Raw genomic sequence first — 57,312 nt, forward strand, 5'->3', positions numbered from 1 at the left:
AAGACAACAGAATCTTGTCCGCGTGGCCGGCGTCGACGAGCTCGAGCACCAGATCCGCGCGCTCGTCGTCGGTGAGGTGGGCGGCGTCGTCGTTGAGGCCCACGTGATCGAGCGCGACGTACGCACCCTTCGTGGCCACCCCGAGCGCCCCGTTCGACGACGCCGCGTCCTTGCGATCCAGCCCGCCCACCACCACGCGGTGCGCGGGGATGTTTTCGGCGAGCACGATGTCCAGGTCGTGGAGGGCGTCCGCGCCGAAGCGGATCGAGACGGGGACCCCCGAGTTCAGGGCGGCGCGTGCGGCCCCGCGGAACAGGCTTTCCTCGGTGGGGGTCATGCCCTCGCGAGCGGCTGCGGTAGTGACCATGCCGGCTGCGGCGCGACGTTCAACGCGCGGAACGACCATGCCATCGGTGACCTCCCTCTCGAAGAGATCCGCGAATTTCTCCGCGGGCCACGGCGTGGGCGGATTGGTCTGCGGAGTGAGGAAGTAGCCGCCGAGCATTTCCTCCGGGCCCATGCCGGTGGTCGCGATGATGTGCACACCAGTGGACTTGGACAGCGCCTCGTAGAGCTTGAGATCGCGGCCGTGGAACATGCCGGTGCTGTCCACGATCGTGCCGCCGCCGTGCTCGCGGAAGTCCTTGAGTTTGGCGGCGAGAGTTTCGAAGATCTCGGCACGGTCCATGGAAACGTCCGGGGCGAACTGGGCTCCCGGGATTACCGAGAGCAACGCTTCGTGGACCGCAACAATCCCCAGTTGATCGGCGGGAACGGGACCGAGAACTGTGTTGACCGTTGCATTGCCGACAGTCTCTGAATCTGTCATGGGCACTACCTTTCATCAGCGTCACCGACCATGAGGGTGACGCGGTGTGGAGCGTGGGGCACTTCGCGTCCCCTGGCTTGTGGCTGCCGTTGGTGGCCTTCCGTGGTGGGCCGTGTCGGTTTGCTCGCAAGTAGGGGCGGGTGCTGGCGGTCGTCAACGTGAGAAGCGATGAGCCGGAGAGCCTCGTGTCCGCCGTACGGGCCGTAGCCATCGCCTGTGGTGTGATCTGAGTAACGTTGTGGCACTAATATACATATTGTTATGCTAAAGCGTAAGTGGAGTGCAGCTGGGAATTTCAGCCGGACCTAAGGTGCAGGTCAGGGGTGGGTTGGGAGCTGACGAGGTTGGGAGCGGCAGCTGGATCCCATCCCAAGCGCTGTCGCAGCCTTCCCGATCGCATGATGTTCCGCTAGAACCTTTAATGGCTCGCCCAAGGGTCCTCATGGCCCACGGTGTGTCATCAGCGGCCCTAAGGGCACACTGAATGCTCCACCTGCTGAGGCTGCTCGACTACGCGCCGGTGATGAAGTGGTACTTGAACTCGTCAGCACGGTGAACGGCGGTGCGCCAGCCGGCGGGAAGGCCACCTGTGGCAAAGAACAGGGTTTCGATGACGAGCAAGGGGCTGCCCTCGGGGACGGCGAAGGTCTCCGCTTGCTGCGGAGAAGCTGCCGTAGCCCAGGCTTCATGTTCAGCGCGTTCCAGTGTGATGCCGAACTGCCGCTCGAGAAGTTCGAACGCGGAGCCTCGTTCTTCCAACGCGCCCCCGGTCGGGATGAACTCCTTAGGAGCACGGATGTAGACGTCTGCTTCCACGAGCGGGGCGCCCTCCACCGAAATCACCCGCGTGAAGTGCAGCAGCTCTTCGCCCTTGGACAGGTCGAGGTTCTGTGCAATCCGAGTCGGCGGCACCACACGTTCGACACCGGTAACCGTTGACTCCGGGTCGAGGCCAGTGTCGGCGAGGAACTGGTACAGGGCACCCGAGCGAACGGTAGCCGGTCGATGCACCCGAGAGCCCGGCACGGGAAACGTTCCTTTGCCTTGCTTGCGGTAGACGAATCCTTCGACCGAGAGTTCCTTCAAAGCCTGACGGATGGGCGCACGGCTCACGTCGAAGCGGTCCAGCAGTTGCGCTTCAGTGATGGGGGTTTGAGGGTCGGCGGAGCCATCGATGATCTCGTGACGGAGAATGTCCTTGATCTGCCGGTACAGGGGGACACCAGACGACGAATCGAGCTCGTTCACTGGCACGATCGCCCTCCCCTATACCTGGGTTCGCCGGATTTACTCCCGACAGTCAAGCATAGTTTCTCAGGACAAATCGCAGCCAGGGACAGCTCATTCATGGGCACCTTCCCAGATAGCCGCCAGCCCGGTGGAGAGGCGATCACCTGCGATTTCCAGTCAGTGATCGATGTGGTCCCACGGCACATCCACGCGTCCCGGTCGGTTGCTGTCGATAGACTGTCCCACCGTGGCCAAGCTCTACTTCCGCTACGGCGCGATGAACTCCGGAAAATCCACGGGTCTGCTGCAGGCGGCCTACAACTACGAAGAACGCGGGCAGCGGGTGTTGCTCGCCAAACCCCAGGTCGATACCAAGGGCGAGGACCAGATTCTGTCCCGCCTGGGTGTCACACGCACGGTGGACTTCCTGATCCCCCACGGTGCGAGCGTGCTCGAGTTGTTCCACCGATATGCGACCGGCGACGACCCGGACGCGCTCCTCGAGCACGTGGACGCCAAACCTGTTGCGTGCGTTCTGGTGGATGAAGCCCAATTCCTCGAAACCGACCAGGTCGACGACCTGCTGCGCATCGCCGTGCTCCACAACGTTCCAGTCATGGCCTATGGCATCCGTACGGATTTCCGCACCCAGGCGTTCCCAGGTTCGGCGCGCCTCATGGAGCTCGCTCATTCCCTGGAAGAGCTGAAGACCATTTGCCGCTGTGGCCGCAAGGCCGTGTTCAATACCCGCAAGGTGGGGGAGCGGTTCGTGTTCGAAGGCGATCAGGTCGCCATCGACGGCGTCGAGGTTACCTATGAGTCCCTGTGCGGGCAGTGCTACCTCACCGAATCCGGTGGCCGACTGGGCTGAGGTGCCGCTTCGAAAGGCCGAAGCCTATCTCTTCCGTAAAGAGTCACCACATGACGGGTGTGGGGACAGGCCGGGCCGCCCGATTCAATATTGCCGCATGAGCGTCGGTCGGCCTGAGGGCAATCACTTTGCACTTCTGAATAGCCGAGTTGGGCTGTCCAGCCACGGAGTGGTTCTCATAAACAAATCTCGAACGGCAGCGCTGGCACAGCGGATAGTTAGCTGAACATGCTGGTTGTCGGTTAACTCCCTGAAGTTGCAGTCATGTGGATCTCGGGTAAGTGGCGGGATGTTTCGCAGATTATGGGATGTGTCATTTTCCGAAGTCGCCTGCACATCCGGCCCCGTGTTCTCGGGGCTTGTGCAGTCGGCTGTTGAACGCTGGCCGTTCAGTAGTCGTGTGCACTAAAGTCGTTTTTGCTCAATAGTCCTGTTCTCAAAGGAGAGGCAGGGATGGACGAAGAACCATACGGGATCCCGTCGCCGGGGCATTTAACGATGTCGGATGCTCAGTGGGAGCAAACTCGGTTGCGTGCTGAAGTGATCGGCAATCTCGCCGAGCGTGACCATGTTGGGGTGGCTGCTGCCGATGAAGCCGCCGTCGAGCTGGGAATCTCTCGCCGACAGGTGTACGTGCTGTTGGAACGCTACCGTCAGGGCTCTGGTCTGGTGACCGATCTCGCCAGCCGACGGTCCGACGGTGGCAGGGGTGGTAATCGGCTGTCGGAGCCGGTCGAGCAGGTCATTCGCGAGCTTGTCCGCACACGGTACTTGACGCGACAGAAGCGAAGCATCGCTTCGCTGCACCGCGAGATCGCCCGAGTCTGTGCTGTGCGGGGGTTGCCGGTGCCGGCGCGGAACACGGTCGAGACGCGAATCGCACGGATGAATCCGATAGCAGTCGGTCGGCGACGAGAAGGGCCCGACAGTGTGCGGCCCTTGCAGTCGGCCGGTGATGACGTCCCAGCGATCGGATCCATCTTGGACCAGGTACAGATCGATCACACCGTCATTGATCTGATCGTCGTCGATGAGCGGGAACGGAAGCCTGTCGGCCGCCCATATCTGACGTTGGCGATCGATGTGTGCAGTCGCTGTCTCGTGGGCATGGTCGTGACTTTGGAGCCGCCCTCGGCGGTGTCTGTGGGCTTATGCCTAGCTCACGCAACCGGTGATAAACGGCCCCGGCTGGAACGACTCGGGATCGAAGCAGACTGGCCGATGAGCGGGAAGCCGAAGGCGTTGTTCGTCGATAACGCCGCCGAGTTCAAGAGCGAGGCACTCACCCGTGGGTGTGAGCAGCACGGCATCGCACTGGACTACCGGCCGCTGGGCCAGCCGCATTACGGCGGGATCGTAGAACGCGTCATCGGCACGGCAATGCGCGAGATCCACGAGCTGCCAGGCACGACGTTCTCGGACCCAGGTGAGCGTGGCCGGTATGACTCCGAGAAAATGGCTGCACTGACTCTTGCCGAACTGGAGAAGTGGCTGAGCCTGGCAGTGGCTGCGTACCACGGCACCGTCCACAGCACGCTGGGCCTGACTCCGGCTGGGCGCTGGGCTGAGGGTGTCCTCGCGGACGGCTCTCCTGTGGTCACGGCGAATCCGACAGCGTTCTTGGTGGATTTCCTGCCGGTGATCCGGCGGAAGCTGACGCGTACCGGATTCGTCATCGATCACGTGCGTTATTTCGCCAACGTGCTCAAGCCCTGGATCGCGCGTCGCGAGAGTCTCGAACAGTTCATCATCCGCCGAGACCCGCGCGACATCAGCCGAATATGGGTGCTGGACCCTGAGGGCGAGGAATACCTAGAGGTGCCCTATCGGACGTTGTCGAATCCTGCTGTCAGCGTGTGGGAGCACCGGCAGGCGCTGGCACGACTGCGTGAACGCGGTGCCGCCGAAGTCGACGAGGTCGCGTTGTTTCGGATGATCGAACAGATGCGTCACATCTCTGAGACCGCCGAGAAGACCACCAAGCGGACCCGCCGGGAAGCTGAACGCCGTAATCACGCGGGAACCACGAGAAAGGCGTCTCCCGCGCCGACACCGGCTCCGCCGGCGACTGCGCCGGAACCGGGCGCGATGCGGCCTGCGGCCCGCTTCGAGGAGATTGAACAATGGTGACAGTCGACGAGGACCAGCCACCGGATCTGTCGCATCTGCATCCATCTGCACAGTCGACGGCGCGGCTGCCAGCTGCCGAGCGGGTCCACAGGATTCGAGCCGACCGCTGGATCGGCTACCCGAAAGCCGTCGAGGCTGTCGGGCGGTTGGAAACGCTGCTCGGGTGGCCACGGAAGCAACGCATGCCCAACCTGCTGCTGGTGGGGCCGACGAATAACGGCAAGTCCATGATCATCGAGAGATTCCGTCGACAGCACCTGCCCACGACTGATTTGGATCGGGAACACATCCCGGTGCTGTGCGTTCAGATGCCCTCGGAGCCGTCCCCGTTGCGGTTCTATACAGCAATCCTCGCAGCCCTCGGCGCGCCGCTACGGCCGCGCCCTCGTGTGATCGAGCTCGAGCGCCTCGCACTCTCCCTACTGCGCGAGGTCGGTGTGCAGATGCTGGTGATCGATGAGCTGCACAATGTGCTTGCTGGACGTGGTGACGTCCGTCGAGAGTTCTTGAACCTCTTGCGATTCCTTGGCAACGAGCTGCGCATCCCGCTCGTGGGAGTCGGCACCCGTGAGGCATACCTGGCGATACGCTCGGACGACCAACTGGAGAATCGGTTCGAGCCGTTCGTGCTGCCTGTCTGGAAGGCAGGCGAGGACGCCCGGTCGCTGTTGGCCAGCTTCGCGGCGGCCTTCCCATTGCGGCGGCCCTCCCGCATCGAGACCGACGACATGACGCAGTACTTGCTCGCCCGCAGTGAAGGAACGATCGGTGAGCTTGCGCACCTGCTGACCGCGGCCGCGGTCGCGGCCGTCGAGTCCGGCGCTGAGACGATCAACCACCGGACGCTGACGATGGCCGACTACGTTGGCCCCACAGAGCGGCGGCGATTGTTTGAACGCGAGCTGATGTGACCGCCCGCTGGCCGATCCATCCGCGGCCGATTCCGGGTGAAGCCCTCACCTCATGGCTGCACCGGATCGCCGACGGGTATGGGATCACCGTCGATGATCTTGCATTCGATATCGGCTACTCCCTCGACCGCGATACGGATCTCGACCTGGCCCCACCGGAGGGGTTGATCGAGCAACTAGCGATCCAAACCGGAGTCAGCTCCGATCGGATTCACGGCATGAGCATCAGCGGGTACACCCCGTGGCTCTTGGACGACGTCGAGCCTGGCCCCGACGCGTTCAGCACCTACATCCGGCAATTGACCGTTCTCTTGCCCGAGAGGAACCGTCGTCGCCGGACGGTGAGCTCGTGGCGAGCATGGGTCCCGACCGCCGCTGTCCGACACCACCGAACCTGCCCACAATGTGTGCGAGATTCCACGTCTCCTCACCCCTACCTCGTGGTGTGGTCGCTGCCACTGATGCTCTCCTGCCCCGTCCACCACTGCTGGCTTGAGCACCACGACGGTCCGCCCGGCCATTACTACGCATGGCGCGACCCATCGAGCGCCCCCGAACCGCAGAGAGCCTCGCTGGCGATCCGGCGCATGGACGACCGGACGTGGCAAGCCCTGACAGCCGGAGTAGTCGACCTTCCACGGCATCGCATCCACGCCGGCACGTGGTTCCGGCTGCTGCGCACTGTGGTCGATGAGCTTGGTGCAACCATGAGCGAGTGCGGTGCCGCGCAGCGGCTGACGCGCGAGGTGTGGCAGCGCGCGGGATATCCCGTGCGAGCCGGTCAAGCGATGTGGCGGCCCTTTGAAGCGCAGACCCTGCAGAGGCAGACGCGGACCCTCGAAGCCGCAGCCATCGCAATGCGCGTGCTCGAGAACGGTCACCTGACGGGTCTGGGCCGCGATGCCGCATTGTTCCTCCCGGCACCCGACACCTCTCTTGATCCTGGCAAGCCACTGGTAACAACAGGATGCCCGAAATCCCTTAACGAAGCCCTGCACGACGCCGTCGAGGATGCCAAGCAGAACCCGGACAGCGCACGCCAGCTATTCAATCTCATGACGCTCTACCGCAGCGACGACGACGAGCACGTCCACCGAGTTCGGAACGATTTCGCCGAACTTGGCATCCCTCTCGAATTTCTGTCACATTAACTGCTTTTAGCGGGGTCTGCACGACATAGAATAAGTAACGGGTAAAGTGACAAATTTTATGTGGCGGCGATACTTCGGTTCTCATGTCACGTAAACGAACGTATAAATGATGGAGGAGAAACCTGATGCTGGTCGGCTACATGCGCGTTTCCAAAGCCGACGGCTCCCAAGCCACTGACCTGCAGCGCGACGCGCTCCTTGCCGCCGGCATCGAGCCTGCGCAGCTGTATGAAGACAAGGCCTCCGGCAAGAAAGAGGACCGCCCCGAGCTGGTCTCTTGCCTTCGGTCCCTGCGGGACGGGGACACTCTAATGGTGTGGAAGCTGGACCGGCTCGGTCGGGACCTGCGCCATCTGGTCAACATCGTCCACGACCTCACCGAGCGCGGCATCGGGCTCAAAGTCCTCACCGGTCAGGGTGCAGCGATCGACACCACCACCGCCTCCGGCAAACTGGTCTTCGGGATCTTCGCCGCCCTGGCCGAATTCGAACGCGAACTCATCTCCGAACGAACCATGGCCGGCTTGGCATCGGCCCGCGCCCGGGGCAGAAAAGGCGGCCGGCCCTACAAAATGACGTCCGCCAAAGTCCGCCTGGCGAAAGCGTCCATGGGTCAGCCCGACACCAAGGTTGGTGATCTCTGCAAAGAACTCGGCATCACCCGGCAGACGCTGTACCGGCACGTCTCGCCCACTGGAGAACTAAGGCCTGACGGCGCTAAATTGCTCTCCCGAAGCCGGGCGCAGTGAATATTGAGTACGACTGTATGGGCCGGCGCCCAGCGGCACGGAGGGTCCCCTTCACAGGCAGGTGTCTCTCTACCGCTTGCAGGTCCGACACCGCACCCAGTTGCTTGAAATCCAGTGCCAGGTTTGCTTACTAGTTGCAGATGCGGTTGGTGCATCGATCAACCCCGGTGGCGGTTACGGCACTGGGACAGTCGCTGAGCGCGGTGGAACGAAAGGAGCGGCGAATCGTCAGCCGCCGATGATGCCGATAATGGTGCTCACCGCCACGATGGCGGCGACGGCGAACACGAGGATGGCGAAGGCGGTGCGAACGTGTTTGCTGTTGAGTTTGTGTGACAGGCGGCTCGCGGCGAGCGAGCCGGCGATGGCGGGAATTGCGAAGGCCAGTGTTGGGACCCAGTCGATGGTGAAGCCGGTGGCGTGGGCACTGAATCCTGCTGCTGCGTTGATGGTGATGATGACCAGTGATGTTCCGACGGCCTGCGACATCGACAGACCGAGGAACAGCGTCAGTGCCGGAACGATGAGAAAGCCACCGCCGACGCCGAGCAGTCCGGTGAGAAAACCGATCCCAAGTCCGACGGCGGCTGCCTTGGGTAAGCACGATCGCAGGAAGGATCCCTGATCGGAGCCACAGTGTCCGGTTATCTCTGGTGTCTTGGTGAGCATCCGGGCCCCGGCGGCCACCATGATGGCGGCGAAGGCGAGAAGGAGCACCTCTTCGTTCAGGAGCCGGCCGGCGGCGGCTCCGCCCCATGCCGCTGGAATGCCGGCGGCCCCAACCGGCAGTGCGATACGCCAGCTGATACCGGTGCGGATACGGGGGATGACGGCGGCTATGGAGGAGAGTCCGACGACGAGTAGTGAGGTGGGGATGGCGTCGTGGGTGCTCATTCCCACGCCGTAGACAAGCGCGGGAACGGCAATGATGGAACCGCCGGCCCCGACCAGGCCCAGGACCGCTCCGACGAGCAGTCCCAGGGCCAGGGCGGCGGCGATCATGAAGCCTGGGTCTGCGGTGCCGGTCCCCGGGAGGGCAGTTGCAGGATGACTGCTTCGCGGGTTGGCTCCTGAGCCGCGCGGTTCCAGGGCATTGCGGCCAGTGCTTTGCCCATGGCGCAGGTGTTGGTCGCGGCGGAGAAGGTCAGTCCGGTGCCGATGGCCCCGGCGAGCATGCGGAATTTCGGTGAGAGGAACTTGCCGCCGGCGAGCCCGGTCACGACGAGGGAGCCGGCGACCAGGCGGACCTGGCGTTCGAGGTCCCAGCGTTGGGTGCCGTGGACGACGTCGCCGCCGGCGGCCGCGTAGGCGGGAATGCCTCCGGTCAATACATGGGCGGCTTCCACGCCGGCGCCGTTGAGGCGCTGCCGTGCCTGTTCGGCACGCGTGCCGGATTGGCAGACCAGTACGGTGCGTCGGCCGAGCCGCCCTGCGAGCTCATCGGCGTGTTCGGAGAGCAGCGGCAGCGGCACGTTGTATGAGCCGCGGATATGCACCGTTTCGAATTCGGCTCCGCTGCGCACGTCCAACACGATCAGGTCATCGTCGGTGTCGATCCAGGACTGCAGCGTTGCCGCGCCCACGGTATCGATCGTGGGTTTAGGTTGTGTTGAAGTAGTCATACTTTCCTTTGTGCTCAAGGTGTCCCCGCCGCCGGCAAGGACCGGCGGCGGACCGCCGGGATGGGTGGATGCGCCTTTTTAGGGCTTGTGGGTGGGTCGACCTTCGGTTTCCCAGGCGGTCATGCCGCCGGCCATCGTGTCTGCGCGGAAACCTGCGACCAGCAGGTCCACGGCCGCGTGGGCGCTTCGGTTTCCGCTGGCGCAGACGGTGATGACCGGCCGGCCCGCATCGAGTTCTCCAAGACGGGATGCCAGTTGGCCGAGCGGGATGTGCACTGCGCCGGGGATCATGCCTTCGGCGGTTTCAGCCTCTTCACGTACGTCCAGGATGGTCGCAGTATTGCGGCGTGCATTGGCCTCTGCGGTGGTGATTTCGGACATGGCGGTATTTCCTTTCCGGTGATGGTGCTGCCCGGTGTTCTTAGGCGTTGGATGGTTCGTGAGTGGCTGTCCAGGCGCTGTAGCCACCGGTCAGATCCTTAACGTTGGTGTGGCCGAGGGCTCGCAGGGTGCTGGCGCCGACGCTGGAGCGCCACCCGCCGGCGCAGTGTACGAGGACGGGCCGGTCCGCGGGGACTTCGTTGTGGCGCTGCGCCAGTTCTGCCAACGGAATCCGCACGGAACCGGGCACCGCGCCGTCTTCGATTTCACCGGGATTGCGGACATCGAGAACCGTGGCCCCTTCGTTTTGGCGTTCTGTGTCGAAGGTTTCGACGTCGACGCGTTCTCCCCGCTGGACAATGTCGCCGAGTTCGGTGAAGGCGCGTGCCGGTTCGTTGAGGTAACCGGCCACCCGGTCGAAGCCGATCCGGCCCAGCCGCATCGCGGCCTCTTCTTCACGTGACGCGTGGGTGATAAGGACGATCTCCTCATCTGATCCGATGACCATGCCGGCCGTCTCGGCGAAGCGTCCGTCGAGTCCGACGTTGAGAGATCCGGCGAGGTGGCCTTCGGCGAAGTCCTCCGGTGAGCGGGTGTCGAGGATCCGAGCGCCGCGGGCGGCGGCATCCTGCAGGTCCCGTACGGACAGTGCACGGAGGTCACTGGCGGCGCCGATCAAGGGGCGGTCCTGACGGTTCAGTACGGCATCGACGGCAAAGTACTCCGGGATGGCCGGCTGTCCACTGCGGATCATGGCAACGAATTCGTCTTCACCCATCGGCTGGACGGAGAGGTTCATCATCCGCTGCGCACCGATAGTGGACTCGAGTTCATCCGAAAGGTTTTTGCCGCATGCGGAACCGGCGCCGTGGGCCGGCAGCACACGCACGTCGTCGGGAAGCTTCATCAGCACATCATGGATCGACGCGTAAAGGGCACGTGCCAGCTCGTCCGGGTCGGCGCCGACGGCGGCAGCCAGGTCGGGGCGGCCGACATCGCCGATGAACAATGCATCGCCGGTGAGTACCGCATCCGGGCTCGCACCGGACTGTTCGCGTACCAGTACGCTGATCGACTCCCAGGTGTGCCCGGGAGTCTCCAGGATCTCGAGTTCGACCTCACCGAGGGAGACCTTATCGCCGTGGCTGAAGGTGCGGATCTCGTATTCGGTTTCTGCTCGGCGGCCGTAGCCGATCCATGCGCCGGTGGCCTGGGCGAGTTCAAGGTGGCCGGCGACGAAGTCGGCGTGGAAGTGGGTATTGATCACCCCGGTGATCGTCAGGTTGTTCGCCGCCGCGTCGGCGAGGTACTCGCCAATGTCGCGCCGCGGATCGACGACGACCGCCTGACCGCTTCTCTCATCGCCGATCAGGTAGGAGCCATGGGACAGGCAGCCGAGGTAGTACTGATTCACGATCATTATCGTCCTCCAAAGGATTGTCGTTGGTGGGAATGAAGCCAGTCTTACACATACCCTAGGGGGTATGCAATAAGCCCCTGGGGGTATACAATTGAAGGCAAGCACGAAAGACTATGGAGGAACAATGCAACTCGACACCACAGATCTGGGCCCGGTCGTGAACCGGCTCAAGCGTGCACAGGGACAACTTGGTGCCGTCACACGGATGCTCGAAAACGGCAGTGACTGCAAGGATGTGGTGACTCAGCTTGCCGCCGTATCGCGGGCGCTGGATAAGGCTGGATTTGCCATCATCGCCAGCGGGCTTCAGCAGTGCATGAGCCAGGAGGACCCCAGTATCGATAAGAAGGACTTGGAAAAACTGTTCCTCTCCCTCGCCTAACAGCACCCCCGCCCGCACGAATCGTCAAGCAGCACTGCAGGTACAACCAGCAAGGAGCAGCAGATGAGCTACACCCACACGATCACCGTCGACCTTTCCTACACCGACGCCGTGGAACGGACCAAGGAGGCCCTCTCTGAACAGGGGTTCGGCGTCCTGTCGGAAATCGACGTCCGCTCCACCTTCGAGAGCAAGCTGGGCGCTGAGGCCGCAGAGGCGCTCGGCGATTACGTCATCCTGGGTGCCTGCAACCCCGGCCTGGCCCAGCGCGGCCTCACCGCCGAGCCGGATCTGGGGGCGCTGCTGCCGTGCAACGTCGTCGTGCGCCGCGGCCCATCAGCCGGCACCACGGTGGTCCAAGCCATTGACCCGCAAACCATGGTCGAGCTCAGCGACACCGATGCTGTCCGCGAAGTGGCCGACGATGCCGATACCCGGCTGCGCGCCGCATTAGCTCAATTGCCGGCCGCCGCCGGAGCGTAGGAACCCCACCTATTCCATCAGCGTGAACAGTGCCCATAGTGAAGGAGCATCCCATGGACGTCATCACGATCGACACCCCGCAACTGGGCGACCGCAGCTACCTGGTCCACGACGGCACGAGTGCACTGGTGATCGACCCGCAGCGCGATACCGACCGGCTCGAAGCCGCCGTCCGGAATGCGGGGGTGAAAATCACCCACGTTGCCGAAACCCACATCCACAACGACTACCTCACCGGCGGGCTGATGCTCGCCAAGGCTCACGGGGCAGAGTATCTGGTCAACGCCGCCGACCCCGTCGACTACGAACGGACCCCGGTTGCCGACGGGGAGGTCTTCCAGGTCGGCGATCTATCCGTCAAGGCGGTGGCCACGCCCGGGCACACCCACACCCACCTGTCCTATATCGTCAGCGATGGTCAAGGGCAGGCGGTTTTCTCCGGAGGGAGTCTGCTGTATGGCTCCGTTGGGCGCACCGACCTGGTCAGCGACGATGACACCGAGACCCTCACCCGGAACCAGTACGCCTCGGCGCGGCGGCTCGTTGCCGAAGCCGTCCAGGACGCCCCGCTGTATCCCACCCATGGGTTCGGTTCCTTCTGCTCCAGCGGACCTGCCGCCCAGGTTGATTCGTCCACTATCGGCGAGCAGGCCCGGGACAACCATGCTCTGACAGATCCGGACGAGGACCACTTCGTTTCGGAATTGATCGCCAACCTCAGCGCTTACCCTGCCTACTACGCACACATGAGCCCCCTGAACATTGAAGGCCCCGGTCCCGCGGACCTGACAGTGCCAGAGTCGGTCGACGCCGGCGAACTCGGCCGCCGCCTCAACGACGGCGAATGGGTCATCGACCTGCGCAACCGGGTCGCTTTCGCCAGCAACCATCTGGATGGGTCCGTCAGTTTCGAATATGGCGACGGGTCCAGCTTCACCGGATATTTGGGCTGGGTGCTGCCCTGGAACGACAAACTGACACTGCTCGGTACGCACGAAGATGTGGAGAACGCGATCCGGGACCTGTCCCGGATCGGCATCGATTCCCCCGATACTGCCACCGGCGGCGGCCCGGCCGAATGGGCCCATGGAGTGCCAACCGCCAAGTATCCCCGGGTTGGCTGGGATGAGGTTCCCCGCGGCAGCACCGGTGACGAAGTCATTCTTGACGTGCGGCGCACCGACGAGTTCGAAACCTCCCACATTCGAGGGGCCGTCAACATCCCCGTCCATGACCTGCCGTCCCGGATGGGCGACGTCCCGCCACAGCGGCTGTGGGTGCACTGCGCCTCCGGCTACCGTTCCGGCATCGCCGCGAGCCTGCTGCAGCGCGCCGGCAAAGACGTGGTCCACATCGACGCCATGTTCAACGAGGCCGAAAGTGTCGGCCTGCCCATGGCCGAATCGTAACCGCTCCTCACAGCGACAGCCTTCGCGCTGGCTCACCAGGCTCTGCTGTTCCGTGCCCGATTCGCTGCTGCTGCGCTTCGGACAGGCCCAGCCCGGTTAGCGACCGCGATCGAAGAAGCCACCGAAGCTGGGATCGCCGCCGTCTCCATCGGCGGGGCCCCTGCAGCACACGGTCCATCCCGGTGGTGGTGAGCAGGAAATGCCCGCTGCCCAAGGCTTGAGAGGTCAAAACTGGGTTGACACATACCGGCAAGAGACACATAGGACTGAAGATCTGACCATGCACGACCAGAGAGAAGGAGCACGATCATGATGAACGGCGGCGGTATGGGTGGTATGGGATTGATGTGGGTCTTCGGGCTGCTGGTGCTCGCCGGGGTAATCGTGCTGGTGGTCGTGCTGGTAAAGACCCTCTCCGGCAGATCCTCGAACACCGGCGCACCCGATCACGGTCGTGCCCCCGGCGCGGATCCTGGCCGGGGGCGGGAGATCCTCCAGGAGCGCTACGCCCGCGGCGAGTTGAGCGCCGAGGAGTACCGCGAACGGTTGCAGACCCTCGAAGATGACGGCCGGTGAGCCCGCTGACCCGCCGGCAGCTGCTGGCGCTTGGCGCGGCAGGGGCCGGTGCCACCGTCGTCGGCGGGACCGGGCTGTGGTGGACCGCCACCGGCGGCCGCGGGTACACCGGTGGTGAGGACCTGATCGAACCGCAGGTGCTGGCCAGCCGCGAAGGCGTGCTGGAACTGGACCTGACCGCCGCCCAGACACGCATCCAGGTCGGCGGACGGCAGGCATCCGTGAAGGCTTTCAACGGCTCCCTTCCCGGCCCGACTCTGCGCGTGGCACCCGGAGATACAGTGCGGGTTGCGATGACCAACCGTCTGGAGGCGCCGACGAACCTGCACGTGCACGGGATGCACGTTTCCCCGGAAGGCAACGGCGATAACCCGTTCGTGAGTATCGCACCCGGTGGGTCCTTCAACTATGAGTTCGCCTTGCCCGCCGACCATCCGCCGGGCACCTACTGGTACCACCCGCACCGCCACGGCCACGTGGCCGATCAGGTCGCCGCTGGACTCTACGGGGCCATCATCGTTGAGGACACCGAGCCGGTCCCGGTCACCCGGGAGCGGGTCATGGTGGTCTCGGATCTGACCCTGGATGCTTCGGGCAACCTCGCCGAGGTGAGTCAGATGCAACAGATGATGGGCCGGGAAGGTGAGGTCGTGCTGGTCAACGGAGCGGTCCGCCCGCAACTGAACGCCGCGCCCGGGGAGCGGGAACGGTGGCGAATCGTGAACGCCTGCCCCTCCCGGTACCTCCGACTGCGGTTGGAGGGCCAGCAGGTGCGGGTGCTCAGCCGCGACCTCGGCCGCCTGCCGACCCCCGAGGACATCACCGAAGTGGTGCTGGCCCCCGGCAACCGCATCGAGATGCTCGTGGAAACGACCGAGGGCTCCTCCACGCTGGTCGCCGCACCGGTGGACCGCGGCGGCATGGACGCCATGATGGGCGGGACCATGATGGGTGACAACGAGACCGGTAGCGGCGAGCCGGTCGAGCTGCTCACTCTGACAGTGTCCGGAGCACCCGTCCAAAAACCTCCACCTGTGCCTGAAGGACCGGGCCTGCGAGATCTGCGCGGGGAGCCGATCACCGCCCGCCGCACACTGGACTTCGCCATGGGCATGGGCGGCGGGGCCATGATGGGCAGTGGGGGCGGTGAGGGGGACACCACGATGATGGCCTTCACCATCAACGGCCAGGAGTTCGGCCCCGACCGGGTCGACACCCCCGTGGCGGCCGGGACCGTGGAGGAGTGGACCCTGAAAAACTCCAGTCCCATGGACCACCCCATCCACCTGCACGTATGGCCCATGCAGATCGTCCAGGACGGAAACCGCGACCTCTCCGAACCGAGGTGGCAGGACGTAGTGAACGTCCCGGCCCGCAGCCAGGTAAAAGTCCTCATCGCCTTCGAGGACTTTCCCGGGAAGACCGTCTACCACTGCCACATCCTCGACCACGAGGACCAGGGCATGATGGGCACCGTAGAAGCCCGCTGACCGCGACGTGCGGTGACGACCGTGGCGACACAGTGCTCCGTGCCCTGCGCCGCCAGGCGAAAAAATGAGGGAAGCGCCGAAGAACAAGATCAGCAGGGTCGTCGATCAGAGCGCGGCCTCCAGCAGATAGTGCAGCCGACTTCGGACATTCCGTGCAGCCGACTTCTGAAAATGACAATTCACACCGCATGTTTCCGCGGTTCGGCCTGTCTCGTAGCTATGTGCTTTATCCATGCCCCTAAAATCGAATACTCAACGTCAGTTGCGAGACAGATGAGGTGGACATGGGGAAGCTGATCGGCTATGCCCGAGTGTCGACGCGGCAACAGGACGCAGACCGCCAAGTGTCTGACCTCCTGGGTGCCGGTGTGCGGCGCGATGACATCTATGTCGACAGTGGAGTGTCTGGAGGGCGTGCTTCGCGTCCGCAGTTTGACCGGGCGGTCGCTGCGCTCGAGTCGGGGGACACTCTGGTGATCACCACGCTGGACCGGCTGGGCCGCTCGACGCAGAACATGCTGGCCTTCGCCGAGGCACTGCGGGCGAGGGGAGCGGGGCTGAGGGTGCTCAACCTGGGTGGGGGAGACGTGGACACTGCCACCCCGATGGGTTCGATGGTGTTCACGGTCATGGCGGCCTTGGCCCAGATGGAGTTGGAGATCAAGCGGGAGCGGATCACCGACTCGGTGGCCAAGCGCCGGGCCGCCGGCCAGGACCTCGGCGGGCGCCGCCCGACCTTCACCGACTCCCAGATCCGCAACGCCCTCCGACTGATTGACGGTGGGGAGCCGGCTACCCAGGTCGCCCGCGACCTCGGGATGTCGAGGGCTACCCTCTACCGGCGGATCCGGGAGCTGCCGCCAGCGACGAGCATCTGAGGCCGTCGTTATCTGTGGACATCGTGATGCGTATGACGCACCTGAGCGGGCTTTTCACCGGGCGGGGTAATCGGGCATGACAACGCCTCGCGGTTGCTTACTGAGCGAACAGGCGTGCAGTGACTCGGATGGGGTCCGGCTTACGTACGGCGGATCAGGTGTCGAGGAAGTCCCACTCGCTACCCAGCACCCACCGCAGCGCGCTCATCTTCCCGTTCAGCACCCCGATTTCGAAGTCCGTGTACGGCCCGAGTTGCCCGGGCTCGGTATAGGTAGCCTCGACCCTTGCACGGCCGGGGCCGGCGACGGCCTGGTTGCGCTCGAGCTCCTCCGCGTCCCCTTCCCGTTCGGCGCGGTAGTCGGCCTGCAAGGACCGGTGGTACCAGATACGGTCGAACATCTCCTTCTCCGCGGCGACGATGTCGTCCAGCCGACGGGGCTCTTCTTGGAAGTCAGTCTCCTCGAAAAGCTCCTCGATCTCCTCACCGAAGTAGTCGCGCAGGACCACGTCGAGGCCGTCCACCCCAAGGGCGTATCGGCTACCGGTTCCGTCGAACGCATCCGCAATGTCGTCATGCGGCTCCCGCTTATCGCCATTCGCCCGAGAGAAGTCGGTGTGGTTGGTGGTGACGAAGGCGTGCGGGTGCTCCGCGAGGTCCGCTCCCTGTGTGGCGATCTGGTAAAGCTCGAATATGACGGCGTCAGCGACACTGTTCTTCCCGCTGTGGAAGGGCGCAGCTTTTCTCAACCCCCGCTCGACGACGCGCTTTATCTCGGCCTCTGATTGCTCGACGATCTGACCGGCGACGAGGAGCTCACGGATATCCCGGAAGTTCCGGGTCGTCATCGCGCCGACGAGCGGGAGGTGCCGGCCGAGGTTTTCGATGACCTCCACGGCATGAGCATCGTCGTCGCTGCCGTAGGTCACGAGGTCATGGCGGATCTGCTTGAACCGGCCCGCGATGCTGGACGTCATCGCCGCCTGCACGCGGGCTTCGTTGCGGTCGAACTCCTCAATGACCACGGGCGGAACCAGCAGCTTCACCTCTCCCTGACAAATGAGTACCCGCAGAGCGACGATCCAGCGCTGCCCATCTCGACGTTGCGCAAGGTCGAGACATGTAGAGGTGTCGATGAGGAGGTGCAGCACGAGATCAGCCTACGGGGAGCGTTGCCTCCGCGGGTGATGCTCGGCACGCCCGAGCCCCGTCCTGAGAACCAAGGCGGTGCATCGCTACAGCCTCTGCACCATCTATCTAGTACTCGGCGAGGTCGGCATGGGGTCCTCGCCGCTCGGCAGCGTGGAACCGAATCGGGGCGGCGCGAGGGAAGGTCTTCTTCGACCGTCTGAAGGGTGGTGTCAGTCGTGAGGGTTGTTGGGGTGTCCGAAAGTATGTGCTGTCGCGGAGTGCGACGTGGCCTGCGGGGTCTGCTTGGTTCGACGGAGCAGGGCCAGGCGGACGATAGACACCAGGACGATCACCAGCGCGAGGCTGAAAAAAATCATGTCCAGCGCATTCCACCCATCGTCCAGGCGCCACAGGGACGAGGCGGCAATCCAGGTGCCCATGAAGACACCGAACCAATTCTCCCCGCGCGTCCCGTGGCGTGGTCCCCGCCGCTGGTACTCCTCCAGGCCGGCAGGGGGCCCGAAGATGGACAGGGTCCGGCCGGCTTTGTGAGAAGCCCGGATCTGATAGAGCCCCAGCCCCACCCCGAACAAGCCCAGCGTGGCCGCGAAAAGCGCCATCAACGCCGTTCCTGGATTGCTGGTGGTTCCCAGGCTCACGACCCCAATCAGGACGCACAGCCCCATCGCGATCGTGAAGAAGTAGTTCCGCATCTTCCCCCATCTGGTGGTACGTCTTGTGCTCGAGAGCTGCGATGACAGTTCGCGGCACATCGTGGAGCTCCGGATGTCCGGAGTACGAGTCCCTAAGAAGTGGTTTCAATAGTCTTTCCGGGGCAGACGCCGTGCGCAGATGACAGTGATGGCCAGGGTCGCCACAGCGGTGATGGTGGTAGCACTGCGGTCGTAGCGGATGGCCAGGCGACGGAAGGCCAGCAACCAGGAGATGGTGCGTTCCACCACCCAGCGGTGCCGGCCCAGGCGTTCGCTGGAGTCCACCCCGATGCGGGCGATGCGGGCGGTGATCCCGCGCCGGCGCAGGTAGCGGCGGACTCGTCGGTTGTCGTATGCCTTGTCCGCGTGCAGCTTGACCGGTCGGCGCCGTGGACGGCCGCGGCCTCGGCCCTTGACCGGGCTCAAACCGTCCAGGATCGGCTCCACGAGCATGGAGTCGTGGCGGTTGGCTCCGGTGATCGCCACCGCCAGCGGCAACCCGTCGGCAGTGACCAGCAGGTGGTACTTCGTGCCGAGTTTGCCGCGATCCGTGGGATTGGGGCCGGTCAGTTCACCCCCCTTTTCGCCCGGACACTCACCGAATCCAAAGACGCCCTCGACCAGTCCAGCGCCCCGTCCTGGCCGAGCTGGTCCAGGACGGTGTGGTGGAGCTTCTCCCACACCCCGGCCTCCTGCCAGGCCCGCAGTCGGCGCCAGCAGGTGATCCCTGAGCCGAAGCCCAGCTCGGTGGGGAGTTTCTTCCATGCGATGCCGTTCTCGGCCACGAACAGGATGCCTTCCAGCGCGGCCCGGTCATCAACCCGAGGCCGCCCGGTGCGCCCGTTCTTCGCCGGCGGGGGTGGCGGGATCAAGGGTTCCAGCAGCTCCCACAGCTGGTCGCTGACCAGTCGTCCGAACGTTCTCTGACTCGCCATGGCAGTCATGATCACCGGCCTGGTCGACCCCACTCAACGCCTCAGCCGTAACTATTGAAACCACTTCTAAGTGTCCTCGGCCCCTTCGGTGCGTGGAGTGCTCTTTGCCCGGTGTCGCCACCAGTCGATGGCGACGGCGACCACGGCTAGACCCGCAGCCCCGGCCCATAGCCATCTCGTCACTGGGTCGTCAGCGCGCACGGCGAGAACGACCCAGATGGCCACGGGTGGAGCCCACAACGCGTATCGGAGATTCGCGGACCTGGGCCGATTCCTTGTCCTTGAGGAGTCCCGCTGAGCCTTGGCGATGAAGTGCAGATAGAGAATCGCCGGTAGCCCGCCGATCAAGTACACGGCGCAGACAACGAAGGCCTGCGTCTCCGTGAGGTCGAACCACCCGGTGGCGAACCCGAGCACCGCGGCACAGACAGCGCAGACGAGCAGCGACGTGGCCTCCATGCGTCGATAGTTCATGGGCCCCTCCCTGCCTGTCTGCCACGGTACCGGGGTGGTTCGCATTCGAGAATGAACACTTGTGGGGACCTACCGAGAGCCTTGAAGAGCGGAGATCCACAGGCCCAGAGACTGATGGAGACTTGGTGGACTCCGCGACGAGCCGCATTGCGGTAGGGGTTGCCTCCCGCGCATCGGGGGCCGATCTGACCTGGAACGGGGTGGGGCTGAGGGTGGGAGCACTCTTCCTGCAAAAGTATGGACAACTCGAGGGGCCTGATATTTCTACCTTGCGGTAAGAATGGAGGATGTCCTCAGATTCTCTGGAGGGCGACGAAAGGACGTCGTGGAAGTACTCGAGATGGTTGTCACCGGCCTGATGTTCGTGTTCGTGCTGACCATCATCTTCAAGAGCTGGGCCAGACCTACTGCTCCACGGGCCGGGCACAGCCGGGACCCTGAGGTGGCGGTGGATCGCCCCATCGAGGGAGCCCGGGTGATGATCTGGGGCCCGACCCTGTTCGTAGCAATTTTTGCTGTGTTTGTGGCGACTCGCATGGCTTATGAGAATGTCCAAGAGTTCCCCGACTTTCTAGCCTATGGTCTGTTGCTGGCTGCCGGCATTGAGCTGGTCCTCTATCTGTGTGTCACGCGTGTTTTCGTCGGCCCGGTTCTGGAGACGTTCATTCAGCGTTCGGAGGGCACCTACAACGAGGAGCTGGAGGCCTTCTATGTCCGGGAGTATCAAAGGTTCTCGCGTATTCCCCTGGTTTTAGCCGGCGTTTTCGCACCGGCTGGTGTGCTCCTGCTGCTGTGGGCAGTCATCGCATAAGAACACCAGCCCTGGCCTAGCTGTAGTTCCCCGTGAGGTTGTGAACGCGGACTGAGGGGACGTTGCCGCTGATGCCGGTGTGGGGTCGGTGGTGATTGTAGTGGTGGAGCCAGTCCTGATAGGTGGCCGCGCGGGATTCCTCGGAGTCGTATGCGCTGGCGTAGGCCCATTCGGCGACCAGGGTGCGGTTGAAGCGCTCCACCTTGCCGTTGGTCTGCGGCCGGTAGGGGCGGGTTCTCTTGTGCTCGATCTGCCCCAGGGCCGCGGCGAAGGTGCGCGACCGGTAGCAGGACCCGTTGTCGGTCATCACCGCGATGATGGTGATCCCGGCCGTGGCGAAGAAACCCTGGGCCCTCCCCAGGAAGCCGGCAGCGGTCTCCTTTCGCTCATCGTCGAGGATCTCGGAATAGACCAACCGGGAGTGATCATCGATGGCGTGATGCAGATAGCGATAGCCGCGTGAGCCGCGGGCCCCGGCGCGTGCGGCGCGGTCGCGCACCACACCGGCCTGCCGGTCCGGTGCCGATCCGCGCCCGTGCACCCGCCATCCTCCGCCGGCGGGGATGCGTCCGAGCTTCTTGATGTCCAGGTGCACCAGTTCCCCGGGCCGGGACTTTTCGTAGCGCACGGGAGTGGACCGGCGCACCGGCAAACCGGTGGCCCGGTCCACCTGGGTCAGCAGCGGCATCCGGTACCGGGCCAGCACCCGCCCGACCGTTGAACGCGGCAGACCCAGGTGGTAGCCGATCCGGTGCAGGCCCCACCGGCGGGTGACGCGCAGCGCGATGATCCGCCGCTCGGTGCGTGCTGCCAGGCGCCGCGGGCACCTGCGGGGTCGACTGGACCGGTCGGTCAGTGGCTCACCGGCCCGGTACCGGCCGGCCCATTTCGAGGCTGTGGCCGGTGAGACCTGGAACCGCTCGGCGGCCCGGCGGATGGACCAGCCCTGATCGATGATGAGCACCGCCAGACGTAGCCGGCCCACCGGCGTCAAAGGAGCGTTAGCGTGGGACACGAAGACCTCCGTGTTCAGGACAGTGAGTGTGGTGACCCACATCCTGCACGGAGGTCTTCGCCTACCTCAGCCGTTCACAACGTGTCGGGGAACTACACCTAGCGGGCGCGCGAGGGCGTGACGTCGTAAACGACGTCGGTACGGGGCCGCCCACTCCGCGAGGGGGCATCACCTGACCACACCAACCCCGGTAAAGGGTGCACTAGGGGTTCGGCTTCGGGCGGAGCCTGATGAGGGTCCCCTTTTGTGCGCCGAGACTGCCGCCCACATTGGGCGGTAGCGTCGCGAACGTGGACGTGGATGCTGGTGCCGTTGGGTGCGACATTCGACCCGCCGGCGGACTCTCGATCCCCACGGTTGGTCAGCTCATCAGGCGCGCCTTGCCGACAAGTGCGGTGGCGGTGATCAGCTTTCCGGCGCTGGCGTGGTTCCTGCCCGATGCTGCGCCGGAGCTGCTGTGGTTCCTGGCTACCTTGGCCGTCTTCGGGTTGCTGATGCTCGTCCACTACTTCGCTCAGGCCCCACGTCCTCGTTTCAACAAGAAGGTCAGCAGGGTGCGATGGCAGGGGGCGCTGTCCTCGGCACCGAAGTTCAGGATCGTGCCGTCGGATCCCGACGTCCGGACCGCTGCGGGCCTGGCCGCCTGCGCCATCGTCGAGGGGCTTGTGGTGATGGTGGCTGTCCTGCTGGGCATGTTCCTCGGTGAGCTCGTCCGGCCGGAGTTTCCGTGGGTGTTGGCCTCTTGTGGGGCGTTGGGGGTCGCGATCGGTTCCGCCTTCCGGATCCGGCGCGCCTGGTGCTATCTGCACGTGCTGCACGCTGGGTCGCGGTCCGATTGACTACTGGACCTGTCACGTCGCGGTTGGGGTTGACCATCGTGTCCCTCGGGTACGGGACGTTCGTTCCGGTTCCTGTCTCTGCGTGGCCCCGTGGGGCGGGGCGGGACTGTTCTCTGGGCCCGGACAACCGCGGCCCCGGGCGGTGCGCGCTGTCGTGGGGCCTCCGGGCAGTGGCGGATTGACGCCCGGAACCGCGTCCTGACGGGGGTCAGGAGCAAGAGCGCGAGCAGGCATCGGGGGGCACCCCTTTAGTGGGGACGCGCGTCGCATACCCCCGTGTGTGTGCTTTCGCACATGATGAAGGGTGGGGGTGAGACGCCGTCCCACACCGGCCATTCAGGGGTTGACTGCCCGCAGTGGTCGCCGGCCGGCGTGCGAGGAGGGGGAGAACAGGAATGACGATGCCCGCGGTGCTTCAGGTGCAAGACCTGGTGAAGTCCTACGGTCAGGGTGATGCGGGGTTCACCGCCCTGGGCGGGGTGAGTCTGGCGATCGAGGCGGGGGAGTCGGTGGCGATCGTGGGGAAGTCCGGGTCGGGCAAATCCACCCTGATGCACCTGCTGGCCCTGCTGGACGCCCCGACCTCCGGTGCCGTGGCCCTGCACGGGTCGCCCACCGCATCGATGAGTGCCCGGGAGCTGAACCGGGTCCGCAACGCCTCCTTCGGGTTCGTGTTCCAGCAGTTCTACCTCACCGCGAACCAGACGGTGCTGGAGAACGTGGTGCTGCCGCTGAAGATCGCCGGAGTGGGCGCGGCCGAACGCAAACGCCGGGGCCTGGCGGTCCTGGAGCGCCTGGAGCTGGCGGAGAAGGCCCACAGCAGGGCGGTGGATCTGTCCGGGGGGCAGAAGCAGCGGGTGGCGATTGCCCGGGCGGTGGTCAACGATCCGGCGGTGATCTTCGCCGATGAGCCCACGGGGAATCTGGATTCGGCCACCGGGTCGGTGGTCCAGGACATCCTCTTCGAGCTCAACCGCCAACGGGGCATCACCTTGGTGGTGGTCACCCACGACGCGGACCTGGCGGGCCGCTGCGACCGCCGGGTGCAGCTGCGCGACGGGCGGATCGTGGAGACACCGGCCCGTACCGTCCCCGGGCCGGGCCTCGGCGGGGTAGAGGCCGCCCCTCAGGGCGGGGCCGCCCTCGGGGTCACCGGCGGTGTCCGGTGAGGGGGCGGGACCTGGTCGGCTCCGCGGTGACCAGCACGCTGCGGGGCCGGATCCGCACGGTGCTGACCGTGGTGGCCGTGTTCATCGGCGCCTGTGCCCTGACCCTGACCTCGGGGATGGGCACCGGGGTCAACCGCTACATCGACGTCACCGTCGCCACCTTCGGTGACGCCAGCGCACTGTACGTGCAGAAGTCCCAGCCGCTGATCGAGCTGTCTGCCGGGTCGGGGCCGCAAAAATACGATCCGGACTCCACCCAGATCGCCACCGGGTTCGGGGTGTCCTTCGTGGGCCTGTCGGACCAGGACGTCGCCACCATCGAGGGGATCGACGGGGTGGGGGAGGTGGCACCGGTCTACAACGTGGTCCCCACCTATCTGCAAGCCGGGCAGGAGAGGTTCCAGCTGACCCTGGGCATCCCGGTCGACTCCGAAGGAGTGCAGATGGCCTCCGGGTCGGTCGCGGCCGAGGGTGCGGACGAACTGGCGATCCCCGACACCTGGGTCACCGACCTCGGCTTCGGCTCACCCCAGGAGGCCGTCGGGGCCACCGTGCAGATCGTGATGACCAACAAAGCCGGGCAACAGCAGGAATTCGACGCCCGCGTCTCCGGGGTGACCCAGGCCAGCCTGGCCGGGGTGTCCAGGAACCCCATCCCCTCGACCTCCTTCAACGAACGCCTCTACGCCTACCAGGTCAGCGGCAGCCCCGAGGAGATCCCGGCCAGTTACATCATGGCCCGGGCCATCATGGACGACGCGGGCCGGGCCGGACCGATCCAGGCCCAACTGGAGGAGGCCGGGATGATCGGGCTGACCGTCGAGGACCAGCTGGGCATGTTCCGCACCGTCATCAACGCCATCATCTGGATCCTCAACGCGTGCGCGATCATCGCCCTGATCGCTGCCGGACTGGGCATCGTCAACACGCTGCTGATGTCCGTCCAGGAACGCACCCGCGAGATCGGGCTGATGAAAGCCATGGGCATGAGCGGACCCAAGGTCTTCGGCCTGTTCTCCCTGGAAGCCGTATTCATCGGGCTGCTGGGGGCGGTGCTCGGGGCGGCCACCGGGGTAGCCGCCGGCACCTACCTGACCCAGGTGCTGGCCGAGGGCTTCCTGGCCGGGCTGCCCGGGCTGTCCCTGTTCACCTTCCAGGCCCCGAGAATCGCCCTGATCGTGGCGGCCGTCCTGACCATCGCCTTCGCCGCCGGCACGATCCCGGCCGTGCGCGCCGCCCGGAAAGACCCCATCACTGCCCTGCGCCACGAATGACCACACCCACCGGCGGCACTGCTACCGGCACAGCGAAGGACCACCGGCCATGAGCACCCCACCAGACAACCCGGACAACCCCGGCCACCCTGACGAGCCCGCCCGCAGCGGACCGCCCCGCTACACCCCGCCCGGAGGGCACGACCGTGCGCGGGACGGTCACGGGCAGCAGCACGACCCTGCGCCGGCGCCACCACAGCTCAAACGGCTGCTGGGTTTGACCGTGGCCTCGGGCGCCCTGTATGCGGCCCTCGGCGTCGTCGTCACGGTCATCTACGCCACCATGGACTTCGCCGCGATGTACCAGCGGATGGGGGTGCCGGCCGAGGACGCCGGGCAGATCGGCACCATGGTCGAGCAGATGCGCGGGATCTCGATCGCCTCCGGGGTGATCGGACTGGTGGTGCTGGTGGGCCTCTACGTCATGGAGTACGTGTTCCTGTCCAAGGGCGCGAACTGGGCGCGGATCCTCGGGATTGTGCTGGCGATTCTGAGCGCGGTGGGCTTCCTGGGCAACCTCTTCGGGTTCTGGCTCTACGGGCAGTGGGCGATCGTGCTGATCGGCCTCGGGATCGCCTTCATCGCGGTCAACATCGCCTGGCTGGTGACCGCGTTCCGAGCCCCGCTGCGCGACTGGTTCACCGCCCAGCACTACACCCGGTGATACCTCGTCACCCATCGGCGGTCCTCGCGACACCGACAGGAACGAAGCAGCCCTTGTGACACCGCCGCGACCCGCCTCCACGCATCACGACGACGAAAGGGACCGACCATGGCAGTCGAAACACGACCCACCACCGGCACGCCCGGCCCGTGGTTCCGCACCCTGTGCGGGGCCATCACCCTCGGCCTGAGCCTGGTGTGCGTGCTCTCGTCCCTGCCGTACCTGACCACGACCTCCGGCAGCGAGCAGTGGACCATCTGGGGGTTCTTCCTCTGGGGAGCCGGGCTTGCCGTCGGCGGGGCGTGGCTGATCCGCGGCCGGTCCAAGGGCCAGGACCTCGTCCTCGTCCGGGACCGGAAACGCTTGGTGACCGTCGCCGCCATGACGGTGCTGGTCGTGGGCCTGGCGGTCTTCTTCGCGACCCTGCCCGCCGGGGAGGACAGCACCTTTGATGCGTCCCTGGGATACCGGACGATGTTCGCCAATCTCTTCGCATCCTTGCCGTTGCTGCTCTTCGACCGTCAGGAGCACCCGGAGCGCACCGCGCCGTTGCCGCAGGACGGTCCCGGCCGGGGCAAGGTGAAACGGCGGATCCTGCTGGTCATTGCCGGGGTGGTGGCCTGGCCGGCCGGGCTGGCGCTGGGGGAGCTGGTGCACCCGTGGTTCGAGGAGATCCTGCCCCGCCTGGGTACCGGACTGCTGGCCGCGGCCGCCGTGCTGGGCTACCGGTTGCGGAAGTCCCGGGCACAGGGAACCGACCCCGTCGCGTCCCCGGGCCGGTAGGACGTGAGCCCGGCCATGGCTACGGTGAGCCCACGACCCTGGGAGAGGGCAGTCGATGTTCGTGGCACCGGGAACCGGTGAGGGTCCCGCCCCGAAGAAGGACCGGAAGTGGCTGTGGGGGCTGGGCGCGTGGCTGTTCTGGTTCATCGTCGCCGACGAGCTGGTCGAGGCCGCGCTGGCCTGGTTGGTGGCCACCGGCGGGTACGGGTTCTCCAACGCGATCATCGGGCTGCTCACCCTGGGCGGGTGCTTCATCGGCGTGCAACGGCTGCACGTCAAACACCGGCGCCTGGAGACCGAGGGTGACCCGGACCCGCTGCCGGCACCTTACGACTACCAGACCCAGGCCCAGGGAGGGGTCTTCATGGGCTGGGCGTTCGGGATCATCACCTGGGTCGCCACGCTGGCGTGGTTGGTCTTCGTCGGGGTGGGTTCGGCGATGACGTTCGGGCCAATCCTCGGGACGACGATCCTGTGGGTCGGGCGGATGGAGATGGCCCACGCCCGCGTCATGGACGCCCGCCGCGGTCAGCCGCCGGCACCTGTCGACCACGACTGAGCGAGGAAGGCCGAGGGTGCCCCAGACACCCGAACCACCTGGAGGCCCCGAGCCCCGGCTTTACATATGGTCCGGTTAGCGGCGGGCCGTGCTGCGGTGGAGGTTGCGCTTTGCGCAGTCCCCACAAGTAACGATTCCCGCGCGCGAAGAGCCTAAGTAGCGTGGCTAGACGGCAGTATCTCGATACCCCCTTGACCCATGGAGAAGCCGTGAAGTGGAAATCGCAGACGATGCTCCTGCTCATGGTCGCCGTCGCACTGATCCTGATCGGTTACCTCCTCGATGCTGTGTGGCTGTGGGCTGTTGCCATCGGATTCTTCGCCGCCGCAGCCAGCTCAGCGCGGGCCACACGACGGGCCAGCGGTCGCTCCCATGGGGACCGTGAGTGACAAAGGGCATTCCTCGATAGTCGGTGGCTGCTACGTCGTATGGACCAATAGGAAGTGATCGAGGCCGTTCTGGCGGGGCTCGAGCTCGAAGCCGCGGCGGGTCATCACAGGACTGAGGCGGCGTGCGGACGCTGAGGCCTAGGCTCAGGCCATGAGCACGCCTGCGCCGGCTTACCGGGGACCGGACACCTCAATCGCTCCGAGAGCTGGCATGGAGCTCAGTGATTGGCGTTTCGCCAACCGGATCGTGGCGATGCTCGCACTGTTGCTGTGGGGCTTCAATCAGCTCGGACATGGGGTAGCCGTCCGGGACGGTCCTCAGTACGTCTGCCTCAGTGAGGGGCCGTCGCAGAGCGCGCAGGCACTCGGGGCAACGGATCAGGGGAACATCACCGGAGAGATGTCGTTCCTTCCCCCGACGTTCTTCTGCGGCTACCCCCATCGAGATGCCGGGCAGCCCCCGGTCGTCGTCGACATGTATCCGCTCGGACAGTGGCTTTTTTGGATTTCGCTGTTGATCCTGGCGCTGACTGCGGTGTTTGCCCTCGTTCTTCGGCGCCGGGCGCGATCGTAGAGCTACGCCCCTGATGCCGCCCACCATTCCACGCCCAAGGCCGTGCAGTTGGGATTGGTGTCTGGTTTGGTTCTGCCGTGGTGGGCTTACGCCGGGTCAGGCACTGGATGGGTCCGAGGCGGCATGGGGCCGGCGACCTCCAGCACGGCTGTTTCGTAGTCTCCGCCGAAGCTCACCTGGGTGACGTCCTTGAGCCGGACCTTGTCCATGAGCTGCTCCCAATGGCACTGGGGCGTGACGGGCAGCAGCCACAGGCTCTTCTTTCTCCACTGGACCGGCACGCCGATCAACAGTTTCCCGGGCCGTTTCGCCTCCCGATACACGCACACCACCCCGGTCGCAGACACAGCGCCGGTGATGATCGTGCGCGGATCCGAAAGCGCGAACCCGGTGGAGGGACGTGCCGGGGGCCAGACATTGTGCTGGTGCAAGAAGGACAGGAAGGTGGTCTCCAGTACCACCTGCACGAGGTCTGTCAGGCGGAGCACCCGGTAGCCGTCGAGGTAGGCCCCGTCGCGGATATCAGCCAGCAACACCCACTCTTCCGAGAGCTCCAGGACCACCCCCTGCAGCACCTCCTCGGGCTCCACCGCCCGCTGGATCCGCACCGGGGTGGCCGTGGCAAGGGACTCGCGCAGAGTCGCGAGCAACTTCTTCCGGGACTGGCTCTTCTTGGTCACGGCACATTCTGACACCGCCCCTCCGGTGCCCGGTCATGACACGGCACCATCGCAGAGACCAGCGTTCTCCGGTCCTCCCTACGGGGCGGATCCACGCCTTCCAAATGCCGGCCCCTGCCGTTGCCGTGGGGGTTCGCCAGCGTGCCGTGGGGCGGGAAGCACCTGCGAGACTCCCCTCATGACCATCGACATCAAAGCCATGCTCTACCGGGTCGTTGCTGAGGTGTTCGACGAGACGTTCGCCGTGACGACCGTGAGCTCCAGCGATGATGCCTGGCTGCACGGGGTGCAGGTGAGTCGCCGCGCCGATAATGGCCGCGCAGCCATTATCCGGGCCAGTTACGAGTGGATGGATGCCTTTGTTCCTGAGCTGGAGGTTCAGGTCACCCTCTTCGACTACGACGACGTGGAGGCGGAGAAAGAAGCCGAGCTGCGACGGCTCTGCCTGGTCATGCGCGCCTACCTTCACGGGGAAGGGTGCATCGAACGGCGACGGCGGCTGTTTCGCCGGGGTACGGTGCCGGCCCTGCGAGTCGAGGTGGACGGCCTTGAATGGCGCCTCGGTCGGCACTTTTCCTCGGTGCCCTGCCCATAGAGCTGTCTCGTCCGGTCCGTCGTCCACGGCCGGCTTCCGGGCCCGAAAGACAGACCCTCCTGGAACTGCGATTGGGATGCCCGATTGCGGTGGCCTTGCTGGGTCACGCGTGGCGTGCCGGGCGTTGGTCGGCCAGGCGGTGCATAGGCTGTCCGGGTGGATGAGACATCGTCGACCGGGTCTCAGCGTCGGCTGTTGTCCCAGATTCTGCTCCACAGCGGTCTGTTGGCGCCGGTGCTGAAAGAACAGTTCGATTCCTTGGTGATCACCGAGGTCCGGGACTGCGGTTGTTTCGACTTCACCGTGGACCCGACCACGCCCCGGCTTCCGGAGAACACCGAGTGTCCGCTGTGGTTCCACACTGTCAGCGACACCACCCCGGTTGAGGCCTTGGGCGTGTATCTGTGGCACGAGCAGGGCCACGCCGGCGGGGTGGAGATCACCTGGGCCGACGCCGATCACCACCCACCTCTGGCGGAGTTGCGCATCGAGGAAGTGTGAGGCCCGCCCAGGGCAGTCGGGTGCCCGTTCTGTCGGCGCCTGCTGGGTAGGGTGCGGGAATGAGGCTCTCGTATCCGGTGTGGGTCCGGTTCAACGGTTGCGACCGTGCACTGATCTGGCAGACCGACGACAGCACCCAGGTCACTGACGAGGACACCGACGCGGTCCTCGTCCTGGACGGGAGAATCGTCACCGCTTCCACCACCGAGGACCTCACCACCGTGGCCGCCCGGCACGGCCTCGAGCTGGAGGACAGCGATGGGGCCGTGCAGGTTCTCGACGACGTCGAGGAGCTGCTGGAGCTTCCCGCCTCTGAGGCGATCTGCGCGCAGGTGTTGGATGCGTGGAATCTGTTCGCCGACATCGCCCGCAGCGTCTCGGCCACCCTCGATGACACCGGAGAGGCGTGGCAGCAGTGCTATGACAAGCTGTTCTTCGGCAACAACCTCCCCAGCGTCACCCCTGCCGGGGAGGAATATCGGCCCTGCTTCACGGTCGAGGAACAACGGCTCATCCGAGATGTCTTCATCCGTGGCCGCGCCATTCTCGCCACTCACCTCTGAGCCAGGGCGGGCCGCCCCCGGGCGCACCCACACGGTCCCGGATGGGCGCTGCCGGCGGGGGGGGAGAGGCGCGGTCTTCCGCCGCCGGGGTGATCCGGGGCAGAATCTGATCACTCGAGGACCTCGTGAGCGCTGTCGCCACAGCGCGGCGGGGTCCTCGGCCGATCCGTATCACGATCCCGGTACCTGGCCGGGAGGAATCCGAAGGAAGGAGCTGCGATGAACCCCGATGAGTGCCCTGTCTGTGACACCGGTGTCCTTGCCACCTGGCAGGTGGCCGCCACGAACGAGACCATCCGCGTGTGCGATGAGTGCGACGGCGTGTGGGAGGCCACCGATGAGCTGCCGGGTCCACCCCTGACGACGATCGAGCAGTTCCTTCTCCTGCGCGGCCGGCCGCCGCTGTGGAGCGAGCTGCACCGACTCGACGAGGCGCCCGCCTCGTGAGCAAGCCACGGGCGGCCACCACGGGTGACTCGGCGTGGGCGCAGTACCAGCGCACTGCGCGGCTGAGCAGCACCACGCTGATCCTCAAGGGCGGACCGATCTTTGACCCCGCCAAGGTGGCCGCCAATCCTCAGGACTACCTGCTGGACATTTTCGAGCACGAGGCCGAGGCCGCCGCGCTGTGGCAGTCCCGTCGGCGACGGGACCGGGACTGGAGCGAGGGCGAGATCCGGCTGCGCTACCAGGGGGCCGAGCTGCTGCCGTTCGGGGCGGTGGATCACGTCTTGGCGCTGTGGTGCTACCTGCTCCATGTGGTCGAGGAGTTCCTGGACACCGGCCGCGGGAAGACCTACTACCCGGACCAGCCGCTGCCGGTGGTGCTGGAGACGGTCAAGCACAAGGTGTTCTTCTCCACCGACGAGACCCGGGTGATGGTGGAGCCCGTCCCCTTCCTCGATTCGTTGCTCGATGAGGCGCAGCGGTTCTTCGCCTGGGCCCAGAGCAACCTCGCTGAGCCGTCGATGGACCGGGAGATCGCGCAGCTACGGGAACGGCTGGCTCAGCTGTAGAGTCCTGGCGCCGAGCAGCAACTCGTCCGCAGCATCCTCTCCAGCGACCGCACCGACCTCTCCACTCACCCCTGATCCCAACCGTCGAGCTGGCCAGGAATCGCTTTACATATGGCCCGGTTAGAGGCGGATCTCCGCGAGCTCAGCAGCGCCCAGGCTTCGAGCTGCCCGCTTTGTGGTCGGGGTTAGTAGGGGGCCCCGTCGCTGGTGAGGGCTTCCTGGACGCGTTGGGTGAACATGGGTGCCAGGGTCCGGACGTATTCGACGGTGAGGTGATTGTTGTCCCAGTAGGTGTACACGTTGCCGATAACCGGCACACAGGTGCCTTCGGGGCAGATCAGATCCCCCAGGTCGACCATCGAGACCTGTGCCAGTTCGCCGGCCACCGGGTCCAGCGGGCTGTCCGGGCCCAGAATCACGTGGGAGGCAGCGCACTGGGGGGCGTCGGCCCCGTGGTCCACGGCGCACTGGGCGGGGACGAAGTCGAAGCGGGCGTTGTCGCGCAGCCCGATGACCTGGATGCCGCGCTCCGCCAGGCTACGGAGGCGTTGTTCCATCCCGGGGGTGAACTGTTCCTCGTTCTCATCGGTGCTGCGGGTGCCCTGGACCAGCACCAGCTCCGGGTTCACGGCCTCGATCACCGGGTCGGTGCCCTCCAACCATCGGGCGCATTCCTGGTGGTCGGCGACCTGTTCCTCGACGGTGGAGTACATGCAGTTACCGCGGATATAGGTCACCACCCGCCAGTTCTTGGCCTTGGCCAGTTCCTCGATCGCGGGGATCCACATGTGCACGTGACTGTTGCCGATGACCATCAGTGTCGCGGCGGGATCGGCGTTGGGGACGGTGTCGAAGCACCACTGCTGATAGCTGTCGGCGATCCCGAGCTCGGCCGGGCAGGGCTCACCCAGCCCTGGTTTCTGGTAGTAGTCGCCGGTGACCACCGGGATCGCTTCCGCCTCCGGGTCACCCTGGTACTGGAAGCCCGGCAGCAGGGCCGCGGCCCCGGGGTTGTTGCGATCGGCGGCGGCCAGCACCTCGGCGGCCCGCCGGTCCTGGACCTGCTGCAGCGACAGCACGGGCACGGCGACCACCGCCAGGCTCACCGCGACCGTGAGCGCCAGGCGCCGCTTGTTCTGCTCCGGCCACGCCCAGGCCTTGAACCGGTCTTCGACCAAACGGGTGATCACCACGGCCAGGACCACCGAGAGCACCACCAGCACCACCCCGGAGCGGGGCCCGGCCATCGGGCGGTCGCGCAGCACCAGATAGGTGATCAGCAGCGGCCAGTGCACCAGGTACAGCGCGTAGGCGCAGTCTCCCAGCCGCACCAACGGCGCCGAGGCGAGGATCCGGTCCAGCCCGAACGGGGACCCGGTTCGGCCGGCCACGATGATCGCCGCCGCCGAGGCCAGCGGCCACAGCGCGATCCACCCCGGGAAGGCGCCTTGGACGTCCACCAGCACCCCGACCGAGACCATGCTGACCAGCCCGAACCAGCCCAGGAGCACCCGGGCTGCCCGGGGCGGATTCAGGTACGGCAGCGCCAGGGCCAGCAGCGACCCGAGGGCGAACTCCCACAACCGGGTGCGGGTGTCGAAGTAGGCGAACTCCTGCTGAACGGATGTGGAGTACACCGACCAGGCCAGGGAGGCCGCGAAGATCGCCGCGAAGAACACCGCCAGCACCGGCACCGGCCGCCACCCGAACCGCCGGTGCAGCCACCAGGCCGCCCCGAACACCAGGGGCCACAGCAGAAACACCTGCCCTTGGACCGACAGGGACCAGAAGTGCTGGAACGGCGAGGCCGTGGAGTGATCCACCGCGTAGTAGTCCACCGCGGACAACGCCAGCGCCCAGTTCTCCGCGTAGAACACCGAGGCCAGCGCCTCGGCGCGCCAGCGTCCGACGTCGTAGCCGGGGTAGAGCAGCTCCACTGCCACCAGGGTGGCCAGGATCGTGAGCACCGCCAGCGGCAGCAGCCGCTTGAACACGTGCAACCAGTACCGCCCCAGGGCCAGGGGCCGGCCTGCCTCGAGCTTGCGCACGAAGGACAGCGTGAGGAAGAACGCGGAGATCAGCAGGAACACGTCCACGCCCCCGGAGACCCGCCCGAGGAACACGTGGTAGACCACCACCAGCAGCACCGCCACCGCGCGCAGGCCCTGCACCTCGGGGCGGAACCCCGAATACCGGGCCACCTGCCGGACGTCGACATCGGATCCGTAGGTGGTGCCGGCGGTAGCGGGGGTGAGGGGCTGACCGAACACACGCGGCATGGAGGACCTCCTGAACGGCCGCTCCTCGAAAAGTGGACAAGGGGACGGGGCGGCAACGCCGAAAATCTACCGCCGGCCCCGGCCACCCCCAGCACCGGGGTCCGGTCACCGGCGACCCGATGACCCCTGCATTGCTGGGCGGCGCAGGGGCCCAGTTGGTCAAGCCCCCTGGAGTGGTGTAGCGATCTTTCGTGTAAGGGTCAGGCTGTGAGCGCGGTCAGGGGGTCGGTGGTCACCTCGCTTCCGGTGTCCGCGACGGTGGTGAGCCGGCAGCGGGTGAGGACCTCGAGGCCGAGATAGCGGCGGCCTTCGGCCCACTCGTCGGTCTGCTCGGCCAGCACGGCTCCCACGAGGCGGACGATGGCTTGCCGGTTGGGGAAGATCCCGACCGCGTCGGTCCGGCGCCGGATCTCCCGGTTCAGCCGCTCAGCTGGGTTGTTGGACCAGATCTGGGCCCAGACGTCCTTGGGGAAGTTCGTGAACGCGAGGATGTCCTCACGGGCATCGGCCAGGTATTCAGCCACCGCGGGCAGCTTCTCGGCGACGTAGTCCAGCAACCGGTCGAACTGGGCGTTCACGGCTGTCGCGTCGGGCTGGTCGTAGACGCTGTGGAGCATGGCTTTGACGGCCGGCCACATGGACTTCGGGCAAATCGACATGAGATTGGCCGCGTAGTGGGTGCGGCACCTCTGCCAGGACGCCCCGGGCAGGTTCGCCGCGATCGCGTCCTTGAGCCCGGCGTGGGCGTCACTGGTGACCAGGCGGACCCCGCCCAGGCCGCGGGCCACCAGATCGGCGAAGAACTCGTTCCAGGCCGCCCCGGTCTCGGCCGTGGCCACCCGCATGCCCAGGACCTCACGGTGGCCGTCACCGTTGACCCCGGTGGCCAGGAGCACGACCGCGTTCACCACGCGCCCGCCCTCGCGGACTTTCATCGTCAGTGCGTCGGCGGCGACGAAGGTGAACGGCCCGACGTCCCCGAGGGGCCGGTGGCGGAAGGACTCCACGTGCTCGTCGAGGTCACCGGCCATCCTTGAGACCTGGGACTTCGACAGGGCGTTGATCCCAAGGGTCTTCACCAGCTTGTCCATCCGGCGGGTCGAGACCCCGGCGAGGTAGCAGTCGGCGACCACGGTGATCAGCGCGGACTCGGCCCGCTTGCGGCGCTCCAGCAACCACTCCGGGAAGTAGGTGCCGGCCCGCAGTTTCGGGACGGCTACGTCGATCGTGCCCACGCGGGTGTCGAGGTCGCGGTGGCGGTAGCCGTTGCGCTGGGTTACCCGCTCGGGAGCGGGTCGGCCCCACTCGGCGCCGACCACCGCGTCCGCGTCGGCGGAGAGCAGCGCGTTGATCACCGTCTGCAGCAGGTTGCGCATCAGATCCGGCGAGGCTTCGGACAGGGCTTCACCGAGCAGGCCGGTGGGGTCGACAATGTGAGGAGCGGTCATCGTGATGATGTCCTTTCGAGGGTGCTGTGAGAGGTGAACTCGAAAGATCTCACGGTGGCCGCGCCCTCGTCCGCAACGACGAGCAGGGCCACCGCGCTACACCACTATCGGGGGCTCAACTCATAGGGGCCTGCGCCCGCTAGATGGTCCGCACACACGGAAGCCTCCACGGCCCACCGCTTCGTTCCCCGTCCACCGGCCCGACTGGTTTCGCTTATTGGTCTCCCACCCCCTGCCCTGTCGGGAGCGGGCTGCTCCACGGGGTGCAACGACCCCCGTGGTCCCATCGTGGGAATCGGACGCCGCGCGGGACAAACCCTGGCCGTGCAGACGATGTTCTTGCGGCCACTGTGACGTCGAGCAGGCGCCGGAGGCACGCACCGACGGCGCAACTCCGTGGGAATCTTGACGGAATCTTGAGGATCCCGCGAGGTGGGCGTCAAGTGTGGACGAGACCCTGAAGTTAGATCGGCTCCGGATGCCCCGGGGCCATGGACGCGACCCCCGACGGGCCGCACACTTCGCTGGCCCTGGAAGGGCCGGCTCGATCAGGGGGAGTCATGAGCGCGATGTCACGAGCGGAGAGAACCGATTCAGGGAGACTCGACGATGCACTGATCCGGCCCACACGCCGGTTGGTGGGGATCGATGCGGCGAGGGGGTTGGCGCTGGTCGGGTTGATGGCCATCCACATCCTGCCCTCTTGGAACGAGGAGACCGGGGAGGCCAGCTTCACCTGGCGGATCTTCTCCGGGGACTCCGCAGCCCTGTTCGCCCTGCTGGCCGGGGTCGGACTGGCCCTGACTTCCGGCGGAAGCCACCCGCACGAAGGCAAGGCGATGACCGCCGACCGGATCGGCCTGGCGATACGGGCCGTGCTGATTGCGGCGGTGGGGCTGTGGATCGGGACGCTGATGCCCGAAGACGCCCCGGCGGACAACATCTTAATCTACTACGGGGTGTTCTTCCTGCTGGCAATCCCCTTCCTGCACGCCGGGCCGAAGGTACTCTTCATCTCCGCGGCGGTCTTCGGGCTCGTGTCCCCGCTGCTGATGCAGGGCCTGCTCAACGAGCTGCCCGCCTGGAGCAACTACAATCCCACCCTCACCACCGTCCTGACGGAGCCGGGGGCCACGGCCTCCCAGTTGCTGCTCACCGGGACCTACCCAGCCCTGCCGTACATGACTTATCTGCTGGTCGGCATGGGTCTGGGCCGGTTGAACCTGCGCAAGCAGGAGGTGCAGATCCGGCTGCTGGTCATCGGTGTCGGGATCGCGATCTTTGCTCAGGCCACCTCCTACTTCCTGCTCTACGCCTTCGGCGGCTACCAGCGGCTGCTGGACGCCTCCTCGTTCGGTGAGGAGGAACTCGCCGAGGTCCTGATCTGGGGACCGGACTCCCTGCCGACCTCCACGGTGTGGTGGCTGGCGATCGCCACCCCGCACACCAACACCCCGCTGGCGATCGCGGCCAGCCTGGGCGTGAGCCTGGCCGTGCTCGGGGCCTTCCTGCTGATCGCCCGCAAGGCCGAGGCCTGGCTGCTGCCGCTGGCAGCGATGGGCGTCATGACTCTGACCCTGTACACCGCTCACCTGGTGGGCCTGTCCTTCGAGCTCCACTACGACCAGCCGTACCTGTGGTTCCTGATCCACGTGACGCTGGCGGCCTTGTTCGCGGTCGCCTGGTACCGCGCCCTGGGCCAGGGCCCGCTGGAACGGGTTGTCAGCCTCAGCGTGAAAGGCACCCGCCGGCTCGTGCTCGGAGGGACCACTGGGACCTCGCGCAGGTAGGTGCCTCTGCACCGCCGCAGGCCGTGCCCGTCACCAAGCTCCGAAGCTCTTGGTGGCGGGCACGGCCCGCAGTCGTTTTCAAGCCTTAGGTCCGGGTGCTCCCAGTGTTCAGCCGGTGGGGCGACGGTAGGGCAGGTGGATCCGGAAGCTGGCGCCCCGGCCGTGGCCGTCGCTGGTGGCCTCCAGGGTTCCGCCCTGGGCCTCGACGAGGGCCTTGCTGATCGCCAGGCCCAGCCCCGAGCCGCCGCGGTGGGCCTCCCGGCCGGTGTTCGCGCGGTAGAAGCGCTCGAAGACGTGCGGGAGGCTCTCGGCACTGATGCCCTCCCCGGTGTCGGTGACGGTGTAAGTGACCGCCTCGGCGGTGTGGTCGGTGCGCAGGATGATGGTGCCCCCGGTCGGGGTGTGGCGCAGGGCGTTCTCCAGCAGGTTGCTCAGCACCTGGCCCATCCGTTCCGGGTCCAGCGGCACCGGGGCGGTCTCCGGGCCGGTGCTCACCGCGGTGATCGACACACCCTTGCCGGCGGCGTCGGGCTCGATGGCCGCGACCGCCTGGACCGCCAAATGCTCCGGGTCTTGGGGGGTGAGCTGCAGGCGGGTCATGCCCTCTTCGGCGGCGGTGAGCTGGCGGATGTCGCGGGCCAGGCGCTCCAGGCGGGTGATCTGGGCGTGAAGGATGCCGGTGGTGTGCGCATCGAGGGCGACCACCCCGTCCTCGACCCCTTCCAGGTGGCCTTTGAGGCTGGCCAGTGGGGTGCGCATCTCGTGGGCTAGGTCGGCGAGCATCTGGCGCCGTGTGGTGTCCACCGCGCTGAGCTTGGCCGCCATCTCGTTGAAAGAGGAGGCCAGGGCGTCGAACTCCGGGCCCAGCTTGGTGGAGGTGACGCGGACATCGTAGTTGCCCGCGGCCACCTCACCGGCGGCGGTGCTGAAAGAGGCCAGGGACCGCCCGATCGTGCGGTAAAGGTAGAAGGTGAGCAGCCCGGCGATGTAGAGAGCCGGCAACCCGCCGATGGCCAGGGCCGTGAGACTCACCGAGCGGAAGGCGTCCTCCAGGTGCACCAGCCCGAGGGCCTCATCGGCGTGACCCGACTCGACGAGCTCGTGGTAGAACATGTTCGGCCCGACCAGCACCGCGGTCACGACCACGATGATCAACCCGATCAACAGCACCGCGGTCTGGGCCAGCATCAACCGCACCGTCAACGGGCTCCAGGACCAGCGCGGGCTTGTTAAGACAGTGCTGCTCATTCTCCGGTGCCCATCCGGAAACCGATCCCGCGGATCGTATGGATGAACTTCGGGCTGGCGGCCTCATCGCCGAGCTTCTTGCGGATCCGCCCGATGTGCACGTCCACCAGGTGTTCGTCCCCGGTCCAGCGCGTGTCCCAGACGATCTCCACCAGCTGCCGGCGCGAGAGCACCATCTGCGTGTGCGTCGCCAGGGCGGCCAGCAGATCGAACTCGATCCGGGTCAGTGCCACCGACTCCCCGCCCACGCGGACCTCCCGGGCGGCCTCGTCCACCACCAGGTCCCCGATCACCAGCTCCTGGGCCCGCCCCGCCGGCGGCGGGGTGGGCGCGGGGCGGGTGCGGGCCCGGCGCAGCATGGCCTGGACCCGGGCCACGAGCTCGCGCGGGCTGAACGGCTTGGTCACGTAGTCGTCGGCTCCCACCGACAGGCCCACGATCTTGTCGACCTCGTCGTCGCGGGCGGTGAGCATCAGCACGTGGCAGTCGGAGAAGGTCCGCACCTGACGGCACACCTCGATCCCGTCGATTCCCGGTAGCCCCAGATCCAGCACGAGGACGTCCGGGGCGTACTCCCGCACCGCGGCCACCGCGTCCGTGCCGTCGTGGCGCACCTCGACGTCCAGGCCCGCCTTGCGCAGATATTCCGCGACCAGTTCCGCCAGGTCGACCTCATCGTCGACCACCAGAACACGCCCGGTGAGCGGATCCGTCATCTGTCCTCCCTGTCCTGATCGCTGTGATGTGAGTGCTGTGAGCCTCGGTGTCCCGGGTGGCCGTGCTGCCCGCGCGGGACCGGCGGTGCGGGTGGGGCAGTCGTGGACGGGTTCACCGGCGAGCTGGTGGTCGGTGTGGTTGACGCTCTCCCGCACCGTGAACCGTCACGGCTTCTCCGCCGTCTTCACAATCCGAGGATGCAACGGGTGGTCTGTATCAGCGGATCCGGGAGCTGCCGCAGCCGACGATCTGAGGCCGTCCTGGCTTACGGGGTCCGTGATGCGTAGGTCGCCCCGTCGACGGGCATGTCACGGGGCGGGCCACAGCCCCGTCGCGGGGGACGCGTTCCCCATCACCTGAGGCGGTCAGCCGCTAGCCCCCCCGCTGACATGATGCCCGGGGTCAGCGCGTGGGCTCGTTGTCGGCGAGGGAGGATGGACTGAAGGGGAGGGCGTCGCTCTCGCGTTGCTTGAGGTCCTTATACCAGCGTGCTGCGTCGTCCTGGGAAGCGGATTCGACGGCGCGCTCGGTGCGGTCGCCGCGGAAAATCGAACGCATGATCAGCCAGAAGATGACGCCGATGCAGATGGACGGCAGCACAGCCGCGAAGTACTCCATGGATGTATTCTCCCTTAGGGATCTGGACGGACGCTGGCGCCGGGTGTGTACTCAGCGCGGTGCATGGGTGTCTGTCAGGGGTATTCCACGGGGGCGGGTGGCGGTGTACCACTGGGCGCAGAAAACAACGATCAAGGTGACGTCCACGGCGTCCCCACCGTAATACATGATCTGCGCCCCGATTCGCGCGTCGGCGAAGTCAACGCCGGCGGGCGGGTGGCCGTAAAGCCACTTGGCCAAGATCGAATGGGCTGTGAGAAACCCAATGAGCGCTGCGGTCCGCAGGGCGAAGGAGCTCCGGTGCGGGTTCGGGTCAATCCCCACCATCGCGGCGGTGAAAAGATAGCCGGCCAGGAAGACGTGGGCGTGGACGAGCGCATACAACCACACCGAGGTGTGCATCATGCCGTACAGATCGGTGGTGTAAAGCGCCCACAGGCCCCCGACGTTGAGCACCACCGCGACCACCGGATGGGTCAGAGCCCGCACGAGAGCGGTGCGCAGGGCCCAGGAGAGCGCGCGGGCCTGAACCACAGGCAAAGCACGCAGAGCAAGAGTGACCGGGGCACTGAGCACCAGACACAGTGGCGCGACCATGCCCAAGAGCAGGTGCCCGACCATGTGGGCGGGAAAGCTCGTGCGGGCGGCTTCAGCGATCGGGCCCACCAGCCCGACCCCGGCGCAGAAGAGCCCGGTGTACCACAGCACGGCGCGGTGGATCGGCCAGCGCCCCCGGTGGCGGGACGCCCACCATCCCGCGGCGTAGCCGACCGCGCCCAGACCGAACGCCAGGGCTGTGACGTATCTGAACAAAGTCCAACCGAACATGCCGTGGTCGTGACTCATCGCGATTATCGTACATCTGTTTTCAAGACCTGGTCGGTCGTTGATCGCCCTCGTCCGGCTGGCTGACCATTCCTGTATGGCCACGATGAAGCCGCAGTGGATGATCGACTGTGGGAGCTGATCGCCCCGCTCATCCCGCCCCTAACGCCGCCGCGAGGTCCCGGTAGGCGGCGTGGATCGATGACTGGGCCGCTGTGGAGGGCATCTTGTTCGTGCTGCATACCTCGGTGTCGTTGACCTGCCACCGGCTCTGGGGCACGGGTCCGGACACACCGCCTGGTTGCCTCTGCGCGAGTGACAGGCGGCCGGGGTTTGAGAGAAGCCCCACCGGGCCGTGCTCGAGGAGCTCTCCGAGGAGCAGATCCTCGACTGGACAGGGGCCAGCATCGACTCGGTGTCGGTACGAACCCAAAAAGGGGAGCGAGCTGACCGGCCCGAACTCCACCGACCACGCGAACCCGGGCTCCAAGTACTACCTGCTCACTGACCGCAACGGCCTGCCCCTGCACGTTCACGCCCCGGCCGCCAACACCCACGACAGCCGTCTCTTCGAACTCCTGATGGTGGCCACCTCCGGTGTGCGCGATCGGTGCGGACGTCCCGTGCAGCCACGGCGCCGCCCAGGCATCAAAGTGCGTGTTACCCGCCGTGGGATCGAGGCCAAAACTCATCTGGATCGACACGGCTTGGTGGTCGAGCGCCCCATCTCCGGGGTCTTGCGCTTCAAACGCCTCGGAATCCGCTACGACCGCATCGTCGGCACCCTGGTCCTCTGCCCTGCTCGGCCTCCCGCTCATCAACGTTCGCCGACTGCGCCAGGCGACCAAGTTATGAGATCAGGTGCACCTCAGCGTGCCTGCACTGCACTGGTGGCCGGCGAGGTGCCGGCATTCCGATTTCCCCGGGCAGGGGCCGTGATTCCTGCCGGAGCGCTCGGCTCGCCAGTCTCGGGGGTTGGTTTGCCGGACGTCACTCGTGCCGGGCGTATGGGCCCCTCTTCCTTGTCATTGAGGATGCCGTCCCCGTCAATGTCCGGGTCTCCTTCATTGAGCAGGCCGTCCCCATCCATGTCCGGATCAACCTCATCGACGAACTTATCGCCGTCGAGGTTGTCGTCAGCCTCGTTGTCGATGCCGTCCCCGTCGAGGTCGGTGTCTTCAATATCGAGGGTGCCGTCGCGATCGGTGTCCCGTCTGGTGTCCGGAACCCGGGGCGCCACCCCGGGCAGGAGATCCTTCTCTTTCCCAGTGTCCGCGGACGGTGGCGGCGCGGATGGTGGCGGCGCGGATGGTGGCGGCGCGGGTTTGGGCGGTGCCGGTTTGGGCGGTGCCGGCTTGGACGGTGCCGTTAGGGGCCCGGGCGGGGTCGCAGCAGGTGCTGGTTTGGCGGGCTTTACCGGCTTGGTCTGGGGGGCCGTGGGCTTTTGCGCTGCTGGCGGTGCAGGAGTCGGTGTGGGGCTGGGTTTTGCAGGAGCGGAAGGCTCGGCCGTGGGCTGTGGCTCCTTCGTGACCTTCTTGGTCGCAGCGGCCTTCTGCTCGGCAGCCTTCCTTTGGGCGACCTTCTTCTGATCGGCAGTCTCTTCGCCTGAGGCGGCCTTTTTCTTGGCGGCGGTCTCGTCCTCCGGGAGAGCCGGCACGGGCACCTCCAAGGAGTACTTGCTGCGGGAGGCGGGAATGACGCGGAGGCCGTCGACCCAGTCGAAGGACTGGGGGTCCACGGCCTGCCCGTCGACCCAGGTCTCGAGGTGCAGGTTTGGTCCCGTGACCCGGGTTCCGGTGGCACCGACGGAACCGAGCTGCTCGGACGCGGTCAGCCGGTCACCGGTGGCCACCCTGACGTCCTGGAGGTGGTTGTAGGTGGTTCTCAGTCCGTCCGCGTGGGTGACCTCCACACGGTTGCCGCCCCAGACGTCCCAGAACACGGCCGTCACCTCGCCCTCGGCGGCCGCCACGACCGGCAGCCCTGCGGCGGCGGAAACGTCGGTGCCGTTATGGAACTCGCGGTCGCCGCGATCGGGGGCGATCCGCCACCCGAAGGTGCCCCCGGTCAGGACGGCCCCGGGAGTGGTGGGGGCGATGAGGGTGTTGACGGGAAGCTCGCCCGAGTACAGCCTCGGTGCGTGCCGCCCCGGGCGCACCGTCGAGGCCGCGTTCCGGTCGCCGTCGCCCGGGCCGGTGCCTTGGCGCCAGGAGCCGTTGCCCGTGGCGCCGTCACGGACGGGCGAGGTGGAACGGTTTTGCCGCAGCGGTGCCGCCGGGGGGTGCTGCCGCTCCTGACCTGACGCGAAGAGGCTCCACCCGCTGTCCGACCGCTCCGAGGACGTCGAGGAACCCGCCGACGCCCCGAAGGCAGCCCCTCGTTCTTCGCCGGCCCCCGGAGTGACGCCCGAGCTGACGGCCACGCTCAGCGCCACGAGGGCCGAGAACGCGGCGAGGGCGCTCACCGGCGAGGAGGCGCGGTGACGGAGGTCGGGCTTGGCAGGGCGGCGAGAGGAGTCGCGGGGCATGATGGTGTTTCCCCCAGGACGTCGCAGGCAGCGACGGAAAGATCGAGCAACGGACCGCAGGCATCAAACATTGGTGTGCGCGTAGGAGCACGGACAATTCTCCTGAGGATACGTCTTCGCTCCCGTTAATGCGGCGTCGTGCGGGGACGCAACGCTGTATGACGCGCAGAGCTGCCGCCCTCCGGTTCGAGGTTCCTGGTTCGGTGGCGGCAGAGTGGCGCTGAGGTACCTCATGTGACGCGGTAGATACCGATGTCAGGGCGCCCTGTCGTGGGTCAGATGTTGCCGTGGCAGCCAGCGTGGTTCGCGCCTGTGGTCAGTCGAACAGGTTGGTGAGGCCGGGGGCGAGCAACAAGATGGTGGGCACGGAGATGAGCGCAGCGGCTGCGCCGATGACTGTTGCTTTTTGCCCCGTCGGCAGGGGTGTGGCCTCCAGCCGCAGGATGCGATGACGAGCATCCTCGGTAGGGGCCGTTCCTGTCCAGGTGCCTTGGAAGCGGTGCGAGGGAGCAGCGAATCCACCGGTGCTGACAAGGACGACGGCTCGGGCGAGGGTACGGTCGTCGACGCTCCGGCGGGCGCTGTCGTCGGCGAGCATCTCGACGAGGAGCCCGACTTCGCGGTGGGCGCGGTCGGCGATGGGGAACCAGGGCAGGGAAGCCCTCCAGGCGCGGAATAGCATGAGCACGATGTCATGGCGTTGGGTGGCATGCGCCTTCTCGTGCTCGATCACCGCGTCCAGCTCGTTTTCATCGAGCAGTGACAGCAGTCCGGCAGAGAGGACGGTCATCGTGGTGAACGCCCCGGGGAGGCAGTAGGCGATCGGGGCGGGGTTGTCGAGGAGCCGGGTGCCGGGGGCCTCGGGCAGCGGTGTGCTCAGGAGCAGGACCAGCTGGGCATGGCGCCGACGATCGCGTTCGGCGCGCACAATCGTGACGATCAGGTTCAGCAGCAGATGCCCGCCGAGCAGAACTGCTCCGGACAGCGCGAGGATGTGCATCGGGCCTGCGGGCACCCATGGCTGATCTCCCAAGAAGCTGGCGGCGAAGCTGATGCCGCCCGTGACCAGGTCCGGCCCAAAAGGGGTCAGGCCGAAGGTGAGCAAGGCCCCGAGCATCGACAGCCCGCCGGCCAGGGCGACGGCCTGCCAGAGCACCAGTGCGGTGGCGGGGGCGCAGGTCGGCCACTTGGCGTGCGAGAGAAGGATTGGGACGGGCCAGGCCAGGGCGAGGGCAAATGCCGCGAGGGCGATCGAGGCGCTGATCACATGGACTCAGTGGTCGTCGAGGAGGCGCCGCAGCGTTTGTGCTTCCTCGGAACTGACGCCCCCGACGAAGCGTTCGAGTACGGCGGCCCGGTCGTTGGCTGTTCCGAGGACCTCGTGCATGAGGGAGGCCATGTGCTCCTCCCGGGAGGCCGCAGGTAAGTAGCGGTGGGGGCGGAAGGTGCGTTCCCGTGTGACGAAGCCTTTGCGCTCCAGGCGGGACAGGACGGTGAGCACGGTGGTGGCGGCGCGGGGGCGGCCGCTGTCGGTGGCTAGGGGGAGCTGGTCCTGAAGGTCGTAAGCCGACAGGGGGGTGTCCGCCTGCCAGAGGATCTCCATGATGGATCGCTCCAGGTCACCTAAGGAGGTTGCACGTTTCGATTCGTTGGTTGCCACCGGCTGATTCTAGCGGACCGACCCACGTGTTCTACAGTGGTGTAGAAGTAGTTCTACGACTCGTAGAATTACTTCTACACCACTGTAAACAGGCTTGGGGGACAACCCATGGATCCGTTGGAGATCGCCCGGTGGCAGTTCGGGATCACCACCGTCTACCACTTCGTGATGGTCCCGCTCACGCTCGGGCTGGGTCTGCTGGTGGCGCTCATGCAGACGATGTGGGTGCGTACCGGCAACGGGCGTTGGCTGCGGATGACGAAGTTCTGGGGCAAGCTCTACCTGATCAACTTCATCATGGGCGTGGCCACCGGGTTGGTGCAGGAGTTCCAGTTCGGGATGGCCTGGAGCGAGTACTCCCGCTTCGTCGGCGATGTCTTCGGGGCACCGTTGGCGATGGAGGGCCTGCTCGCCTTCTTCTTCGAGTCCACCTTCCTGGGCCTGTGGATCTTCGGCTGGGATCGCCTGCCCAAGAAGCTGCACCTGGCCACGCTGTGGACCGCGGTGCTGGGCTCCGTGGTTTCGGCCTTTTTCATCATCGTCGCCAACTCCTGGATGCAGCACCCGGTGGGCGTGGAGATGGTGGACGGCCGCCCTGTGATGAACGACGTGTGGGCGGTGCTGACCAATAACACGGCCCTGGTGGCCTACTCCCACACTCTGGCCGGAGCGGTGGCAGTGGGCGCGGCGTTCCTGATTGGGGTTTCCTGGTACCAGCTGTGGCAGCGCCGCCGGGACAACATCGACACCGTCGACGATTCCGGTGCCGTGGTTGTGGGGGAGCGGGCCGATATTCCCGGGCGGGACCGGGTCGACCACGCGGTGTGGCTGTCCAGTCTGCGCATCGGTGCGGTGGTCGCCGCCGTCGCCTTCGGCGGGGTCGCCGCCACCGGGGACCTGCAGGGCAAGCTGATGTTCGAGCAGCAACCGCTGAAGATGGCTGCCGCTGAGGCGGCCTGCCACGATGGCACCAGCTTTTCGGTGCTGGCGGTGGGCCCGCTGGGAGCCCAGGACTGTGACCAGGTGACCAACGTCATCGAGATCCCGGGCCTGTTGTCGTTTCTGGCCCACGGGGACTTTGACACCGAAGTCAAGGGCGTGAACACCCTCATCCCACAGTACGAGGCCGCCTACGGCACCCACCTGCCTGAGGACCCCATGTACGGGCAACGGGCCGGCCAGAAGATCGACTACCTGCCCCTGATGGAGGTCACCTACTGGGGGTTCCGCCTGATGATCGGCTTCGGCATGCTCGCCGCGGGGTTCGCGGCGCTGGCGCTGTGGATCACACGGAAGGGCACCGTCCCGGCTTCCAAGCCCTTGATGTGGGTGGCGGTGGCCTCCATCCTGGCACCCTTCGGGGCCAACATTGCCGGGTGGGTGTTCACCGAGATGGGGCGGCAACCGTTCGTGGTCGTCCCGAATCCCAACCCCAGTGGTGTGGACGGGGTGTACATGTACACCGCCGCTGCCGTCTCCCCGGGAGTCAGCGGGGAGGAGATCCTTTTCTCCCTGGTCACCCTCGGGCTGATCTACGCGGTCCTGCTGGTGGTGGAGACGATGCTGCTCGTGCGCTACGTGCGCGGCGGGGTCGCCTCGGCCATGCCCGAGCTCGCCCACCACGAAGATGACCCCGCCCATCCCGAGGGCATGACCGGTCGGCGCGATGACGTGCTGGCCTTCGCCTACTGAGCCCGACGACCACAGAACGGCCCCTGACATGGAACTGCTTCCCACTCTCTGGTTCATCGCCATCGCGGTGCTGTGGACCGGGTTCATCCTCCTGGACGGCTTCGACCTGGGCGTGGGGATGCTCATGCTTACCAGTACCCGCGATGAGCGCCAGCGCCGGCAGATGCTCAATACCATCGGCCCGGTGTGGGACGGCAACGAGGTGTGGCTGATCACTGCAGCCGCCGGGCTCTTCGCCGCCTTCCCCGACTGGTACGCCTCCTTGTTCTCTGCCCTGTACGTCCCCTTCGTGTTCGTCCTGGTCGGGCTGATTTTCCGGGCGGTGTCCATCGAGTACCGCGGGAAGGTCCACAGCGACCGGTGGCGGCGGTGGGTGGACCGGGCCTTGGGGATGGGGTCGTTCCTGGTCGCCTTCGGGCTAGGTGCTGCCTTGGCTTTGACCACTACGGGTCTGCCGCTGAACGCTAACGGCGACCGCGTCGGCGGGGCCTTCGCCTGGCTCACGCCCTACGCGCTGCTCGGGGGGCTGGCGCTGGTCGGGTTCTGCCTCGTGCACGCCGCGGCCTTCCTGGGACTGAAGACCGAGGGCCCGGTCCGGGTGCGTGCCCGCCGGTTCCTCCTCCGCTTCGGTCCGGCTGCGCTGGTGCCGCTCACCGTGTGGGTGTTGGCCGTTCAAGTGCTCCACGACACGGCCTGGACCTGGCCCCTGGTCGGTGTCGCGGTCGTCGCCGCGCTCTTCGGGTGGACCAGCGCCCGCCTGGGCCGGGAAGGCCGCGCCTTCGCCGGTTCCGCCGCACTGCTGTTCTGCGGTCTTACCTCAATCTTCGCCAACGTCTACCCCGTGGTCCTGCCCTCCACGATCGACCCCGCCCACCACCTGACGGTGGCCAATGCCTCCAGCAGCGACTACACCCTGGGGGTCATGACCGTCGTGGCGGCCATCGGCTTGCCCGCGGTGCTGCTCGCTCAGGGCTGGAGCTACTGGGTGTTCCGCCGGCGCCTGACCACCGGCCATCTTCCCGCCCCCCACCCCGTCCTTCCCGCCGTTGCCCCGAAACTCGCCACGGGCACCCCACGTGAGGGTGTGCCGGGGAGAGGCGCGGACGGGAACAGGCAGGCATGAAACGTCCCCCACTGGGCCCCGGCGGCTCTGCAACAGTCTTTACCCTCAGCCTCCTAGGAGCGCTCAAGGCTCTGGCCCTGATCGGCATGGCCGAAGCCCTGGCTCGCGGCATCGTCGGGGTCATCGCTCATGACACGGCGGCCTGGCAACGGGCTCTGCTGGTCGGGATCGGCGCCGGGTTGCTGCGTGCCGGAACCACCTGGGCCACCCAGGTCGTCGCCGTCCGCGCCGCCGGTCGGGCGAAGCGGGGGCTGCGCCGAGAACTCGCCACCGGCCTCATGGCCGGTGGTGGCCACGACGTCGGCGCCACGACCACCGTGGGCACCATCGGCCTCGACGCCCTCGACGACTACTACGCGCGCGTGCTGCCCTCGGTCACCGCCGCCGCCGCCGTGCCTCTGCTGGTCGGGGCGAGGATTCTGGCCGCCGACTGGGTCAGCGCCCTCATCATCGTGCTCACCGTGCCCCTGATCCCGGTGTTCATGGCACTGATCGGACTGCACTCCCAGGACAAGGCCGGGGAGTCTTCCGCCGTTCTTCAACGGCTCTCCCACCACCTGGTCGAACTCGCCCGTGGACTGCCCGTCCTCGTGGGCCTGGGGCGGATCGAGGAGCAGGCTGCGGCGTTGCGCGATGTCTCCGAGCAGCACCGGCACACGACCATGGTGACGCTGCGCACCGCTTTCCTCTCCGCGCTGGTGCTCGAGCTGATCGCCACGCTCTCGGTCGCCGTCGTGGCGGTGTTCGTCGGCGTGCGTCTCGTTTACGGTGACCTCGACCTCCTGGTGGGGCTCGTTGCCCTCATCCTCGCCCCTGAATGCTTCGCCCCCTTCCGCGACCTCGGCGCAGCCTTCCACGCCTCCCAGGACGGCATGGCAGCCCTGCATCGCTCCCGGGAGATCGTCGCCGAGTCCCCGGCCCCCGACATCCGCAGAACGACGCCGCCGGAATCGAACCCCGCAACGATCAACCCCCGGCCGGACACTCCGGCGGACCAGGCACCCCTGGTGCGGATCAGCGGCGTGGTCGTGCGCTACCCAGGACGGGCCTCCCCAGCAGTATCCGGTCTCGACGCCGAAATTTTCGGCGGAACCATCACCAGCGTCGAAGGCCCCAGCGGCAGCGGCAAATCCACCCTGCTCGGGGTCCTCGCCGGAACCATCGAAGCCCAAAAAGGAACCATCCACGGGATCGACCCGGCTGCAGTGGCCTGGGTGCCTCAGCACATCCACACCGTCGGCGAAACCGTCCTCGACGAGATCCAGCTCTACGCCCACGACACCGCCTCCGCCCACCACGCCCTCGCGCGAGTCGGACTGACCGGGCTGGCCGAGGCGGACCCGAACCAACTCAGTCCCGGGGAGCTGCGCCGCCTGGGCCTGGCCCGGGGCCTGGCCCGCATCACCGCCGGGGCCAGGCTGCTGCTCCTCGACGAGCCCACCGCCCACCTCGATCCCGCCAACGCGCACCGCATCAGAAACCTCATCGACAACCTGCGCGGCACCACAACCGTGATCCTGGCTTCCCACGAAACCGAGATCACTGCCCTCGCCGATCAGACAGTGCTCCTGGGGCAGCCCGCCAGCCCCCGCGGGGAGGGGGCGCACCGCCGGCCAGGAACCACCGCCCCGGAGGAGCCGCCGGTGCCCGATCGCCAGGGCGAGGCGTCCAATTCTTCACTCGCCGAGACCTCCGGTGGTGCGTTGGGCGAGCTCGGGGCGTTCATCGCCTCCACTCGCTGGCGCGTGCTGGGGGCCGCGGCCCTGGGGACGGCCTCAGCCCTGTTCGCCGCCGCCCTCACCACGCTGTCGGGCTGGCTGATCGTGCGCGCCAGCGAGCAACCGGGAATCATGTACCTGATGGTCGCCATCGTCGGCGTCCGCTTCTTCGGCATCGGCCGTGCCGTGCTGCGCTACGCCGAGCGACTGGCCACCCACGATGCCGTCCTGTCCGCCACCACCGAGCTCAGGTCCCGGATCTGGGCCGGGCTAGCCGCCCGCGGCCTGGCCTCCCGGGCCCTGGCCACCGGTGGGGCGGCGCTGGAGCACCTGGTCGAGGCCGCAGACCGGGTCCGTGACCTGGCACCAAGGGTCCTGCTGCCACCGATGGCCGGGGCCGGCACCGCCCTGGGGGCTGTCGTCACCGTCACGGTCCTGTGTCCCAGCGCGGTGCCCACGCTCCTGGTCGCCGTTTTCGGCGGGCTGCTCGCCGGGCCCGCCGCGGCGCTGCTGGCCGATCGCTCGGCGGCCCGCCACCTCACCGTCGTTCGCTCCAAAGTGATCCGCCGCTTCGCCGCGATGGCCGCCGCCTCCAGTGAGCTGCGCGCCAACGATCGAACCGAGGACATGCTCGCCCGGCTGGACGACCTCGAGCAGCGCGCGGACACGTCGACCCGCTCCAGTGCCTGGGCGCGGGGCCTGGGCGAGGCCGTCGTGGTGCTGGCCTGTTCTCTTTCCTCCGTGCTGATGCTGGCTACCACCGCCGAAGCCCTGGCGGCGGGCACGATTTCCACACCGGTCGTCGCCGGACTCGTGCTGCTGCCTCTGGGCCTGATCGACCCGCTGCTCGGCGTGGTCGATGCGGTACAGCAGTGGTCCGCGCTGGCCCAGTCACTGCGCAAGGTCCATGCCGTCACCTCCACAACCACCCGTCACGAGCGACCTCAGCCCCCCGCCGGGCTGGTTCCGGCTCAGGTCCAAGAGCTGACGCTGGCCGACCTGGCCGTCACCTGGCCCCAGGCGCCGGCCCCGGCATTCCGCCACCTCCAGGCCACCGTGCGACGCGGCCAGTGGCTCGTCGTTGAAGGTCCCTCCGGCTCAGGCAAGTCCACCCTGCTGGCGACCCTCCTCGGCCACTTGCCCGCCGCGGAGGGCTCATGGCAGGTCAACGGCTCCGACAGCACCACCTTCGACGCCCGGCAGCTGCGGCGGTGCTTCGCCTGGTGCCCCCAGGAGGCACATCTGTTCGACTCCACCATCCGCGGCAACCTCCTGCTCGCCCGGGGTAAAGACGATCGGCCCACCGATGAGGACATGTACGAGGTCCTCACCCGTGTGGGCCTGGGCCCCTTCCTGGACAGCCTTCCCCGGGGCTTGGACACACCAGTTGGGCCCAGCGGCGGGGAGCTCTCCGGGGGGCAACGTCAACGCGTCGCCGTGGCCAGGGCACTGCTCACCCGCGCCGACGTCATGCTCCTCGACGAACCCACCGCTCACCTCGACGCACCAGCTGCCGACTCGCTGATCTCCGACCTGCGCTCAGCACTGTCCGACCGCATCGTCGTGCTCGTGACCCACCACGCCGAACAACGTGCTGGAGCAGACGTCCACCTCCGCCTACCAGGGGTGCACCAGCACCGCCCACCGCAACCCAGGGACCATGCGCAGGCCAGAAACGGCGACCGGTCACTGACGCGTGTTCTCTGACCGCCCCGCCAACGCAGACGATCTCCCAAGACATCACAGCCCCAGATGAGATACACCTCTCCCGGGGACTCCGCGCGACCTGTCCTCAGCCGCCGACGCTCGGCCGGCCTGCGCTGGCGCGGGTTGATCCACATGGCTCCAACGGGACGTCATGGTGCATAGAACCGTCCCGTCACGAGACACTGCTCGATTCCCTCACACTTCCGGGGCGGTGGAAGTGTCGGTGCTGTTGTTTGCTGTGGCGTCTTCCGTGGATTGCGTAGTGGCGGGGCGGGGTGCGCGGCCCAAATCCACCACACGGTAGATCAAACCCGCCACCAGACCCCCCAACAACGGGGCGACCCAGAACAGCCACAGCTGGGACAGGCTCTGCGCGCCACCGATGGCCGCGGTGCCGGTGGAGCGGGCCGGATTCATCGATCCGCCGTCGAACGGCGCCAGGATGGTGAGCAGGAACGCGAAGGTCGCCCCGATCGCCACCGGGGCCAGTACCGCGTTGGCCCGTGGGGCGGTTGAGCCCAGGACCACGAGAACGAACAAGGTGCTCGCCACGAACTCAATCAGAAGCACGGTGGGCCAGCCGGCTTGGGAAGTGGAGTTCTGCCCGTAGCCGTTGGCCACCGCCCCCAGAGCCTGGGCGGTGGTGGCGGCATCGATCAGTGTCATCAGCACCGCCCACAGCAGCCCCACCGCGACCAGGGCCCCCAGCACCTGGGCCACCACGTAACCGATGGCGACCTTGGGTGATGTGCGCCCGGCCACGACCGCCGCCAGGGTCACGGCAGGATTGAAATGACCCCCGGAGACATGCCCGAAAGCCACCAATACCGCCAGCAGCCCCAGCCCGAAACCCAGTGCGGAATCGATGACCTGGGTGGCGAAAATCCCGGTGCCCACCCCGGCGAAAATCAGCACGGTAGTGCCCGCGAACTCCGCCGCCCACCGGGCACCGGTGGAGGGAGCCGGGGACACCTCGTTGGTGCCGGAATCTTTGCGCACCGCTTTCGGAACCGGAGCCACCAAATCCTGAAAGTCGAGGGCGGCCGTTCCAGCATCACGGGCGGGCGCTGTGGATCCCGCAGCAGCAGGTTGTGCGGTGTTGTCGGTCATAGGGGTTCTCCTGAACGTTGTATCGACACGGCAGGGCCAGAAGGGAAGGCCAGTAAGTCCGGGCGCCGGGCGCCGCTGCAATAGGACCACGGCTAGCTGAATGGTTTTTGAGCACGGGCTCAAATGTGTCGGCCCCACAGCAGGTCCTTGCTGGTCGGTCGCCTCACTCAAGGCTGACAGAGAGGGGACTGGCGAAGGCGCTTTCCCATTCTGTGGGTTCAGCGGATGTGTTGTGGGAGCCCATTCTTGATACCGCCGCCTCGACGGACCCACCCGCTGCTGCAGTTGGGTCCGGGCTCAGTCTTCGCATCGAGCGGAGGTGAGCACGAGCCCACGCCCGGCGCCGGCGGTCCGGGCCAGGGCCAGCTCCAGTGGGCCCTGGCCGTAGGCGCGCTGCCAGGCCACCGCGAACACCGCCGCCCCGCCTGCGTGGATGAGGAACCACAGGAGGGGCACCTCGTAGTGCACCATGGCGGCCAGTGCCAGCAGGTGGGCGGTGTAGAGGGTCAGGGTCATGGAGCCCGCAGCACTGAGCGGCAGCAACCAGGCGCCGGCCTTCCGCCCGATGAGCAGGAACGCCCCCAGCACGGCCGCACCGGAGCCGAGGCCATAGAGGATCGCGATCGGGGTGTTGGTGTGCGGACCGGGGATTAGCAGCCACCACCACGACGTGTCGGGCAGGACGGGGTCGGGGCCCCAGATGATGATCTCGTCGATCTGCTCCTGGCTCAGTCCCGGGGTGGAGCTCATCAGCTGGTCAAAGCCGCCGGCCTGCATGATCAGCACCCAGTAGACCAACCACGCGGCCAGAGCCAGGACCAGGCCCGCCCCGAGCAGCCGGACCTGGACGTGCAGGGACCGCAGGTTGAGCCGGCCGATGGCTACGCCGGCAAGCAGGTAGGTCAGGTATGGGGCCGCAGGGTAGGTACCGGTGAACAACAGTTGGGAGAGCACCGTGCCAGGGTCGGTGAGCACCCCGGTGATGGTGGGATTGTAGACCTCCATCGCGGGCAGCACGCCGCGCAGGGTCTGCATCAGCACCGGGGCGGTCACCGCGGTCACTCCGGCGAGGATGAACAGGGTCCGTGCGGGTAGGTGCAGGAAGGGGATGGCCAGCAGGAAGAACATCCCGTAGTAGGTCAAGATGTTGTAGGCGGGCGGGTCCTCCGGCATGACCTGGTTCACGAGCAGGCCCAGCACAGTGATCAGCACGGCCCGGATGAGCAGCCCCACCCGGTCGGCGGTCATCGTCCGGCCCCGGTGGGCTGTGCGTCCGCCGGTGGAGAACGCCAGCCCGACCCCGGCCAGCAGCGCGAACAGGGCCGCGGCCCGGCCGGCGAACAGCTGCCACTGCAAGGTGACCTCGTAGGTCTCGGGGTCCCAGGCCGGCAAGATGTGGATGGAGAACATCCCGACCAGAGCCAGACCCCGGGCGGCATCGACGCCCACCAGCCGGGATTTTTTCACCAGCGGGAGACCTGAGTCCCCAGTTGGCCCCCGCGTCCCCGAGGTCGGGTGGTGGATGCTGACCATGCTGGTGGGCTCCTTCTCTCGGATGTACCGGCGGGCCCCCGCCCACCGGTCCGGGCACTCCAGGCCCCTCCACCCCCATTTGACCAGGGCGGACTGTCCCGGGCTTATCCTTTCCCTGTGCCCTGGCTGTGTCCGCTGCCGCGTCTCCGGGCGCGCCATGCGGGCCTGCGAACGGTCGTCTCCAGGTCCGCCACCATCAGCACCACGGATGTGCACCAGGCCGAGAACTGGCCGAGATGGTCGGCGCCCGGGTCTTCCACACCCTGGACGGCCTCTCCTGGTCCCATAGGACCCTGCAGGCCACCGGCAGGCCACGCACCTGGGAACGGTTGGGGGCGGCGGGTCGTGTCGGCGTCCCTGGCCGTCCCAGCCGGCTTCCGGTGACGTCAGCCGGTCCACATAGGGGTTAGCGGTCCTCGGTGCGCTGCTGCAACTGATCCAGGTAGGCGTTGTAAGCATCCAAATCCGGGGTGCCTCTGACGGCGGCCTCGGCCTCTTCGCGGGCGGCGTTGCGCGCATCCTCGCGGTGCCACTGGCTCATGATGAACAGCAGAATCAGCACGGACGGCAATTCACCGTAGGACCAGGCCAACGAGCCGGCCAGGACCTGGTCGGCCATCGGGTCAAGGTTCCAGCTGCCTGGCGGGGTGGCGAAAAACTCCACGACGGGTAGCGGAGCCATCATGACGATGACGCCGAAGAAGGCGTGCAACGGCATCTCGGGGACGATGTCGGCCAAGCGACTGCCGTAGGTTTGTTTGGCCGGCAACGGGTCGGCCGACAGCAACGGGATCGTGAACAGGATCCCGGAGGCCAAGAACAGCAGTTCCAGCCCGATGTGGCCGTACCAGGTGGGCAGCAACCGGTCGTCAAGTCCGCTGAGATACACCCCGTAGAAACTGACCAGGAACAACGGAACCAAGAAGGCAGGATGGATGGCGAGCCTGCCCCACCTCGAACGCAACCCCCACAGGGCCAGGCGCAGCACCACGGCGCCGGGCCCGCGATGGGGTGCAGCCCGCAGCAGCAAAGTGCCCGGGCTGCCCAGGACCAGCAGCGCGGGAACGAACATCATCAAAGTCAGCTGCTGGAACATGAACACGGAGAACATGCGCAACCCGTAGCCTTCAATTCCCGCGCCCATGATGACCGCTGTGACCGCGCACCCGGCGAAGAAGCACAGGGTCCGCCACACCGGCCACCGCCGGCGTGCCCTCCACAGCCGGGCCGCTCCGACCAAATACAACACAGCCAGCACCAGCGCGATGGCCGGGATGAGTGGAATTGGTTGCAACGTGGGGGCCAGGAAGTTCTCCAAGCTCGGCGGCTCGGACGGGACCCAGACCGGCCCGGCCATGTTGCGGTCAACCATGGTCACGGAAAGCATCGACTGCCATGAGGACATTTTTGCATGCCACAGAACGGTCCCGAGGTCCGGATCGGGCCCTGAGCCCAGGACCGGTCCAGGAGGGACGGGCCTGCCACGCCGGCCTCTCCCCGGACCTGCCCGCGATATTGGGGATCGGGGCCGAAGAGCCCCGGTGGATTCCGGTCCCCGGCGCACAGCTGGGCCGAGCATGGGAACCGGTTCACGTCTGGGCCCGTCAGCTTTTGCGCGGACCCGGCCACGGGTGCTGATCCTGGCGTGCGAACGGAGATCATGATGGGTTGCGGCGCTTCTCCAACAGGTCCTCCATGTACTTGATCTCCGAGGTCTGGCTGGTGGCGATCGATTGCGCCAGAGAGGTCACCACGGGGTTGTCAGTGTGCTCCAGGATGGCTTGGGCCATGGCTGCTCCGGCTTGGTGGTGGGGGATCATCAACTCGAGGTAGAGCCGTTCGGCCTCCTGGCCTTGGGCGTCCTCCAGCTCGGCCAGCTGCTCGGCGGTGGCCATGCCCGGCATTCGCGCGTCCGGACCAGGGCTCGTGGAGTCCATGCCGGGCATGGATGTGTGGTTCTGGTCGCCGTCGTCCATCCAGGCCATGGCCGGTTGGGATGAGGCCTGGGGCAATCCCCACACGGAGAGCCAGCCGTACATCTGCCCGGCCTGTTGTTGCTGGGTGCGGGAGATGTCGTATGCCAACCGGCGGATCTCCGGGTCTTCCGTACGGTCACGGACCAAGGAACTCATTTCCACCGCCTGCAGGTGATGGGTTTGCATGTCGCGGGCGAACCCGGCTTCCGGGCTGCCCTCCGCCGGGGTGGACGACGTCGGAGCGCTCAGCTGCCCCACCGCCCAGCCGGCCGCCACCAACAGCACGGCCGCCAGCACCAGCAGGACCCACCGTCCCCGGTGCCCTGCCGAGCTCCTGGAGGCGGCGCCGGTGGTGCTGGTGCTCATGCGACCCGGCTGGGGGCATCGATGCCGCCGGTGCAGGATGCCCCGGGCTCCGGGGCGTCGGGGGACTGCCAGTACTTGGTCACGAACTGCTCCAGGCGCTCATCTTCCGGGGAGTCCAGGGCGACCTGAGCCCCCCACGCCGAGATCATGATGGGGGCGCCCAGGTCCTCGTAGGGGGAGAGCACCACGTAGGTGTCCGGGACGGCCTGGCGTAACTCAGCCACCTGGTCCTCGGACAGGGCGGAGGGGTCGTAGGCGGCCCACACGGCCCCGTGCTCCAAGGCGTGCACGGCGTTCTCCTCGGGCACCGGCTCGGTGTAGACCCCGCAGTTGAGCCAGTCACTGGCGTGGTCCCCGCCCACCGGGGGGGACTGCTCGTAGTCCACCGCGGTCTCCACGTGGGAGTTGCCGAGGCCCTCGTAGGTCTGCAGCCCGGCGATCTCGATGTCCTCCCGCGCCTGGGGCGGGGGATCGTTGATCACCGCCACCGTCACCAGGGCCCCGACCGCCGCGACAGCCGTCACCGCGCCCGCGCCCGCCAGGAGCCGCCGCCTGCGGGTGGCCCGGGCATCGGCCGCCCAGTGCTGATCCAGCAGCGCAGCACGTTGCTGCCGCGCCCGCTCCGGGTCCGTACCGCCAGCCATGCGTCCTCCTTGAAAGGCCCAAAAAGGGTCTTGCTCCTCATGAACGGGCAGGACAGTAGCTCACTGCGCTGAGCCTTTCCTGCAAGGCCTTCTTCGGAAGATCGTCCACCATCCACTCCTGGACATGTCGGCGAGTGTGCATCCTCGAGCGCAGGAGAGGCGCGTCCTCGGTGGCTAACGGCGACGACGCAGAAGATCCAGGCCTGGGGCGGGATGTGAGGACCGGGTGCGCACTCCTTGCTGGTCGTTCAAAGAGGACGCACCCGGAGTATGTGATGCCTGAACCGGCTCAGCGTAGGCAAACCTGGACCGGCCCGGAGCCGACGTTGACGCTGTCGAGGACCGCCTGGTGGCCGTTCCGGCCGCCGTGCACGGCCTCGCCGCCGCCGGGATGGACCCCGATGTGGGCGCCCCCGGGGAGCAGTCGACGAGGACATCGGTCTGGGTCTGGACGGTGGAGACGCGGGCGCCGGACTCAAGTGGTCGGCCGGTTAGCCGCGGAAACTGGTTCAGGCCGCGCCCAGCGCATCACTCACCGCCCCAGTGCAGGCCTGATCCCGGACGGTGTCACCGAAACGACCGATGTCCGACGGGGGTGCTTTCGGAGAGGAGCACTCCCGCAGCAGGTGAAGGGCGCAGCAGGTGCGCGTGAGGTAGAGGCGGTCCGGCCCCGGGTGAGAGCGGTCCGGGGATCTGCTGCGGTGACCATGTGGGGCACCGCAGCAGCGAGTCCGGCTCAGCGGTAGGTGTAGTACCCGTCAACGCCATGCCCCTCGATGGGTACTACACCTACCGCTGAGCTTCGCCCCACCAGTGGTGGCCGGTTGACGGGAGGCCTTCCGTCAGGTGCGAAGTGCTCCGAGAGGATCGTCATCGGCGACATATTTGGGGTACTTCGTGCCTGGATCGCAGAGTCGATCGGTCGCCACGGCCCGGCCGCCTTGCACCCGGTCGGGAAACGGCGCACGGGCGGGCTGCCCAGCGGAGCAGCGCAGAAAGTGATCATGGGCTCCACCCGTCTCCTGCCGGAGGCAGACAATCGCCTTCCCTCCCCGCAGGGGCATTGCGGCAACGGCCGCACGAGGTGCCGTGGTGGTTCGAGGACGGGGGCGCCGCAGTGGCGGACGGCACCCCC

General features: G+C 66.7%; 55 protein-coding genes (1 of these 55 cut by a window edge). 29 read left to right on the plus strand and 26 right to left on the minus strand.

The annotated features are described in order from the left end of the window. Nucleotides 1-829: the 5' portion of a phosphotriesterase family protein gene (locus EWV37_RS10085; RefSeq protein ID WP_129701447.1), read on the minus strand. Its footprint begins 185 nt before the window's first position; the window shows 829 of its 1,014 coding nt (coding positions 1-829); the start codon lies at nt 827-829; the stop codon falls past the left edge of the window. Between the two features lie 510 nt (nt 830-1,339). Beyond that, complete coding sequence (locus EWV37_RS10090) at nt 1,340-2,083, minus strand: GntR family transcriptional regulator (protein ID WP_165189373.1); 744 nt, start codon at nt 2,081-2,083, stop codon at nt 1,340-1,342. Nucleotides 2,084-2,306: 223 nt separating this feature from the next. On the opposite strand from EWV37_RS10090, the gene EWV37_RS10095 reads away from it, so the two are divergent. The 5 genes from EWV37_RS10095 to EWV37_RS10115 all read left to right on the plus strand — a co-directional run bounded on the left by EWV37_RS10095 (nt 2,307) and on the right by EWV37_RS10115 (nt 7,871). Next, nucleotides 2,307-2,930 (plus strand): thymidine kinase, encoded by a 624-nt coding sequence (locus tag EWV37_RS10095; protein WP_095798800.1) that lies wholly within the window; start codon nt 2,307-2,309, stop codon nt 2,928-2,930. A 453-nt stretch (nt 2,931-3,383) separates the two neighbouring features. Further along, the gene (locus EWV37_RS10100) at nt 3,384-5,060 is read left to right on the plus strand and encodes a Mu transposase C-terminal domain-containing protein (protein ID WP_129701449.1); all 1,677 of its coding nucleotides are present in this window, start codon (nt 3,384-3,386) and stop codon (nt 5,058-5,060) included. Then, nucleotides 5,054-5,971 (plus strand): TniB family NTP-binding protein, encoded by a 918-nt coding sequence (locus EWV37_RS10105; RefSeq protein WP_129701451.1) that lies wholly within the window; start codon nt 5,054-5,056, stop codon nt 5,969-5,971. Before EWV37_RS10100 ends, EWV37_RS10105 begins: the two co-directional genes overlap by 7 nt. Next, entirely contained in the window at nt 5,968-7,122 is a 1,155-nt protein-coding gene (locus EWV37_RS10110) for a TniQ family protein (protein WP_129701453.1), read from the plus strand. Before EWV37_RS10105 ends, EWV37_RS10110 begins: the two co-directional genes overlap by 4 nt. Nucleotides 7,123-7,247: 125 nt before the next feature. Further along, nucleotides 7,248-7,871: a recombinase family protein gene (locus EWV37_RS10115; protein ID WP_119296828.1), complete on the plus strand. Its 624-nt coding sequence runs from the start codon at nt 7,248-7,250 to the stop codon at nt 7,869-7,871. A gap of 228 nt (nt 7,872-8,099) precedes the next feature. Here EWV37_RS10115 and EWV37_RS10120 read toward each other — a convergent pair whose 3' ends face one another. From EWV37_RS10120 to EWV37_RS10135, 4 genes are all read right to left on the minus strand, one after another. After that, nucleotides 8,100-8,873, minus strand: a complete 774-nt coding sequence (locus EWV37_RS10120) for a sulfite exporter TauE/SafE family protein (RefSeq protein WP_062862459.1) — start codon at nt 8,871-8,873, stop codon at nt 8,100-8,102. Further along, on the minus strand, nt 8,870-9,493 hold the full coding sequence (locus tag EWV37_RS10125) for a rhodanese-like domain-containing protein (RefSeq protein WP_062862458.1): 624 nt from the start codon (nt 9,491-9,493) through the stop codon (nt 8,870-8,872). Before EWV37_RS10125 ends, EWV37_RS10120 begins: the two co-directional genes overlap by 4 nt. Nucleotides 9,494-9,571: 78 nt before the next feature. After that, nucleotides 9,572-9,874 (minus strand): rhodanese-like domain-containing protein, encoded by a 303-nt coding sequence (locus EWV37_RS10130; RefSeq protein ID WP_119296827.1) that lies wholly within the window; start codon nt 9,872-9,874, stop codon nt 9,572-9,574. 40 nt (nt 9,875-9,914) lie between these two features. Then, on the minus strand, nt 9,915-11,294 hold the full coding sequence (locus EWV37_RS10135; protein WP_062862456.1) for an MBL fold metallo-hydrolase: 1,380 nt from the start codon (nt 11,292-11,294) through the stop codon (nt 9,915-9,917). 124 nt (nt 11,295-11,418) lie between these two features. Here EWV37_RS10135 and EWV37_RS10140 point away from each other — a divergent pair, with 124 nt between their 5' ends. The 6 genes from EWV37_RS10140 to EWV37_RS10165 all read left to right on the plus strand — a co-directional run bounded on the left by EWV37_RS10140 (nt 11,419) and on the right by EWV37_RS10165 (nt 16,512). After that, a complete protein-coding gene (locus EWV37_RS10140; protein WP_062862455.1) occupies nt 11,419-11,676 on the plus strand; it encodes a metal-sensitive transcriptional regulator in 258 nt (85 codons plus the stop codon). A gap of 63 nt (nt 11,677-11,739) precedes the next feature. Further along, nucleotides 11,740-12,159, plus strand: a complete 420-nt coding sequence (locus tag EWV37_RS10145) for a DUF302 domain-containing protein (protein WP_062862454.1) — start codon at nt 11,740-11,742, stop codon at nt 12,157-12,159. 53 nt (nt 12,160-12,212) lie between these two features. Continuing rightward, nucleotides 12,213-13,568, plus strand: coding sequence for an MBL fold metallo-hydrolase (locus EWV37_RS10150; protein ID WP_062862453.1), 1,356 nt, complete (start codon nt 12,213-12,215; stop codon nt 13,566-13,568). 309 nt (nt 13,569-13,877) lie between these two features. Beyond that, the gene (locus EWV37_RS10155) at nt 13,878-14,144 is read left to right on the plus strand and encodes an SHOCT domain-containing protein (RefSeq protein WP_062862452.1); all 267 of its coding nucleotides are present in this window, start codon (nt 13,878-13,880) and stop codon (nt 14,142-14,144) included. After that, entirely contained in the window at nt 14,141-15,634 is a 1,494-nt protein-coding gene (locus EWV37_RS10160; protein WP_129701454.1) for a multicopper oxidase family protein, read from the plus strand. The genes EWV37_RS10155 and EWV37_RS10160 overlap by 4 nt, the downstream gene beginning before the upstream one ends. A 284-nt stretch (nt 15,635-15,918) precedes the next feature. Next, nucleotides 15,919-16,512 carry a recombinase family protein gene (locus EWV37_RS10165; protein ID WP_109222935.1) on the plus strand — a complete coding sequence of 198 codons (594 nt, stop codon included), beginning with the start codon at nt 15,919-15,921 and terminating at the stop codon, nt 16,510-16,512. A gap of 154 nt (nt 16,513-16,666) precedes the next feature. Here EWV37_RS10165 and EWV37_RS10170 read toward each other — a convergent pair whose 3' ends face one another. From EWV37_RS10170 to EWV37_RS10185, 4 genes are all read right to left on the minus strand, one after another. Next, nucleotides 16,667-17,662 (minus strand): PIN domain-containing protein, encoded by a 996-nt coding sequence (locus EWV37_RS10170; RefSeq protein WP_109149411.1) that lies wholly within the window; start codon nt 17,660-17,662, stop codon nt 16,667-16,669. 210 nt (nt 17,663-17,872) lie between these two features. Continuing rightward, the gene (locus tag EWV37_RS10175) at nt 17,873-18,301 is read right to left on the minus strand and encodes a hypothetical protein (protein WP_129701456.1); all 429 of its coding nucleotides are present in this window, start codon (nt 18,299-18,301) and stop codon (nt 17,873-17,875) included. A 159-nt stretch (nt 18,302-18,460) separates the two neighbouring features. Next, nucleotides 18,461-19,290, minus strand: a protein-coding gene (locus EWV37_RS10180) for an IS5 family transposase (protein WP_375545531.1) whose coding sequence is annotated in 2 segments (ribosomal slippage) — nt 18,461-18,922 and nt 18,925-19,290 — 828 coding nt in all. Because the reading frame shifts where the segments join, the coding sequence is not laid out codon by codon here. A gap of 66 nt (nt 19,291-19,356) precedes the next feature. Next, nucleotides 19,357-19,764: a hypothetical protein gene (locus EWV37_RS10185; RefSeq protein WP_129701458.1), complete on the minus strand. Its 408-nt coding sequence runs from the start codon at nt 19,762-19,764 to the stop codon at nt 19,357-19,359. Nucleotides 19,765-20,089: 325 nt separating this feature from the next. On the opposite strand from EWV37_RS10185, the gene EWV37_RS10190 reads away from it, so the two are divergent. Continuing rightward, the gene (locus EWV37_RS10190) at nt 20,090-20,575 is read left to right on the plus strand and encodes a hypothetical protein (protein ID WP_109149407.1); all 486 of its coding nucleotides are present in this window, start codon (nt 20,090-20,092) and stop codon (nt 20,573-20,575) included. A 16-nt stretch (nt 20,576-20,591) separates the two neighbouring features. On the opposite strand, the gene EWV37_RS10195 is transcribed toward EWV37_RS10190, so the two are convergent. After that, nucleotides 20,592-21,590, minus strand: a complete 999-nt coding sequence (locus EWV37_RS10195; RefSeq protein WP_109149413.1) for an IS481 family transposase — start codon at nt 21,588-21,590, stop codon at nt 20,592-20,594. A gap of 290 nt (nt 21,591-21,880) precedes the next feature. Between EWV37_RS10195 and EWV37_RS10200 the strand changes: the two genes are divergently transcribed. The 8 genes from EWV37_RS10200 (at nt 21,881) to EWV37_RS10235 (ending at nt 27,841) form a co-directional block, all read left to right on the plus strand. After that, nucleotides 21,881-22,429: a hypothetical protein gene (locus EWV37_RS10200; protein ID WP_129701460.1), complete on the plus strand. Its 549-nt coding sequence runs from the start codon at nt 21,881-21,883 to the stop codon at nt 22,427-22,429. 401 nt (nt 22,430-22,830) lie between these two features. Further along, a complete protein-coding gene (locus EWV37_RS10205; RefSeq protein ID WP_219930802.1) occupies nt 22,831-23,598 on the plus strand; it encodes an ABC transporter ATP-binding protein in 768 nt (255 codons plus the stop codon). Continuing rightward, nucleotides 23,595-24,872: an ABC transporter permease gene (locus tag EWV37_RS10210; protein ID WP_109222934.1), complete on the plus strand. Its 1,278-nt coding sequence runs from the start codon at nt 23,595-23,597 to the stop codon at nt 24,870-24,872. Before EWV37_RS10205 ends, EWV37_RS10210 begins: the two co-directional genes overlap by 4 nt. A 49-nt stretch (nt 24,873-24,921) precedes the next feature. Next, entirely contained in the window at nt 24,922-25,536 is a 615-nt protein-coding gene (locus EWV37_RS10215) for a hypothetical protein (protein WP_129701462.1), read from the plus strand. A gap of 108 nt (nt 25,537-25,644) precedes the next feature. Beyond that, nucleotides 25,645-26,319, plus strand: coding sequence for a hypothetical protein (locus tag EWV37_RS10220; protein ID WP_109222932.1), 675 nt, complete (start codon nt 25,645-25,647; stop codon nt 26,317-26,319). A 61-nt stretch (nt 26,320-26,380) separates the two neighbouring features. Next, nucleotides 26,381-26,878 carry a hypothetical protein gene (locus EWV37_RS10225; RefSeq protein ID WP_165189376.1) on the plus strand — a complete coding sequence of 166 codons (498 nt, stop codon included), beginning with the start codon at nt 26,381-26,383 and terminating at the stop codon, nt 26,876-26,878. A gap of 209 nt (nt 26,879-27,087) precedes the next feature. After that, on the plus strand, nt 27,088-27,267 hold the full coding sequence (locus EWV37_RS10230) for a hypothetical protein (RefSeq protein ID WP_109222930.1): 180 nt from the start codon (nt 27,088-27,090) through the stop codon (nt 27,265-27,267). Nucleotides 27,268-27,418: 151 nt separating this feature from the next. After that, the gene (locus tag EWV37_RS10235) at nt 27,419-27,841 is read left to right on the plus strand and encodes a hypothetical protein (protein WP_129701464.1); all 423 of its coding nucleotides are present in this window, start codon (nt 27,419-27,421) and stop codon (nt 27,839-27,841) included. An 86-nt stretch (nt 27,842-27,927) separates the two neighbouring features. Here the strand turns inward: EWV37_RS10235 and EWV37_RS10240 are convergent, their stop codons facing one another. Then, nucleotides 27,928-28,521, minus strand: a complete 594-nt coding sequence (locus tag EWV37_RS10240; RefSeq protein WP_109222928.1) for a hypothetical protein — start codon at nt 28,519-28,521, stop codon at nt 27,928-27,930. A 178-nt stretch (nt 28,522-28,699) separates the two neighbouring features. Here EWV37_RS10240 and EWV37_RS10245 point away from each other — a divergent pair, with 178 nt between their 5' ends. The 5 genes from EWV37_RS10245 to EWV37_RS10265 all read left to right on the plus strand — a co-directional run bounded on the left by EWV37_RS10245 (nt 28,700) and on the right by EWV37_RS10265 (nt 31,196). After that, the gene (locus EWV37_RS10245) at nt 28,700-29,116 is read left to right on the plus strand and encodes a hypothetical protein (protein ID WP_109222927.1); all 417 of its coding nucleotides are present in this window, start codon (nt 28,700-28,702) and stop codon (nt 29,114-29,116) included. 156 nt (nt 29,117-29,272) lie between these two features. After that, entirely contained in the window at nt 29,273-29,617 is a 345-nt protein-coding gene (locus EWV37_RS10250) for a hypothetical protein (RefSeq protein ID WP_129701466.1), read from the plus strand. Nucleotides 29,618-29,676: 59 nt separating this feature from the next. Further along, nucleotides 29,677-30,180 carry a hypothetical protein gene (locus tag EWV37_RS10255; protein WP_129701468.1) on the plus strand — a complete coding sequence of 168 codons (504 nt, stop codon included), beginning with the start codon at nt 29,677-29,679 and terminating at the stop codon, nt 30,178-30,180. 219 nt (nt 30,181-30,399) lie between these two features. Next, a complete protein-coding gene (locus tag EWV37_RS10260) occupies nt 30,400-30,627 on the plus strand; it encodes a zf-TFIIB domain-containing protein (RefSeq protein WP_109222924.1) in 228 nt (75 codons plus the stop codon). Continuing rightward, nucleotides 30,624-31,196, plus strand: coding sequence for a hypothetical protein (locus EWV37_RS10265; RefSeq protein ID WP_109222923.1), 573 nt, complete (start codon nt 30,624-30,626; stop codon nt 31,194-31,196). Before EWV37_RS10260 ends, EWV37_RS10265 begins: the two co-directional genes overlap by 4 nt. A 185-nt stretch (nt 31,197-31,381) precedes the next feature. On the opposite strand, the gene EWV37_RS10270 is transcribed toward EWV37_RS10265, so the two are convergent. Together EWV37_RS10270 and EWV37_RS10275 are read right to left on the minus strand one after the other, a co-directional pair. Beyond that, nucleotides 31,382-33,475: an acyltransferase family protein gene (locus EWV37_RS10270; protein ID WP_109222922.1), complete on the minus strand. Its 2,094-nt coding sequence runs from the start codon at nt 33,473-33,475 to the stop codon at nt 31,382-31,384. Between the two features lie 200 nt (nt 33,476-33,675). Continuing rightward, nucleotides 33,676-34,923, minus strand: a complete 1,248-nt coding sequence (locus EWV37_RS10275; protein ID WP_109223276.1) for an IS256 family transposase — start codon at nt 34,921-34,923, stop codon at nt 33,676-33,678. Between the two features lie 560 nt (nt 34,924-35,483). Here EWV37_RS10275 and EWV37_RS10280 point away from each other — a divergent pair. After that, a complete protein-coding gene (locus tag EWV37_RS10280) occupies nt 35,484-36,713 on the plus strand; it encodes a heparan-alpha-glucosaminide N-acetyltransferase domain-containing protein (protein ID WP_238663207.1) in 1,230 nt (409 codons plus the stop codon). Nucleotides 36,714-36,821: 108 nt separating this feature from the next. On the opposite strand, the gene EWV37_RS10285 is transcribed toward EWV37_RS10280, so the two are convergent. The 7 genes from EWV37_RS10285 to EWV37_RS10315 form a co-directional block, all read right to left on the minus strand. Then, complete coding sequence (locus EWV37_RS10285; protein ID WP_238663208.1) at nt 36,822-37,961, minus strand: sensor histidine kinase; 1,140 nt, start codon at nt 37,959-37,961, stop codon at nt 36,822-36,824. Next, complete coding sequence (locus EWV37_RS10290) at nt 37,958-38,677, minus strand: response regulator transcription factor (protein ID WP_095650770.1); 720 nt, start codon at nt 38,675-38,677, stop codon at nt 37,958-37,960. Before EWV37_RS10290 ends, EWV37_RS10285 begins: the two co-directional genes overlap by 4 nt. A 403-nt stretch (nt 38,678-39,080) precedes the next feature. Continuing rightward, on the minus strand, nt 39,081-39,296 hold the full coding sequence (locus tag EWV37_RS10295; protein WP_095650769.1) for a hypothetical protein: 216 nt from the start codon (nt 39,294-39,296) through the stop codon (nt 39,081-39,083). 51 nt (nt 39,297-39,347) lie between these two features. Then, the gene (locus EWV37_RS10300) at nt 39,348-40,142 is read right to left on the minus strand and encodes a cytochrome c oxidase assembly protein (RefSeq protein ID WP_095650768.1); all 795 of its coding nucleotides are present in this window, start codon (nt 40,140-40,142) and stop codon (nt 39,348-39,350) included. Between the two features lie 847 nt (nt 40,143-40,989). Next, complete coding sequence (locus tag EWV37_RS10305) at nt 40,990-42,648, minus strand: peptidoglycan DD-metalloendopeptidase family protein (protein WP_095650767.1); 1,659 nt, start codon at nt 42,646-42,648, stop codon at nt 40,990-40,992. Between the two features lie 316 nt (nt 42,649-42,964). Beyond that, a complete protein-coding gene (locus EWV37_RS10310) occupies nt 42,965-43,915 on the minus strand; it encodes a M56 family metallopeptidase (RefSeq protein WP_062737393.1) in 951 nt (316 codons plus the stop codon). 6 nt (nt 43,916-43,921) lie between these two features. Beyond that, nucleotides 43,922-44,308 carry a BlaI/MecI/CopY family transcriptional regulator gene (locus EWV37_RS10315; protein ID WP_219930804.1) on the minus strand — a complete coding sequence of 129 codons (387 nt, stop codon included), beginning with the start codon at nt 44,306-44,308 and terminating at the stop codon, nt 43,922-43,924. A 108-nt stretch (nt 44,309-44,416) separates the two neighbouring features. On the opposite strand from EWV37_RS10315, the gene EWV37_RS10320 reads away from it, so the two are divergent. From EWV37_RS10320 to cydD, 3 genes are read left to right on the plus strand one after another with little or no spacing between them, the layout of a single operon-like run. Continuing rightward, complete coding sequence (locus EWV37_RS10320; protein WP_062737391.1) at nt 44,417-46,000, plus strand: cytochrome ubiquinol oxidase subunit I; 1,584 nt, start codon at nt 44,417-44,419, stop codon at nt 45,998-46,000. A gap of 28 nt (nt 46,001-46,028) precedes the next feature. Then, nucleotides 46,029-47,123 carry a cytochrome d ubiquinol oxidase subunit II gene (cydB, locus tag EWV37_RS10325; RefSeq protein ID WP_062737390.1) on the plus strand — a complete coding sequence of 365 codons (1,095 nt, stop codon included), beginning with the start codon at nt 46,029-46,031 and terminating at the stop codon, nt 47,121-47,123. Next, nucleotides 47,120-50,548: a thiol reductant ABC exporter subunit CydD gene (gene cydD, locus EWV37_RS10330; RefSeq protein ID WP_062737389.1), complete on the plus strand. Its 3,429-nt coding sequence runs from the start codon at nt 47,120-47,122 to the stop codon at nt 50,546-50,548. Before cydB ends, cydD begins: the two co-directional genes overlap by 4 nt. Nucleotides 50,549-50,743: 195 nt before the next feature. Here cydD and EWV37_RS10335 read toward each other — a convergent pair whose 3' ends face one another. The 5 genes from EWV37_RS10335 to EWV37_RS10355 form a co-directional block, all read right to left on the minus strand. Then, entirely contained in the window at nt 50,744-51,658 is a 915-nt protein-coding gene (locus EWV37_RS10335; RefSeq protein WP_084271836.1) for an MIP/aquaporin family protein, read from the minus strand. Nucleotides 51,659-51,955: 297 nt separating this feature from the next. After that, the gene (locus EWV37_RS10340; RefSeq protein ID WP_219930791.1) at nt 51,956-53,125 is read right to left on the minus strand and encodes a heparan-alpha-glucosaminide N-acetyltransferase domain-containing protein; all 1,170 of its coding nucleotides are present in this window, start codon (nt 53,123-53,125) and stop codon (nt 51,956-51,958) included. 472 nt (nt 53,126-53,597) lie between these two features. Then, nucleotides 53,598-54,563 carry a cytochrome c oxidase assembly protein gene (locus EWV37_RS10345; RefSeq protein WP_062737404.1) on the minus strand — a complete coding sequence of 322 codons (966 nt, stop codon included), beginning with the start codon at nt 54,561-54,563 and terminating at the stop codon, nt 53,598-53,600. Between the two features lie 286 nt (nt 54,564-54,849). Further along, nucleotides 54,850-55,533: a DUF305 domain-containing protein gene (locus tag EWV37_RS10350; RefSeq protein WP_062737386.1), complete on the minus strand. Its 684-nt coding sequence runs from the start codon at nt 55,531-55,533 to the stop codon at nt 54,850-54,852. Then, on the minus strand, nt 55,530-56,177 hold the full coding sequence (locus tag EWV37_RS10355) for a DUF3105 domain-containing protein (protein ID WP_062737385.1): 648 nt from the start codon (nt 56,175-56,177) through the stop codon (nt 55,530-55,532). The genes EWV37_RS10350 and EWV37_RS10355 overlap by 4 nt, the downstream gene beginning before the upstream one ends. Nucleotides 56,178-57,312: the final 1,135 nt, after the last annotated feature.

Origin of the sequence: Kocuria carniphila, from assembly GCF_004136555.1 — a bacterium.
In the GTDB taxonomy this organism is placed as follows: Bacteria; Actinomycetota; Actinomycetes; order Actinomycetales; family Micrococcaceae; genus Kocuria; species Kocuria carniphila.

Coding starts and splice junctions, on each gene's coding strand:
- EWV37_RS10105 (WP_129701451.1), top strand. CDS start 5,054: ATGGTGACAGTCGACGAGGACCAGCCACCGGATCTGTCGCATCTGCAT.
- EWV37_RS10130 (WP_119296827.1), bottom strand. CDS start 9,874: ATGTCCGAAATCACCACCGCAGAGGCCAATGCACGCCGCAATACTGCG.
- EWV37_RS10215 (WP_129701462.1), top strand. CDS start 24,922: ATGAGCACCCCACCAGACAACCCGGACAACCCCGGCCACCCTGACGAG.
- cydB (WP_062737390.1), top strand. CDS start 46,029: ATGGAACTGCTTCCCACTCTCTGGTTCATCGCCATCGCGGTGCTGTGG.
- EWV37_RS10285 (WP_238663208.1), bottom strand. CDS start 37,961: ATGAGCAGCACTGTCTTAACAAGCCCGCGCTGGTCCTGGAGCCCGTTG.
- EWV37_RS10140 (WP_062862455.1), top strand. CDS start 11,419: ATGCAACTCGACACCACAGATCTGGGCCCGGTCGTGAACCGGCTCAAG.
- EWV37_RS10165 (WP_109222935.1), top strand. CDS start 15,919: ATGGGGAAGCTGATCGGCTATGCCCGAGTGTCGACGCGGCAACAGGAC.
- EWV37_RS10220 (WP_109222932.1), top strand. CDS start 25,645: ATGGCAGTCGAAACACGACCCACCACCGGCACGCCCGGCCCGTGGTTC.
- EWV37_RS10300 (WP_095650768.1), bottom strand. CDS start 40,142: ATGAGTCACGACCACGGCATGTTCGGTTGGACTTTGTTCAGATACGTC.
- EWV37_RS10335 (WP_084271836.1), bottom strand. CDS start 51,658: ATGACCGACAACACCGCACAACCTGCTGCTGCGGGATCCACAGCGCCC.
- EWV37_RS10145 (WP_062862454.1), top strand. CDS start 11,740: ATGAGCTACACCCACACGATCACCGTCGACCTTTCCTACACCGACGCC.
- EWV37_RS10120 (WP_062862459.1), bottom strand. CDS start 8,873: ATGATCGCCGCCGCCCTGGCCCTGGGACTGCTCGTCGGAGCGGTCCTG.
- EWV37_RS10275 (WP_109223276.1), bottom strand. CDS start 34,923: ATGACCGCTCCTCACATTGTCGACCCCACCGGCCTGCTCGGTGAAGCC.
- EWV37_RS10320 (WP_062737391.1), top strand. CDS start 44,417: ATGGATCCGTTGGAGATCGCCCGGTGGCAGTTCGGGATCACCACCGTC.
- EWV37_RS10280 (WP_238663207.1), top strand. CDS start 35,484: ATGAGCGCGATGTCACGAGCGGAGAGAACCGATTCAGGGAGACTCGAC.
- cydD (WP_062737389.1), top strand. CDS start 47,120: ATGAAACGTCCCCCACTGGGCCCCGGCGGCTCTGCAACAGTCTTTACC.
- EWV37_RS10100 (WP_129701449.1), top strand. CDS start 3,384: ATGGACGAAGAACCATACGGGATCCCGTCGCCGGGGCATTTAACGATG.
- EWV37_RS10305 (WP_095650767.1), bottom strand. CDS start 42,648: ATGCCCCGCGACTCCTCTCGCCGCCCTGCCAAGCCCGACCTCCGTCAC.
- EWV37_RS10290 (WP_095650770.1), bottom strand. CDS start 38,677: ATGACGGATCCGCTCACCGGGCGTGTTCTGGTGGTCGACGATGAGGTC.
- EWV37_RS10345 (WP_062737404.1), bottom strand. CDS start 54,563: ATGGTTGACCGCAACATGGCCGGGCCGGTCTGGGTCCCGTCCGAGCCG.
- EWV37_RS10155 (WP_062862452.1), top strand. CDS start 13,878: ATGATGAACGGCGGCGGTATGGGTGGTATGGGATTGATGTGGGTCTTC.
- EWV37_RS10115 (WP_119296828.1), top strand. CDS start 7,248: ATGCTGGTCGGCTACATGCGCGTTTCCAAAGCCGACGGCTCCCAAGCC.
- EWV37_RS10185 (WP_129701458.1), bottom strand. CDS start 19,764: ATGAACTATCGACGCATGGAGGCCACGTCGCTGCTCGTCTGCGCTGTC.
- EWV37_RS10350 (WP_062737386.1), bottom strand. CDS start 55,533: ATGAGCACCAGCACCACCGGCGCCGCCTCCAGGAGCTCGGCAGGGCAC.
- EWV37_RS10150 (WP_062862453.1), top strand. CDS start 12,213: ATGGACGTCATCACGATCGACACCCCGCAACTGGGCGACCGCAGCTAC.
- EWV37_RS10135 (WP_062862456.1), bottom strand. CDS start 11,294: ATGATCGTGAATCAGTACTACCTCGGCTGCCTGTCCCATGGCTCCTAC.
- EWV37_RS10235 (WP_129701464.1), top strand. CDS start 27,419: ATGAGCACGCCTGCGCCGGCTTACCGGGGACCGGACACCTCAATCGCT.
- EWV37_RS10125 (WP_062862458.1), bottom strand. CDS start 9,493: ATGACTACTTCAACACAACCTAAACCCACGATCGATACCGTGGGCGCG.
- EWV37_RS10245 (WP_109222927.1), top strand. CDS start 28,700: ATGACCATCGACATCAAAGCCATGCTCTACCGGGTCGTTGCTGAGGTG.
- EWV37_RS10355 (WP_062737385.1), bottom strand. CDS start 56,177: ATGGCTGGCGGTACGGACCCGGAGCGGGCGCGGCAGCAACGTGCTGCG.
- EWV37_RS10260 (WP_109222924.1), top strand. CDS start 30,400: ATGAACCCCGATGAGTGCCCTGTCTGTGACACCGGTGTCCTTGCCACC.
- EWV37_RS10255 (WP_129701468.1), top strand. CDS start 29,677: ATGAGGCTCTCGTATCCGGTGTGGGTCCGGTTCAACGGTTGCGACCGT.
- EWV37_RS10205 (WP_219930802.1), top strand. CDS start 22,831: ATGCCCGCGGTGCTTCAGGTGCAAGACCTGGTGAAGTCCTACGGTCAG.
- EWV37_RS10270 (WP_109222922.1), bottom strand. CDS start 33,475: ATGCCGCGTGTGTTCGGTCAGCCCCTCACCCCCGCTACCGCCGGCACC.
- EWV37_RS10295 (WP_095650769.1), bottom strand. CDS start 39,296: ATGGAGTACTTCGCGGCTGTGCTGCCGTCCATCTGCATCGGCGTCATC.